Consider the following 56418-nt stretch of genomic DNA (forward strand, 5'->3'; position numbering starts at 1 on the left):
GCTCTACGATGTACCCCCACCCCTAACCCCTCCCCACAAGGGGGAGGGAGACTTCCGTTGGCGCTGACCTCGGCAAAATGGCTGTCTTTTCGGTGCCAAAGGGAAGTAAAGGCGCGCGGCAGCGTTCCCTCCCCCTTGTGGGGAGGGTTAGGGTGGGGGTCCACCTTCGCAAGAATCCAAATGCGATTGCCCCGCGATCAATAGGGGCAGGAATTGTCCGACATGTAGTCGTGCACCTTGATGGTACCGGCGATGATGTCGGCCTTGGCCTTTTCGACCGCCGCCTTCATTGCGTCGTCGACAAGCGCCTTGTTGTTGTCGTCCATGGCGTAGTCGACACCGCCTTCCTTGAGGCCGAGATCGTTGATGCCGCCGGTGAACTTGTCGTTCTTGGCGTCCATGAAGGTGTTGTAGACGGCAACGTCGACGCGCTTGACCATCGAGGTCAGCACCTTGCCGGGCTGCAGGCCGTTCTGGTTGGAATCGACGCCGATGCCGAGCTTGCCGGCGTCGGCCGCTGCCTGCAGCACGCCGACACCGGTGCCGCCTGCCGCTGCGTAGATCACGTCGGCGCCCTGGTCGATCTGCGTCTTGGCGATCTCGCCGCCCTTGGCCGGATCGTTCCAGGCTGCCGGCGTGTCGCCGGTCATGTTCTGGATGACATCGGTCGCGCCGGCCGCCTTGGCGCCGCCGACATAACCGCAGCCGAATCGGCGGATCAGCGGAATGTCCATGCCGCCGATGAAGCCTACCTTCTTCGACTTCGAGGCCATCGCCGCCATCACGCCGACGAGGTAGGACCCTTCCTGCTCCTTGTAGACAAGGGAGCGGACATTGGGCTTGTCGACGACCATGTCGATGATGGCGAATTTGGTGTCGGGAAACTCGACAGCGATCTTCTCCAGCGCGTCCGCCCAGGAAAAGCCCGCCATGGCGATCGGATTGCGGCCGTCCTCGGCGAAACGGCGCAGTGCCTGCTCACGCTGGGTCGCGTTTGAGACCTCGAATTCCACATAGGCGATTCCGGTTTCGGCCTTGAACTTTTCGGCGCCTTCATAGGACGCCTCGTTGAACGACTTGTCGAACTTGCCGCCGAGATCGTAGAGAAGTGCTGGCTGAATGTCCGCGGCGAAGGCCGGAAGAACCATCGCAGTTGCGGCCAGGAGGCCGAGAACGATACGTTTCATGTGATCCACACCCTGTCGGTTATTTTTTCCGTTATGCACCGCCTGCCTGCCCGGTTCTCCGGCAGGCATGCGACATCAGACAGGAGTGTCTTCCTCCCGCTTCGGGCCAATCTGGCACGGCCCGAAACAAAATTCACGCGGAATTTTGACCTTTGGAAAAGCGTGGCGCCGCATCCCGGCGCCACCGATCATCGTCTCGCCAGAGGCCTCAAGCGGAGGCGGCCGCCGGGATGGCGCAGGTGACGCCGGTGCCCTGCAGGCCGCAATAGCCGTAGGGATTCTTCGCCAGATATTGCTGGTGGTCTTCCTCGGCGAAATAGAACTCCGGTGCCGGCGCGATCTCGGTGGTGATCTTGCCGCGGCCGGCGCCGCGCAGCGAGGACTCATAGGCGTCGCGCGAGGCGATCGCCGCCTGGTACTGCGCATCGCCGAACGTGTAGATCGCCGAACGATATGTGGTGCCGACATCGTTGCCCTGGCGCATGCCTTGCGTCGGGTCGTGGCTTTCCCAGAACAGCTTCAGAAGCTGTGCATATGACACGATCTTCGGGTCGAAAACGACGAGCACGACTTCGGCATGGCCGGTCAAGCCGGTGCAAGTTTCCTGGTAAGTCGGGTTGGGGGTGACGCCGCCGGCATAGCCGACGGCCGTGACCCAGACACCCTCGACCTGCCAGAACAGGCGTTCGGCGCCCCAGAAGCAGCCCAGCCCGAACATCGCCGTCTCCAGCCCCTCGGGATACGGCCCCTTGAGCGGCCGCTTCGAGACGAAATGCTTGGATGCCGTCGGGATAGGCTTGGCGCGGCCCGGCAGCGCCTCGGCAGGCTTCGGCAGATTGAGTTTCTTGTTCAGCATGTCGCTGAGAAACATGTGCGGTCTCCCTTTCTCTTTGTTTGGGACTTTCTCTTTGTTTTGGGGACGCCAGAAGGTCATCAACAACAAATCATCAGGTCTAGGCGAACCGCCCGGTCGGCCGCTCCCGCCTGTAGCCGATCAAGTAGAGAATGAAGGCAACCACCGCAAACACGGCGAAACCGGGCTGGTTGAGCACCCAGGCGATGGCGCCGTCCCACAGCAGCGGACCAGCCTTGTCGCGGACGAAACCTTCGAAGGCGCTTCGCGTATCCGGCGAGACGGCGAGCCAGCTCGTGTTGAGCGGGGTCATGACCAGCGCGGAGGCCGCCACCGAGCGCGTCGCGTCGATCACCGCCATGATGACGGAAACCGAAAGCGCAACCAGTGCCGCGAGACGGAAGACGAAGCGGAACATCCAGACCTTACCTCCCCGGAAGCTTATCAGATGTCTGTATCGGCCTGATAAATAGGATCTGCGCGCTTTATCCGCAATCGCGACACGCGAAGTTGAACCTACGCCGCCGGTTTGCGCCGCTGAGGCGCCAGTCGGCCAAGACGCCGCCGCCGATCGCGGCGATCGGCTACCAAGGCAACGCTGGCGGCATGGACGGAGCATCCCTATCCGACAAAGCGAATAGAGTGCCGTTATGTCTTGGCATTCGGCACCGGATCGACTAGATGAGCCCCGCACCTGTTGCTTTGACGGCTCAGGTGCGGGGAAAAGGTGTCCGCTGGTTGACGGCGCCCCACGGTGCGGAGTTCCGGACCGGAATCCCCAAGGGAGACGGCATCTCCCCAACCCGCGCGGCGAAACCGGCCGCAGCGAAAATGCTAGGACGGAGAGGTGGCCGAGTGGTTGAAGGCGCACGCCTGGAAAGTGTGTTTACGGGAAACCGTAACGCGGGTTCGAATCCCGCTCTCTCCGCCAGTTGATTCACCAACGTACTGAAATAATAAACAAAGTCTCCTTCACAAAACAATTACCCCACGTTTTGCCCCACATATTGGTGTGGATTAACATAGCCTTCTCTGGCTTTCTTCGGACGTCGAATTTGCGAAGACGCCGCCCGGTGGAACGACTGCTTCGCGCCGCAATGTTGGCCATTGGGGTCAGCTTTACCCGAGCCTGAAAGAAGACATTACGGTGCGCGTCACTAGGCGTTTGCCCGCATTGCGCTAGGCGTCGACCAGCACGACGGCGGGAGCATTGGCCTTCAGCCACTCCCCCAGCTCTTCACGGAACGCGGCGACGAACGCCGTCGCCATAGCCGAGAACTCCTTGTCCGCACTACAGTGCAGCTGCATGTCTTCTACACTGCTCAGGACCAGCTGCAGAGCCAGCCCCTGCGCCGCTTCTGGTAGGCCTCGGGCCGCTTCTAGGCGTTCTATGATTCGGACTCTCTGCGCCCGGAGGATGTTCAGCTGCTTGGTTCTCGCTTCCACCAAGCCAACGCGGTTCAGCGCCAGGCAATGGATCGTCTCGTCGCCCTCGATCGACGGCTTTCCGACATGCGAGCGCGGCGTGAGGATGCTGAAATCGGAGGCATGGCTCCAGCGGAGATAGTCATTCGGTTCACAGCGTGTGGGATCGAGTAGCCGCGGCTTCTCGACAGCGTGATCCCCCGACTTTGCCGCAAGGCGCGCAGCGCCAACAGGGAAGTTATTGGCCTTGCCCATAAGCTTCGCGGCGGGTTTCGCCTGAAGCGCTTCGACGTCGTCGATCGTCATATCGACAGTGACGACGTGCTGCTTAAGCCCCTTGTTGCAGGGCCCACACGTCGGCAGAAGGTTGTTCCAGTTATGGGCTAGCCACCAGTAGCCGATGTGATTGGGATCACCGACACCTCCCTTCGGTCGATAGTGCTCGACCTCGCGCGTGCCTCTCTCCACGGCGCGCTCGCAATAAGCGCATTTACCGTGAAACAGCTTGCGCAGCGCATCGATGACGTCATTCCCGGCATAGGCCTTGAACTTGCCGTACGCGGCCATCCCAGGCCTCCAGGCATTGTAGTAAAGCTCTGCCTCGTCCTGCTCCGCTTTTGCCGCGGCCCCGCTGAGCGAAGCAGGTGCGGTGTTCGGTCGTTTCGCGCGGATCATGCCGGATCATTCTCCGGCAGCCCGGTCGCGTCGAGGGAAGGCGGTGCCGCCAGCGCCTTATATACCGCCTCGACGGCATCCGCCCGAACGTCGGGACGAAGGCTGCCGGCAGGCTTCTCACGCGCCTCAAGAAAGCGCTGAAGCGCCGCCTGGATCACCTGCTCACTCGCGCTATCGCCGAGCGTCAAACGTGACACGACTTCGTTCGTTAGGTGCTCGTCGGGCTGCTCCGCTACCGCCTCGGCGAAGCGGACCACCTCGAGCTCCGTCTCCGGGTCGATGGTGCTTGAGAGCCCGAAATAGTCTGACGTCAGCAGCTGTTCGGCCCGCATCCCCGTAAGGCTCGGCAAGTCTTGCAAAAGCGCGATCTCGCCGCCGGCGTCGCGCTGCAAGACCACTACCTCGCCGTCCTCCATACCGCGCAGGCAAAGCGGATCATGGGTGGTGACGACGAACTGAACGTTGGGCAGAGCACGCCGGAGCGCACGCATTACCTGCATCTTCCAGCGCGGATGGAGATGAGTTTCGATCTCATCGATCAAGACCACGCCGTGTGCACGTTCCAGGTCGGGAAAATGTGTCAGCATTTCCCGGAAAATGTCAGCGGCAAGCGCGAAGACGGAGCGATAGCCCTCGCTCAGCCGTTCGATGGGAACGGGGCGGTCCTCGACACGGACGGAAATACGCCCGTCGGGGTCCCGCACCAACTCGTCGCTGTCGCTGAGCGCCAGGATCGGACGCAGCGCCCGCGCAACCGCTTCGAACTGGTGGTCGGGGAGACTGTTCAGCCAGGCGCCGGGGTACGGGATGGTCGCCAGCGGGTCAAAGAGCGTGCGCACACAGGCGTACGGCTCCGACGCAGCGGCCGAGCGGCGACGATCAAAATACCGGCGCGGCCCGTAGCCCAGCACGATCGTGGCAGGCGGATCAGAGCCGACGATGCGCCGCTGCACACCTTCGAGTTCGAAAGCGGCCCGGCCTTCGTCGAACAAAAACCGCAACTCAACCGAAGCCGACTCGGGAGCAAGCTGATCCCAGCGATCCTTGTCCTGGTTGCGCAGGAAATCGTCCGCATTGAGCCTAAGGCGCCGAGCCTGCGTTCCGCCAAGCAATGCGAGTGCGATCCCCTGCAGTAGCGTGGACTTACCGGTTGCATTCTCGCCGAGAAGCATCAAGCATGGCGCGCCGCGTCGGGTCCGGCGTGCGGGGATACCCTTTATCTCCAGCCGAGCGATCCCCTTCAAGTTGCTGACCGCGATGTGCCCCAATTGACGCGGCTTCATGGATTTCGAGTATGCACGGCGAACTTCCGGCGGCATCGTGCGTGCTGCGCTCAGGTATCGGTGGGGATCCTGCTCGACTTCTCGCGCTTCGTCGATCTTGCGCAACTCGTCCAGTCGCATGAGGAACCGATGCCGCTCCTCTAGGCGGCCCGCGATAAACCCCTCCACACGCGAGGGCAACTGCCGCAGGGGACCGCGGATGGATCTCCCAAAGAATGTCAAACCATCCAAGGCCCGTTTCAGAACATTCAGGCATGCGCCAATGAAAGGACCCCCACGGTCGAAGAAGTGCCCCATCCGCATCCCATCGCCGTCCTCCGCCCAGGAGGTCAGTTGGACATGCAGGCGCTTAAGTTCATCCCGTCGCTGGGCACGCAGGCGTTCGCTGTTAAGGTCAAGCACGGCTGTTGTAACTCGACCCCGCGGTGTCCGCGGCGCACATCGCCCGTCTAAGAGGAAGTCGAAATGCCGGTCCGGCGCGTCATGGTATGGATCGATGAGAAGCGGCGCTTCCTGCCGGCGAACCTCCGCAAAGCTTGCAAGGTAAGGTGCGCGGTCGCCCGCCGTTGGGAATTGGTCTTCTTTCGCGCGCGAGCAATAGCTGCAGGCGTAGATCAAATTATCCCACTCATACGCCAGCCAGGCGTAGTGGTCCAAAGTGTAGGCGCCATCGATCCCGCGCGCGCGCAGAGGCCGGAAATGCTCCACAGTCTCACCGGCGTCGCGAGACTCGCAAAAGGCGCATTTGTGGTAGCAGCGCTCGGCGACCGCATCCCGAAGTTCGCCCCGGTAAAACAGTTCGTCGGCGACCGGCGGCCGGCGGCTTCGTCTATCCGGTTCGGGTCGACGCAGGTAAGCAAATAACTCCTGCTTGCGCTCGCGCATGAACGATGAAGTCAGGATGTCCGGTGCCGGGCGGCTGTCGATCCGGATCATGCGTGCGCTCCGATGGGGCTGACGAGCGGGTCAGCAAGGGTGTCAGTCGAAAGGAAACCGACTGCCTGTAGTAATCTAAGAAGCAAAGGCCGCTTCCTCGTTCTAAGGTTTGATCCCGACGGATCGAACGCCTTTACTATGGAGACCTTCGCGGCGTCGTGGAAGGGGACTCCGAAGAGTGGCCGCCTGCCGGCCCTTGGGCAGGCCGTCAGAGTCCTCCATTTAGAGGCAACTGAGGTCAACATTTAGAGGCATCTGAGGTCAAAGAGACCCAGCAATCCACGCAGCAAAGTTGATGCATTGCGACCTCCAGAAGACTGACGTGTACGCCAGCGCGCTGACTAGCAGACGCGCAGCAGACTTCAAGGCTGTCATCCTACTTTCAGCCGATCAGGATGTTCGGAACAACTGTGTCTAGCGTCCGCAATTTGCGCGCAGCGGAATGGCCGCCGTCTCGCATGGCGTTTCGTTTGCTGCCTGACCGCTTTCGGCCAGTAGCCGCCTCCATGATCGCAATCATCCACGGCGACCGATCTCGTGCACGCGGCGCAGAAAAAGGGAGGCGGCGGTGAAGACGACTGCTGCTACAGAAACCGGCGCAGTACCGCAATGGCGGCTCATTCAAAGGGCGCTGCCTCCAAGGGCAAACCCCGGATTTGGGTCAAAATCTCATATATTTGCCGGCGTCTTTTCTGCACCAGGCGGTCCGAACCACCTCGGTCCTGCAGAGCTTTGCGAAGCAGGATGGCCCTGACCAGCGAGTGTGACATCTCCACGCGAAAGTGCTCGGGCTTTGCTTCCGCATTCTCTTCGGGAATCTAAGCCATAACCCATTTTTTGCAGTCGATCTTAAGTCAAAATCAACCGAAACTACTTAGATGCCGGGTGCGAAAACCCGTGTGGCGAACGTTTTTCGCTCCGGAACTAGGCGGAACCTCTGCCTTTTCACAAATAACGCCTATAGTCGCAAGGATTTCGATTGCATCGACACGCCCTATTGGCGAGTAATATGCACAAAAGCGAGACAGCCGGTCTAGGGTTAGGGGCACATCAATGGAGGGAAGAGTCGACAGCGATGTCGCGAACGAACCGCCGTGGCAGGCGGGCCTCTGCCAATTTTTCACTCGGGACAAGGTGGCGACGCTTTGCTTGCGCCATGTCGGTTTTCCGGAAGATCTTCTCGCGCTGCGACTGCTCGAGCCAGCCGCCGGGCAAGGCGCCTTTCTTCTTCCCCTGTTGGGTCGTCTGGTCCAAGCGTGCCATAAACAAGGGAAATCCTATGACCATCTTCGGGCGGTTATCCGCGCGTACGAGATCGACCCCGATGTTGCGGGAACGCTGCGCGAGCGCTGTGACCAGGAGCTGAAGGAACTCGGCGTTGCGGAACCGATGGCGCGCGACATCGCCAGCGCCTGGATAAAGAACGAGGACTTCTTAGAAGCCCGGCCCCGTGCGCGCTTCACCCACATCGTCGGCAACCCTCCGTATATCCGGTGGGACGCCATCCCTGCACCGCTACGCGCCTCATATCGAGAGCGGTTTTCTTCGTTCAAGCAGCGGGCAGACCTCTATGTGGCGTTCATTGAACGCTCTCTTGAACTGCTGGAAAAAGGTGGCCAGCTTGCCTTTCTGTGCCCAGGCACCTGGACGAGAAATGTCTATGGAGGTTCCATCAGGGAAGCTTTTACCTCCCAGGGTCATCTAAAGGTGATTGTAGACTTCAGCGACGTCGATAGCTTCGAAACTCCCGCTGACGCCTATCCTCACTTCTTCGTATTCGAGAACGGCACATCCGGCTCCACAAACATATTGTCGATGGCCGGGAATGATTCGATCATTCAGTCAGGTAGCTCGGCCTCTCGGACGTTCTCACCTTCCTCTTCTCCTCTCGTTCTCAGTCGCGATGCTGCTGCTGAGAGAACTCTGGCATTTGCACGCCGAACATTTCCAAAAATCGAAGATGCGGGATGTGTCATTCGCGTAGGCTCGGCCACAGGATGTAATGACGTCTTCCTTGGTCTGACCGAGGAGTTGCCGGTTGAGCGCAGCCGGACGCTGCCCTTCGTGAACGCGCGATCCATCCAGAATGGAAAAGTCCACTGGAGTGGTACGAGCATCGTTAATGTGTTCGATGCCAATGGGAAAGTGGTTAAGCTCGCCGATTACCCTCGGATGGCGGCCTATCTCCGGAAACATAAGATGCAATTGCAGTCGCGTGCCAAGGCTAGGACGTCAAAAACGTGGTGGCGGTCCATCGATAGCCTTCATCCCGATTGGTATGCGTCGCCTAAGTTGCTGGTCGTCGATGTCTCCGCCTCACCGGTAATCGGGATCGACACGGTCGGCTATTGTGCTGGGAGTGGCGTTTACCAGATTAGGAGCACGAGCTGGCCCCTACAAGACCTTCTCGTTTTTCTTTCGGCCGGGGTACTCGGGTTATTTGTGAAAGCGCTGTCCGCCGGAGCCGCCACCGGTTTCCACCGTTTTCAAAAGAGCCAACTCTCGGCGGTTCATATCCCGCGCTGGGAAGAAATCGAGCCAAACTGGAAGAAAAGATTCAGGCAGGCTCATCGGGCCAAGAACTGGGCACGCACTTTGGATCTGGTGGCCGAGCTATACCAGTGTGAGGCGGGGCTGCTCGCGGGCTACGTTGCCCGCGACTGGGCTGGCATCTCATCGAAGCTGACAGCACGATAGAGATTGCCATGCGCCAGACGCCCTGGAATGAACGAATTGCCGAGGCTGCCGCATCAAAGCAAGAGCGCGCAAGGCAGCTTCTCCTTCAAATGAAAGAGCGCCAATCTCAAAACGCGCAGGCGGTGCCGTCTCCGGTCGCTGATCAGCTTCAGCTTGTGAATGTTGGTGGTGGCGATCACCTGGAAGACAGTGACCTCGGCGTCATAGCGTCCAAGCCTTCTCTGAGTTTGGTCGAATATTCAGAACTTATCGACACTGTCGTCTCGAGTGACCAGAAACTTCATACCGCGCTTTTCTGGCCCCATATTCCTCCTCGGGCGATATTGCCATGGATGCTGCGCGAAATTGGCCGGGGAAAGGTTGCTCCGCCACTGCGGACACTTTTCTTGAATATGGGGCGCCCGGCGCTTCAGGCGGTCGCAGGCATTGAGGCGCAAACCTCAAAATTGCGCGAACGAGGTCTCTTTCGAAGCGGGGCAAGCGAGGACAAGGTTTTGGGGGCGATCAGCCCCGACGCGCATTTCTATATGTTGCTAGGAGACACGCGAGAAAGCGGCATTGCGTCCGTTCCGCTGATCTCGATTGTTCCCCACTCTGTTGCACTCAATGACAGGGTTTACTGGAGAGATTTCGACGAAAAAACATTGAAGGGCTTCAAGCGGCTATATCCGGCAGACCGTCTTGGCTCGATCCGTAAGCATTTAAACGTACTGGCATCGGCAGAGCGCGGTCCTGGGTTCGCGTTCATGCTACCGTCCCATTTTCCGGACGCCGATCGAAAACGTGCATTGCGGCAGATACCTGGCCGCATCGATTTGGCGATCATCGACATGTCGACCCACGCCCTTCGCAGCCGTGATGCAAGCTCCTTGATCCGAATGCTGGTCACGGAGCTTGAACAGGAATTACACTCGCCCCCCAGCCACGCGCTGATCGTCACCGATTGTCCTCTGCGGTTTTCGTTCATACGCCACTCGCTCAAGGGGCGTCCGCTTGCTGGCAGCTTGGGTCTCAAAAATGAAAACCATCATCTTATTTGGCCAACGCGCGGCCGTGGCTTTGAAGAACCACAACTTCGAACGGCCGGGTCACAACCGATCGTCGAAACAATCGCTTCGCGCGAATGCATCATCGCGACGCGCTTGTGGAACCATGCACGAGAGCTGGAGCTTGGCAACCCACTTGTTTCGGTGCTGGACCAAGGCGCCGCAGCGCTCAAGGGCATGGGACTGACAGCTTCCGGAGCGGATGCCATTCTGGCCCCCTACACCGATACGCGCGATGCCTACCACCGCATAAAGCGCGAGCGTCATTCCTTTGATCCTCACCACAATAAGGCCATGGCGCTGATTGGTGAGGGACATGCCGGGCCACGGCGCGACGCCATCCAATCGGATCTCGCCGAGGGATTGGCGCTGGCGGCGACGCTTCGCGTTGACACCCCGCTGATGCGTTATCTCAAGCGCGTCTTGACGGAGATTGATCAGAACAATGACGTGCTTGTCGTGCTGCGCCATCCCGAGGACGCGCAACAGGCCAATGACCTCTTGCTTGATTTTCTCACCGAGCCAGGAGTATTCGCGGCAGGCGTGCCTGAACTACGCGTGACGACCCCCGGCAATTATCCCGCTGAACTCGAACGTCGACCGCCCACAGCGGTTCTTTGGGCAGCTTCGGCGATCCTCGGCGCACGCGCGTATATTGGCGATAGCTACTGTCCAGCCGAATTCCGGCTTGTCGTTGCCGGGCATGACGCGTTGACCCTGAACCGTACGCTCAGCGTGGTGCTTCAGGGTCCGGAGTACGCAGCTTACAGTGACCGAACCGAGCTGCTCCTGAAGGCATTGCCTTGGGTCGCCAAGGATATGGGCCGGCTATCAGCCGCCCTTGGCTTGGACGCGGATCGTTCCCGTGCGGCCCTGCCCTTCGTCGGCCAAGGCTACCTGCTTCTCGACGGCTACGGCAAAATTCCCGCAGGGCCTAGATCGCAGTTTTACGTTCTTGATCCGGTCACTCATCAATTGGCTCCTCGCGAAGCTCGCGCCATTGATATCGACGACGCCGTGTTCGTGATGTCGGACATGATCCGAGAAGAGATCGAGGCGGCATTGCGCGAAAAGAACGAGAAAGGCCGGACGCTCGAACAAGCGCTGGTCGATCAGTACAAAGCAACGGTGAAAAAGGGCATTGAAGACCTATCCAAGCAATATGGACCCAAAATCCTTGGACAGCGTATTCATGGGATGCTGTTTGCTCAAAACCCTGGCCTGCCTACCATCAGCAAAGCCTCGGTTGAATACTGGTTGCAAGCGGCTGAACGGTCAGAGGTCGACACGCCACACGCCGCGATTGATCCCATTCATATCGAAGCATTTTTACGTCTTATGGGCGCCGGGATTTTGGCTCGGCCGCTCGCTGATGCTGTCCGCATCGTACGCAGCGATCTTCGTCGTGACGGACATACCAATCGTGGACTCTTCGACAGGCTCCTTCTCGATGCCGATAGCTTGATGAGTGGCCCCAATACATCATTCGAGAAATTACGTGCCGTGCGTCGTGAGGCTATGGCCAGTGTCTATCCAGTACTCTTTAAAGACCTCGAGCCTACATCAAACACCAGTTCCAACGCCATTCGCCTTGAGGCGGTCGCCCGATGACGCAGCTTCTCTACCCAAACAGCAATGACATATCCCATACGACAAAAGAGGCGGTTGCCTCCGCAATCTTGCATACCGTCTACGATCGATTGCGAGGCGCAGGCACTACCGGCCGCATAATTTATCGCGAGAAACCGTCAAAAGTCATCCACACGCAGCATTTGTTGCCACGCAGGCGTCCTTCAGAGACTGCTGCAACCTATGAGGAGAAAGATGACGTTACGTCTCCGGCTCACATTGGCACAGCCGGATTGACGTTTCAGATAGCGGATCGGAAGGATAAGGCGATAACAGTGGCCTTGCGCGCGTGCATTTATCTTCGCATGCTGCCGTCTTCGCAAGACCTGATCTCATCGAACGTGGTTTTCAGGTTAGCCAAAAATGCTCGCTCGATCATTCTCAGGCATCGGCGTGAAGCGCTCCGCCGGGCAGAAGAAGAGAACAAAGCTATATTAGGCGCTGACGGTCGCAAAAGCCCCGCATGGCTGGCCATCAAAAATCGCGTTACCGAGGAGGCGGAAAATGCCGCGCTACTCGAACTCGGGATTGCGCCTGCGGTTCTGCGTTCACCGGCACGCGAAGACGTGCTCGTTTCTATGCTCTCGGAAGAGGACGAGGCACCTGGCTCAGACGATCCTGCTGTCAGCGACGATCCAGAGACGGGTGAGGTGAACTCATCCGATGAGCATTCCGGCGATACCACGCCTGATGCCGCAATCGACGCGATCGTTGCCGAAGCGCGAGGCCCGGCTACGGCAGATAGCGACACACTGAAAGCCTTCGAGTTCAACGTTGGACCCGGGGCAACCGACGCACCTCCAGATGTGCTAATTGAGCGGGAGCATATACCGCAAAAGTGGCTGCGCCTTCCGCTCGAGCTCGGCTCGTTCCGTATCGACCTCTCATTGAGCCGCGAAGCCATCAATCGATCCATTGAGGAATTCAACGTTCAAATGCAGCGGCGCGTGGCGAGCGCTATTGATGCATGGGAGGCTGACGACAACGCCGAGACCGGCGGGCTGCTTTGGGGGTTTCCTGCCGGAAGAGGTATGCACAGCCGTACCATCGTCCCGGCAGAGGTTGTCGCGTGGGACCAAACGTTGGCCACGCTGCGGACTAATCGTCGAATTGCTAGGCCGAGTATTCTACCCGTATTGGAATATGAAAATCTGGAAGATCCCATTCATCCGGATGAACGGACGGTCAGGATCATTCTGGCAAACGAATCCGATCTTATCGACGCAAAGCAGGCAGCGGCGCGCGAGTCTGATGCGACGCTGTTCCAGGTCGAAATATCGGCCGAATTCGATCCCGACTTGCACCGTCCTATTCGTCTTGAGCGGATTGCAGCGTCATACCGTTACAACCAGTTTCTCTCCTATGATGCCCTTGGGATCAATTGCGGCGTTCGTCGGCGGGGACTGGTGGATGCGCGCATCCTCGAGACCACATCGCTGCCGGTTTATTGCCAGCCGCTTATTCGACAATTTGACATCACGCCCGGGCCTGACTTTGCCGCTTTCAGTTCAGGCGACGGTGGCCTTGATGTCCTCAAGAACCTCCTGAAAAACTTTGACGATTGGCTCGCTTCCGTCGTGGCATCGCGACCTTACGAACAGTCCCTCGATCCCGTCGCCGATGCCCAAGACTATGCCCGTGAGAAGCAGCAGTTCGAAGAAGTCGATTTGCGCGGATGGCGAGCGGAACGCGAAGCTGTCGCGCGTGGACTGGCCATTCTAGAGAGAGCCTTTCAGGCGCAATCGAGCGGAAAAACCTACGATGATCCGGAGGTAATGCCGCTAACTGCGTGGCGTTTCACAAACCAGACATTCGGCGAGTTCTGGCGAAGAAAAAACAAGAGTGTCACGGGATGGCGCTTATTCCAGGTCGCATTCATCCTCTCCCAAATTCCTGCCGTGGTTTCGCGCGTCGATACATGGAAGGGTTCGCCGGCGCAAACCTCCGCCGACGACCGCGAGGCGACCCTCCTCTATTTCTCGACCGGCGGCGGAAAATCGGAAAGCTTCTTTGGGTTGTTGGTTTTTTGCCTCGCGTTTGACAGGCTGCGCGGGAAGGAGCGTGGGATAAGCGCGCTTGTTCGATATCCGTTGCGCCTCCTTACGAGCCAACAGGCGCAGCGCCTCGCGCAAGTATTGGCAGCCGCCTATCAGGTCAAATGGGACTGGAAAAAGAAAGGCGTGGATTTCAAGGGCAATGGCTTCGAGATCGGCTTTTGGGTCGGAGGCGGCAACACGCCTAATAATCGAAATGACCGTGGCGTATCGGAAATACCGTCACTGAGCAAAGACTGGGACGAAATAGCGGTCCGTCACGGGGACTATGCCGTCTATCTGAAGAAATGGCGTCGGCTGGCAACCTGCCCATATTGCACCGGCAGTCTCGTCGGTGTGGAGGGTAAGCGTTTCTCGACGATCGGCCTTCGACGCTTTCACGAAGGCCCGCCGCAAGAAGAGCGCCTAGCGCATTGTTGTTTCAACAGGGACTGCGAGTGGAACCGCCGAAATCCAAATGACGGCAAGCCGTCACCCCTGCCAATCCATATTATGGATTCCGATATTTACGCGCATGCACCTGCCGTCCTCCTGGGGACAGTCGATAAGCTTGCATTGATAGGACAGAGCGCCCGTACCCTTGTCCGGGTTCTTGGCATGTTTGGCTATCCCGCGTGGCACCATATTGAGTCAGGCCGCTTTGTTTCTCCCAACACCCGCGAACAATTCCGAAAAGGGCCTGAGCTGCATGGCTGCGAGGCGGTCTTTCCGTTTTATTCGAACGGCAAGAAGCTCCTCTTTGACCCCTACCCGCTTTTAGAAATCCAGGACGAGGCCCACTTGCTGGACGAGTCCCTGGGCACATTCTCGGGTCTCTTTGAAACGACTTTCCATCACGCGCTTCGAATGTTGGCACCACTCCTTGGCGACCAAGTGGTTACCGAACACGGCACGGCCCGCCCACCAAGGATCATCGCGGCCTCGGCTACAGTCTCGGAACCGGCTCGCCAAATCGATCAAATCTATCAGCGGCACGTTCGTCTGTTCCCGCAGCCGGGGCCGGACTTGTACGAGAGCTTTTATGCAAGGTTGCAGCGACCGCAAAGCAGCGATCCTGCACGTGATGGCAGCACTAATGTAGAGCACCGAACACCGACACGACGGCGCTACGTATCGCTAATGACGAATGGGCGGACACACACGGCCGCAACCGTCGCGGTCCTGTCAGCATTTCATCTAACAATCACTCAGCTTCTAAAGACGTTCATCGACGGTGATGAGCACACGCGTTGGGCCGCGCGTAGCGCACTTGCAGATGCGCTTCCTTCGGACATTTTTTGGCAAGGCCATCGCAACTGCCTGCTCGACAAGAGCATTGAGCACTCCCACATCGCATACGTGGTGGACCTTAACCGCATCGCTCTGCTTTATGTCACGAACAAGAAAGGCGGCGACAACGTCAAGGCAGCGCTCCAGGATGTAATTCGACGAGACCACCGGCTCTCCGGCATCGATGATATCCCAGGTGTTCGTACGGCTTTGATTACCGGTGCAATCGATGCGGGTTTGATCGACTCAATCGTGACAGAGGCGGCGTACAAGCCCCCTGTCGGAACGCCTTTCAGTGTCGGCGCCTTGCAGAACGCTCTTCGCGGCGTGATTGCGACGTCAGCGATCTCGCACGGTGTCGACGTCGACGAATTCAACATGATGTTTTTTGCCGGACAGCCGCCGGACATCGCTGAGTACATCCAGGCGTCGTCGCGTGTCGGACGCGCTCATGTCGGCACAAGCATCCTGATACCAACGCCGCAGCAACGTCGCGACCGGTACATCGTTGAAATACACGACATATTCCACCGGTTTCTCGAGCGCATGATCGATGCCGCACCGGTCGAGCGTTGGGCCGAGAACGCGATCATGCGAACGCTTGCATCGTTCTTGCAGCTCAAGCTGTGCGGCGTGGACTACATCCGAAACATGAGCCGTGCGGGTTCGGCGGCGGATAAGGCAGTGCTCGCTGAGCCCGACAACGTGGGAGAAATCGGCGAACGATCGAGGACGGATCATATCAACCTTCTGAACGAGCTCCGCGATTTTGTGGTTAATGGCATTGGCCTCTATCACGCGACATCTCCCGTTAATAAGGATTTCTACAAGCAACGAATCCACGATCTGTTTGATCGGGCCACGACGGCAATGGAACAGTCCAACTGGAAGACTGAAACGCTCGATATGTTCTTCAGGCAACCCGGGGCTCCGTTGTCCCGGCCCATGACGAGCCTACGAGATGTCAGCGAGGCTGGCCTGATCGAAGGTGGCTATGGAACGGGTTCAGACCGCATCCGTCTAAGCGACCTAGGCCGCGTAATGTCCGCGCTCATGCGGGGAAACAACAGTTGGACGGCCGGAGAAGCCGGGGAGTAGGCGTTTATGGCAAGACAATCTAGTCAGACCGACAGCGAGCGGGACGCCAAAGGTCCCTCCATGAGTCGTTCGCAGGCTCAAATTGCGATGAGCTACGCACCGGGGCAGCACTTCACCTTCGAGGGCGCTGCGGGCGCGTGCCAGGCAATGCCATCGCCCAATGCGACGCCGGCGCGGCTTGACCCAACGACGCGGGTTCAGATTGAAATGCGGATCGATGAAGCGGCGCGCGCGTGGTTCGATAAGGCCATCGCCTGCCGCCAAAACGAAACCAACATCCCGCCTCCTTTTGCCGATTTCTGCATTGATGTGTCGTTGCTGGATTCAGCTCGAACACAATACGCCTTCCGGCCACAGGTGTTTGCCTATTTCCGGCCGGATCGGATGGGATATCTGCCGCGCCCAACGACATTGATATGCAGTGAGTGCGGGTTGATTGAAGCAACGGATAATCCCAAGCAGATGGGAGCACGTCTCTCGGACCTTAGTCAGGCTTGCGCGCACCCGAAGCGGCCGAACGATCCAACGCGCTGCTCATGGGGACAGCTCGATGTGATTTTTGCCCACTGGTCGGGATCGTGGAAGGCTGCCAGCCCGAACATGACGGTCTACGACCAAGCCTCACGCCGGCCAATCAAAAGGTATGCGCTTTGTGGAAAATGCGGTACCCGCCAGTTCGTCCTAAACAAAGACCAAGTCGCCCTGTCGAATTGGTCGTTCTCCTGCGCGAATTGTGGAACGAAGCACCCTGATCCTTGGATTGAGAAATGCGACGAGACCCTTGGCCGGATCGCCGCCACGATTGGACCGGGCGGAAACATCGTTGGCGAAGCGTCGATGGAGAAAATCAACTACGCCGCATCATCGGCCTATTTTGTTAAATCCGATACCTTCATTACCTTTCCGGAAAATTCCGGGATCGAAGCTCTGGAGCCCGGACAAGCTCACCTTCTTGCCAGCGTAATCGAACGTATTGTTGGTCTGGAAGGACCGCCGCTCAGTGATGCGGAGGTCACAGCGCAACTACTGTCCAAGGATCGGGCGGTCGAGGCAAGAGAGTTCGATGAAATATTGCAGGGGCTGCAATTGGCCACCGACAATCAAAACACGGTCGTTGCCAATTTTATGACCAAAACGAGAGCTGAGCGGCTTTCCAATTGGCAAAAGGCTGGTTGGCTCAAGCGCAATAGCGCTTTGCCGGCGCACATCCTGGCAAAGCTTCAGGAAAGGCACGAATGGACAGGCAAATATGATCCCTTCCGGCTCATCATCGAGCACGAGGCGCTCTCGAGGACGAAGCTGCGGGGCGAGATCGTCGGAGGCCGCGCAAGCTATGTCGACTTCACTAACCCCGACGAATGGCTTGTGACACCTCATTCACCGCAACGTGCGACGATGATATCGACAGCCGAGGAGGCCAAGAGATTTCTGGGCGTTCAACGCGCTGGACTCATAAGCAAGTTCGATCTGTGCAAGTTTAGCTATGGATTCTCGCGAGTTGGAAACGGTCCCAAAATCTACAAGCACGGCAGGATAATGCCTGTGCGTCTGAACCTGTTTCCAAGAGTTCAGACGGCACAGGAGGCGCTGCATCCGGTTTACGTTCTGGAGCAATCGAACGAAGCTTTCTATTTTAAGCTGGACGAAGCCTTAGTTCGAGCATGGCTTTCCCAGGCCTCGCTGGGGTGTGTTGATATTGGGCTTCTTACGGAGCACCCGGATAATTTTGCTGCTGCCATGCTGGGCTCAGCCCAGGTAATGAGTGGCTATCTAGAGGAGCATGACCGCCAGTCGGATCCCACGATTTACACGATGACTTACGCCCTGCTGCATTCCTATTCTCACTACATTATGCAGGGCATCCAGCAGTTTTCAGGTCTCGATCTGGGGTCGATTGGTGAGTACCTGTTCCCGTGCGATCTGGGTTTCGTGGTTTACCGCAACGGGATGACGCTCGACCTTGGCGACCTATCGGCGTTGTGGCGCAATCATCACGAGGCTTTTCTATCCTACCTGAGAAATTATCCGACATCGTTGGGATGCAATCTCGGAAATCTTTGCATGACGAAGGGTGGCGCTTGCCCGGATTGCATTATGATTCCGGAAGTCATCTGCCTCACGGCTAACAAGTACCTGAGCCGTTCGACGCTGATCGGTCGCGGCAGGCCGGATTTCATAGTCGGTGAAGAGCAGATCAGAGGCTACCTTCAGTTCGCACTAGACCATGCCAGATCAAGACAGTGAAGCTGACGTTGATGCGCTTCTTTTCGGGCTTTCGCCGCTAGCCCGCCAAGCCTCGCGGATTCTCGCATATTTGGCTGAGTTTCCTGACGCTCTAGGCGGTTCCGATGTCGCGCTGTCGTCACGTGTCGGCGAAGTCTCCGCTGAACATGTGGCCATCGCACGTCGGTCTCTTTTGGCGGCAGGCCTTGCTACGCAGGTGAACTTTTCAACGAAGCTCACCGCAGCTCCGCAGACCCTGCGAAGTCTGGCCGCGAATCTGAAGGGTATCGCTGCGTATTTGCGCACCCACGAGGATCGCAACTTAGTCGAACTGGTTCTTACCGAGCCTGGCGAAAAGAGCAAGCTTCGCAAAGCCATTGATAGCCTGCACGCGCTTTCGCCGGTCATGTTCCAAACGAGCGATGCCTTCTTCCGCCTTGCGCGTGCAGCGAAGCGTGATTTCGTCGTCCTTGCCCCCTTCATCGACAATCAGGGCGCCAATCTCCTAGTAGAGCTATTCTCGATCTGCGGGCCAGGCGTTCGATGTCATTTGGTGTGCCGTCCCCTGAGCGAATCACAGTGTGGCGAGGCATTTCTCCGACGCGCAGACGACTTCAGACGGATTGGAGTATTGGTTTACGAGTATGCACTGCCTTCAACGCTGCCGTCCGGGCGGGAGACATTTCACGCAAAGGTCGTTCTTGCCGACGAAGACTTGTTCTATATCGGATCGAGCAACTTCATGGGATCGGCGCTGGAGCGGTCATTTGAATGCGGCGTCATCGTGGAGGGCGGAGCAGCGAAAGAACTCTCTTCCGTTCTGGGGGCCGTGCGGTCAATTGCCAAGCGGGTACACCAATATTGACGGACAAGTCCCCTTTCGCCTCTGCTGAAACGTTGCTGTGACAGACCCCTGTAGCGCTGATGATATGATCAACAAGCCTGGCTCGGCCTGTTTTTGCGTCTGGGGGCGGCCATTGACGAACGGATTGCCGCCAGGTGCTTTGGCAAAACAACGCAATAGTGAACACTCGGATCGGGCAAGTGCAGCCACTGTGCAATCCCGGCATCGTCTTTACGCTTACCTGTATTGCGAGTACCGTGTACGGCCCCCCCCTGACAGAGACTAAACTTTCGACTTCAGGGGCACATCGGGGTATGCCCTGATGTGACGTAAAGCACTTCTGCATCGGCCATGTAACATAGGAGTTGACATCGACTATTTGTGCCAAGGAGCCTCAAGCGTAAACCTTGAGGTGACACTTCATGAGCCGGATTGGCTACGCCCGGGGTCAGCACCATTGACCAAGATCTCGAACTCAAATCGCCAAGCTAAAGGCCGAAGGATGCGGCATCATCCGCAATTACGGTGACAGTGCACTTTTTTTCATGTTTGCCCGGCTGTCGCCGTGCGTAAATTGAACGCATGGCTCGACTTGCATTGCGGCGCCGCCGATGTCGCCGTCTGCCCGGCCGATGGGCAGCGAAGCACTTCCGGACCGAATTGCCGAACACAGGGAAAGCCGCGAAATGGTACGCGGCAGGCGGGAAAAGAAAATGGTGCACTGTCACCTAATTCATGAGGGATAAATAAGTATATCGTTAAGAGAGTCGGATATGCCATCGATTAATCCAAGCGATTTTGCTTCCGAATAGCCGAGAAAACCCATCTCGTCATCGGGCGCTTGCATTATATAGAGCAGCCTTCGCGCTGCATCTTTTTCTTGAGCGCGCGCATCTTCCGCGAAATGAAGATGCGCGGACATTATGAGAAGCCCTTCCGAGAAGCGCGCCCGCGAAAAGGCGGAAGCCGTTCGCCGCGCCCGCAAGCGCGCCCAGCGCGAAGGCCTGCTGCCGATGACGCCGTGGCTTTCCAGAGATACCAGGGTACAGTGCTCGAAACTGGCGGGGTGGTGTGATGGCGACCATACTTGTGACTGGGGCAACGGGTGGGATCGGGCAAGCAATTTGCGAACGGCTTGCGGCCGGTGGCGCTCGTCTGATTGTAGCGGCCCGCAATCAGGTGCGGCTTGAGTCGCTGGCTTCGAACCTGCCTGCACCAGCCGACGGTTCGCATAAAGCTATACCGGTTGATATGGCATCCGATGCCGCGTTGGGCGAGTTTGATCGACACCTCGCCACGTCGGGCCTCAAGCTTGATGGGGTCGTTCTTATGCCGCCCCAACCGCATTCATCCGCTGACCCTATGCCCGAGCCAGAGGTCTGGCGAACGCTGTTTCAGACAAGCTTCGTTGGGCCGTTGTCCCTGTTGAAGTCGGCAATCGCTCGGATGGAACCGGCCCCTGAAGCAGGCCGTCGCTGCAAGGTCGTAATCATTTCCGGCATTTCTTCGGCTCAGGTTCTTAGCCACTACGCCACCGCCAACGTCATCCGCACCGCCTGGCTTGGAGAAGCGAAGACGCTTGCCTTTGCGCTGGGCGAAAGAGGTATTCATGTGAACACTCTTTCACTCGGTGGCACGCTGTCGCCCTGGTATCGGGATGCAATTGGCAGGCGAGCGCAGGACGCAGGCGTGACGTTTGAAGAAAGGATTGCGGTCGAGACCGACAATATCCCACTCAAAAAGTATGGGACGCCGTCTGAAGTAGCCGTCGTCGTCGAGGGCTTGTTGTCGCCCCTCACTGATCACATGACAGGTTTGAACATTCTACACGATGGCGGATTCACTCGGGCGTATTGAGGACGCCCTGAGCGCGATTGCGGGGCTAACCTTCCATCTGGTCCGTGGTTGCCTGATAGGCGGTTTATTTGTCGTTCAACGTCCTCTTTCAGCCTAAGCTGCCCCACGCGTGGGGTACCAATGTCAAACTTTCACCACTACTCCTCGTCACTGAAACCCAGCAGCGACGCGTTGCGTATGTGGCTGTGGTCGCCGCGAAGATGCTTGATGCGCAGCTTCACCCCGGGCCTGACCCATTGTGTCCCCGGCCGTTTCTTCATGGCCTCTGGCGGCGGCCCGGCATGCTCCCGAACCCGCTTCAACAGCCGCTCCTTCATATCGCGGCCCAGGCTGATGAGGGCTGAACCGACATATTTCGCGGTGCCTGGCTGTCCCAAAAGGGCGAAGGCCGCCTTTCCAGGCTCGCGCTCGACGCCCAGCAATTCGAATTCGTCGACCGTGAAACTCTTGGTCGTCAGCCAGTTCGAGGTCGGGCCGCTGCGATATTTGCTGTCGGCGCGCTTCGAGACAATTCCCTCAAGCTCGACCTGCTCGACGAGATAGAAGAGCGACTGCGCGTCACCAGGCATGGTCTCGCTGAACTGGATCCGGCTGTGCGGCTTGATGAAACTGCAGAGAATTTCGCGGCGCGCCTTGCAGCCGATGTCGCGCAGATCACGGCCGTTCAGGTGCAGAATGTCGAATGCGCAGAGGTACATGCCATAGGGATTGTTGTGGACCGCGTTCTGGAGCGCGTTGAAGTCGGGCATACCGGCCTTGTTGGTGACGACCGCCTCGCCGTCGATGATGGCGTTCTTGACCTCAAGCTGCGTCGCGGCTTCCACGATGCCCAGATATTTACGCGTCCAGTCCTTGCCGGTTTCGGTACAGACGCGGATATCCTCGGGGCTGTTGATAATGATCTGGGCGCGGTAGCCATCCAGCTTGATTTCGTGAATCCAGTCGTCGCCTTCAGGCGGCTTGGCCACCAGCTTGGGCTCCATCGGAAGTATGAACTCTAGCCGGCCGGTGCCGGCCCCTGCCCGCCTGCGCATGGAACCTAGTCTAGGTCACCGGCGTATATTAGCCAGAGTTAACATAACGAAATTCAAAAAGGACGTGCGACATGGCTGACGACAAAACCAAACGCGACTTCCGTGACCGTAGCAAGATATCGGCGGACGATGATTATGAGGTGAACTTTTTCGCTCTGCAGAATAACATCAGGCCGGAGCAGGTGCGCGAGCTGATCCGCAAGCACGGCAACGATCGGGCAACCCTGACCGACGCCGCGAAGGCATTGCCGGCACAATGATGACCAAACTCACAGAGGCGCGAGCCTTTTGGTGGCTCAGCACATCCCGATGCCGTCTAGCGTGGAACCGCAGGTATTCCTGAGACTGAGCGCGCCGTTTCGGCGGAGAAGACCACGAAGGCAAAGATCAGCACGCTGACAGCGACGATCATTGATCCGGTGGCGACGATCGGCTCCAGGGCCGGATTTCCATGCAGCATCACGTAGAGAGCCGGTAACATCACGACCAGGCCAAGATTGTAGACGCCATACTGGACCATCGCGATCCTGCGGGCGGCTTTTGTCGGGTTCAGGGCGTAGTACCCACCGAATATTGCACTTGTGACCCATCCCAGAAGATTGATGTGTGCGTGAGCCGGGTAAGCACCGTGATTGCCTGAAATTGCCGTCTGCAGGCCAGCTGCAATCCCCAAAATAAGAAAGACGATCGCTGTCTTTTAAAAAAGCTCCGAGATTTCCGGCATGTCCTCCCGAGCCGTTGCTGGCGGCCCGGCAGCCTATGGGGGTGACCGGCCAGCCACCGGGCCTGACCGGCTTGCGCCGGCTGACGAAAACATGCACTCACGCTAATGTAATTGCAACATCGACATGGTCGCCATACTGGCGAAAGACGCTAGCCATGACGCCGTAGGTGATCGACAAGGGCGCGCAGCTTCGGCGCGACGTTGCGACGGCTCGGATAATAGAGGTAGAAGCCGGCAAAGCGCGGGCAATAGTCCTCGAGAACTGGCACCAGTTCGCCCCGATCGATCCACGGGCGAAAGCTCTCCTCCATGCCGAAGGTGATGCCAGCGCCGGCGATGGCCAGCTTTATCATCAACGCCATGTCGTTGGTCGTGATCTCCGGAGCAACGGCGACGCTGAACTCCTTGCCGTTCTCGGCGAATTCCCAACGATAGGGCGCGACCTTCGGTGCGCGGCGCCAGCCAACGCAGCGATGGCCGGCGAGTTCCCTCGGATGCGAAGGCGCCCCGAACCGATCGCGATAGGCCGGCGCGCAGACGGCCAGCTGCCGCTCGTCACCGCCGACAGGCACCGCGATCATGTCCTGCTGGATCACCTCGCCGAGCCTGACGCCGGCATCGTATCCCTCGGCGACGATATCGAAGTCCTCGTCCGTCACCGTGATGTCGATCTGAACCTCCGGATTGGCTTCGGCAAAGGTCGCCAGGAAAGGCCCTGAAAGAAAGCGCTCGGCGATCGACGAGACGGCGAGCCGCAACTGCCCGCGCGGACGCCCGCGCAGGTCCCCGGCGGTCTCCATTGCGGCGCGCATGTCGGCAATGGCGGGCGCTATCTCGGCGTAGAGGCGTTCGCCAGCCTCGGTCAGGCTGACGCTTCGCGTCGTGCGCTGGACAAGAGCGATACCGAGCGTCTCTTCCAGGCGCTTCATCGTCTGGCTCACCGCCGAGCGGGTGACGCCCATGCGGTCCGCAGCCGCGCGAAAGCTCCGCTCCTCGGCGACGAGGGCGAACACCGCAAGCGCATTGAGATCCGGCTGCATTGGTTAGCTCTTCTTTCCATACTGTGAACAAATGGTCGTCTTATCGCAACAGTGGAACAGATCCATCTTCGTGGCAACCGCTGCATGGCGGTTCGCAAGATCAACCAGACGGAGACGAAACATGTCCCTCAACAAAGTTGTGCTCATTACCGGGGCTTCGAGCGGCATTGGCGCCGCCATCGGCCGGGAGCTCGGTGCTGCCGGAGCAAAGGTCATGCTCGGTGCGCGCCGCACCGATCGGCTGGACACACTCGCAGAAGCGATCAGGGCAAACGGCGGGGAGGCAATGACACGCCGCCTGGACGTGACCGACCGCGCCGATGTCGCCGCCTTTGCCGAGACGGCGCGCCAGGCCTGGGGACGCGTCGACGTAATCGTCAATAATGCCGGCGTCATGCCGTTGTCGCTGATGGCGTCGATGAAGGTCGAGGAATGGGACCGAATGGTCGACGTCAACATCAAGGGCGTGCTCTACGGCATCGCCGCGGTGCTGCCGGAGATGACGGCCCGAGGCTCCGGCCATGTCGTCAACATCGCCTCCATCGGCGCGCTTTCGGTGTCGCCGACAGCCGCTGTCTATTGCGCAACCAAATACGCGGTCCGCGCGATCTCCGATGGCTTGAGGCAAGAGCACGACAACATCCGCGTCACGTGCATCCATCCCGGCGTGGTCGAGAGCGAGCTCGCCGACACGATCACCGATCCGGTCGCGGTGGCAGCGATGAAGACCTATCGCGCCATTGCGCTGCGGCCCGACGCCATCGGCCGTGCCGTGCGCTTCGCCATCGAACAGCCGGACGATGTCGACGTGAACGAGATCGTCATCCGGCCGACAGAAAGCAAGTAGGGAGGCAACAATGGGTTTTCGTTTTCGCAGATCGTATAGCGCGATTGCCGTCGCGTTGCTGCTCGGCGCGGTTCCGCAAACCGCCAAATCGCAGACGATGGAAGAGCGGCTGCCAACGCGGCGATGCCGTCGTCAGGAGCCTGAACAATGGCGCTCCGCAGCCTGCGCTGGAACGCATGAGACAGGAGTTTCCGTTTCTGGCCGGAGCAACCCAGGGCTATGCGCTCGGCGACGTCCGGTCCCGTCCGGGGCTCGACAACCGCACACGCCAACTCGCCGCCGTCGCGGTATTCGCAGCCATGGGCGAGACTGCCTTCACGAGGATTCATGCCGGTTATGCGCTCAATATCGGCGTGTCCGAGGAAGAGCTGAAGGAAGTCATCTACATGGCGACGGTTCAGGCCGGATTCCCCAGCGCGATCGCAGCATCGCAAGCGCTCTCCGAGCTGTTCACTGAGCGTCGCGCCGCTCGCGGCAAACACCCCTGAGGAGCTGTCCATGAAACAGATTTCGATACTGCCGCTGCCGTGCTTGTTGCCGGCGCGGCCGTCTTACCCCTACAGAAAGGTCTCGCCCAGATGAATGTCGAGCAAAATACGGTTACCCAACCTTCGGCAAGCCATCCCTATGTCGGGATGTGGGTCACGGCCGATGGCCATATCCGCCACAACTTGCTTCCCAAACGGTCGCTATGACGAAGCGCGCGGAAACCGTGAGAGCGCGTACCAGGGGCGCTATGAGATCCGAGGAAATCACATCGACTATTGGGACGACACCGGCTTTACCGCTGACGGAACGTTCATTGACGGCGTGCTGCATCACGCAGGTATGATCTTGTATCGGGAGAAGTAGACGTTCGTCCAGTCTCGACAAAAACGTTACCGCTGCACCATATGTCATTGGTGCGACGCCGGTCTCCCGGCGCACCTGTCACCGCACTGCTCGCGCCTGGAGTGCAGATAACGCCTGCCTCCTTCCCGCCGCACTTCGCACACGCGCTGCTGCAACTCACGTACAGCGACTCCTCGGCGGTCAGGAAGTCGGCAAGAGTCACGCGCGCAAAAAGGAACCAGGATCACCGCCACAACCGAACGGTGCATTTGCCTCCGGGTGTTGCGCCGCAGTTACAGTTCAGCCACAACCTTTTGTGGTAGTCCATTCTTGGTGACTTCCTTTTAACATAGGCATCGGTCCATGAAGAAAATCGTGTTTGCCACTACGTTCCTTTTCAGCGGTGCGGCCTTGGCCCTGCTTGCGGTTCCGGCCTTCGCGGCCGATGCAGTTGTTTACGAGCCCGCGCCGGCTGCGGCCGTTGCCTACGACTGGAGCGGCCTTTATATCGGTGTTCAGGGCGGCTATCTCTGGGGGCAGGCAGATCACAGCTACTCCAACGGTGCGCCAAGTGACGATTCCGATCCCGATGGCTTCATTGGTGGCGTCCATGTCGGGTACAATTGGCAATCCGGTTCTTTTGTCTACGGTGTCGAGGGTGATTTCGAAGGCGGTAGCGTGGATGGCAGCTTCGAAAACACAGCCGGACTGACATCTGTTGGAACCAGCGAATTGAACTGGCAGGGCTCGATCCGCGCAAGGCTCGGCTACGCATACGATAAGGCGCTTCTCTATGTTACCGGCGGCTGGGCGATTGGCGATTTCGACTTCGGTGGCGGCCCCTTCCCGCTTCCTGTTAGCGGGGACTATTCGGATACGCTCAACGGCTGGACGATCGGTGCTGGCGGCGAGTGGGCCTTCAACGAACATTGGACCGCGCGACTGGCGTATCGGTATACGGACTTCGGAGAAGCCTCAGGCAACTTGGCTCCGGGATTCCCGGATGTTGATATGCCGGTTGACCTAACCACCCACGCGGTGAGGGTCGGCGTCAGCTACAAGTTCTGATCCTTTGGAGACGCAAGGAAAAACCCCGGCCTAGCGGCCGGGGTTTTCGTTTGGGCTCGAATAGCTATCACCGCCTCAACATCCGCACCGCCACAACTTGCTTCCAAACGGTCGCTATGACGAAACGCGCGGAAACCGTGAGAGCGCATACCAGGGACGCTATGAGATCCGAGGAAATCACATCTACCGGGACGACACCGGCTTTACCGCGGACGGAACGTTCATTGACGGCGTTCTGCACCAGGCAGGCATGATCTTGTATCGGGAGAGCTAGCCGACGTTCGTCGAATCTCGATAAAAAGGTTTCGCATCGTGCCGCTGCACCATATGTCATTTGGTGCAACGCCAAAAAGGAGCCCACCTTGCCTACCGAACCACGCTCTCCACGGCTTGCAGTGCTGATCGACGCAGACAATGCCTCGGCCAAGATTGCCGACGGGTTGTTCGAGGAAATCGCAAAGATCGGCGAGGCGAGCGTTCGTCGCATCTATGGCGATTTTTCCAGCACCCGTTCGAAGGCATGGGCCGATGTGCTGTCGAAGCATGCGATCATCCCGCAGCAGCAATTCGCCTACACCACCGGCAAGAACGCATCCGACATCACGCTCGTCATCGACGCGATGGACCTTCTCCACAGCGGGCGGTTCGAAGGCTTCTGCCTGGTGTCGTCCGACAGCGATTTCACCCGCCTTGCAGCTCGCATCAGGGAACACGGGATCGACGTGTATGGGTTTGGCGAGCAGAAGACACCGGAGAGTTTCCGGCAGGCATGCCGCCGGTTCGTATACACCGAGAACCTGCTTGCGACCGCACCAGCCAACGCTCAGGATGCGGCGCCGACGAAATCTTTGCAGCCGCCCAGCGCCGCGACGCCGATCATCACCAAGGTCATTTCACAGATGGGAAACGAGGACGGCTGGGTGCCGCTCGGCATCGTAGGCAATCAGCTCGCCAATCTGGCATCGGACTTCGATCCGAGAACCTTCGGCTTTCGCAAGCTGAGCGATCTCGTGCGGAAGACCAATGCCTTTGAGATCGATCATCCCGAGGGCGGAGCGATGCGTATAAGGGTCAAGCCAGCTGCGAGGAGCCGAGAGAAATCGAAGTCGGCAGCGTCGCGCTGAGCCTGCAAAAAGGCAACTGTCCCCGGTCCGATTGGCCTCTGGTCGGACCACTATTTCGCTGGCGGAAACCGCCATTCGGCGTATCATTCTCGTCGGAGGGGGGTTCATGGCGGAGGAGGCCGATGAACATCGTTTCGAGAGTGCCTGTCGTGACGGCCCAGGAACTTGTTTCATCTGCGCTTTCAAAATTTCGCGCTGGCGACACCATATCGACCAGAGCCGCAATAGACGCCATCCGCCGGGCAGCCCCGGCTTGTGAGGACAGCGACGACCATCTGGTCGAGCTTGTCGTGATGACCGCAATTGGTAGGACCATGGGGGTCGTGTTCGACCATCGGTCCCGCTAATGCATGTCGCCCTGCGCCCAATCAGCTTGCGCACTGTCGGAACTAGAGCGGCGACGTAAGCCACTCAGTAACCATGAATTGTGATCGGGATGGATCACGCCATTCGTCATCGGAACGAATAGTCCCGCTGCGCCGTTGCTGTCCTTGGAGTCAAGGAGTGGCGGTAATGCGTGATGAACAATTCGACGTTCCGGTGACGATCGAGAGCGAACGGATCGGCCTCCCCCTCTCTGTGACGAGGACGGTCCAGGCGGCCTCGCTGCTGGTCGACAAATGGCCAGACGAAAAGCGCGGGCCGAAATATCGCGCGGCCTTGAAAGCCATGATGGACGCGATGGAGCAGCGACGGGCGGTTGGCAGTGCGCGGCGGGCATTCACGGCCGCCGCCAAGGAAGCCCATGTGTTTGTGCGCGAAGGCCGGCACTAAAGCGCATCACGTCTGAAGAGATTCGTGCGACGCGCTTTTAGTTCTTGTTTTTGCATGTCGTTGTCCCAAGCCGCTGCGCACTTTTGGGCGACATGCATTGCTGTTGTTTATGCATGTCGTTGTCCCAAAACCGCTGCGCACTTTTGGGCGACATGCATTAAGGAACCTCACGAAATCTCCGTCGTTATGCTCTAGGTCGAAACGAGGAGAACTGCCATGCCCGACGACAAGACCAAGACCGACAACCGCGATCGCTCACAAGTTGCCGGCGACGAAGACTATGAGGTGAGGCATCTCGCCGAGGAAGCCGGCATTACTCCCAAACAGGCACGCACCTTGATCAAGCGCCACGGCACCGATCGCAGGGTGTTGAACGAAATCGCCGAGAGCATAAAGGCGTCGTGATGTCTGACAAGCGGACCACAATGGCGGATCGGAAGAAACGCGAACCGGACGACAAGGAGGCCCTGCGCCTGGCCGAGACCACCGACGTTTCGCCCAACCAGGCGAAGGATCTGATGCGCAAGCACGGCAAGGACCGCGCCAAGGTCGAGAAGGAAGCGAAGAACTTCAAGGCCGAAGGCTGAGCCGCCGATTTGGCGGAGCGTCTGCCCTCGCCGTATCCCCGCATCACCGTCGCACGCGCCCGGCCATCCGTACGCTTCGCTTATCTGGCGTCGCGGGCCGGCAATCCTGAGCGGCTTATCAATTTTCTAACAAATTCGGCCTATTCCCGTTCTAACCATGGGAGCTGGGCTTTTGGCGCAAACAGAGAAAATCGCTGCGCGACGCGCCGTCGCGCTGTCGGTTGTCGTGCCGTGCTACAATGAAATCGGCGGGGTCGCCGAACTTTACCGGCGCGTCACAGCCGTTTGCCGTGAACAAGCGGGGCATTCCTACGAGATCGTGCTGGTCATCGACGGAGCCACCGACGGCACCCGCGAGGCCATTTTCGAACTCGCCAAACAGGACAGCCACGTCGTCGGCATAGACCTCGCCCGAAATTACGGCCACCAGATTGCGCTCAGCGCCGGCCTGGAGTTTTGCCGCGGCCAGCGCATTCTCATTCTCGATGCCGACCTCCAGGACCCGCCGGAATTGCTCAAAGCCATGATGGCAAAGATGGATGAGGGGTTCGACGTCGTCTATGGCCAGCGGCTGAAGCGCCAGGGCGAAGGCTGGTTCAAGCGCGCAACCGCCGCATTGTTCTACCGTCTGCTGCGCAAGATGGTCGACGTCGACATGGCGCTCGATTCCGGGGATTTTCGCCTGATGAGCCGCCGCGCGCTCGATCATCTCAATGCAATGCCCGAGCGTTACCGCTTCATTCGCGGCATGGTGAGCTGGATCGGCCTCAAGCAGGTGGCTTTTGCGTATGAGCGGCACCAGCGCTTCGCAGGCACCACGCATTACCCGTTGAAGAAGATGGTGCTTCTGGCAATGGATGCGATGACGAGCTTCTCCATCGTGCCCCTGCGGTTCGCCTCGCATCTCGGCTTGATCTTCGGCTTTCTCGGGCTTGCTGCGCTCGGCTACACGCTCTTCTCATGGTTTGCCGGCAGCGTGTTGCCCGGCTGGACCAGCCTGGCGGCAATCGTCCTGATCCTCGGCAGCGTCCAGCTTCTGGTCCTTGGGATTTTCGGGGAATATCTCGGGCGCATGTATATGGAGACCAAGCGGCGGCCACTCTACCTCATAAACGAGATCGCTGCCCATGATCCTGCCGCCGGGGAGCTGCCCGTCCATCGGCTTCAGGAAATGGCCCATGAACTGACGAAGGGAGCCGCGCGTGCTTCAGGCCGAGTTTGACCAGTTCGCGCTGGAGTATCAGCAGCAGCATGCCGCAAGTATCCGGCTGAGCGGCGAAACCCCGGATTTCTTCGCGCAGTACAAGATCGACGATGTCGCGGCAAGGCTCGCCCGCTCAGGCGTGAAGCCGCGGCGGATACTCGACTTCGGCGCGGGTGTCGGCAATTCGCTGGGGCCTATGCGCGCCGCATTTCCCGACAGCGAAATCACCTTGCTCGACCCCTCCTCGCAGTCGCTCGACATCGCCCGCAAGCGCTTTCCCGGCCAGGCCGATTTCAGGCACTTCGACGGCGAAACGATCCCTTACGACGACGCGAGTTTCGATCTCGCCTTCACCGCCTGCGTGTTCCATCACATCCCCGAAAACCTCCATGTCGCCCTGATCAGGGAGATCGAGAGAGTGCTGACCGGCGGTGGCAGCTTCTTTTTGTTCGAGCACAATCCCTGGAATCCGCTGACGACGCACGCGGTGCGAAACTGCGCTTTCGACGCGAACGCAATTCTGATCAACAGCCGTAATGTGCGCAAGCGAATGGCTGCGGCCGGCTTCTCCAAATCCGACGTCGTCTACCGGATCTTTTTCCCACGCGTGCTCGCAAGATTGCGACCCTTGGAGCGCTTCCTGACCAGGATGCCTATGGGAGCCCAATATTTCGTGCATGCGGTCAAGCCTGCCGTTTGAGCGGACGCCCTGCCCTCGGATGAGCGACAAGCTGAAACCGCCAATCGATCTGCCGCAGAGCGGACTGGAGCTATGAAATGAACGGGATTCAGGCGACCGTAGCGACCATTGCGACCGCGTCGTCGCTCAACGACGCGCAACGGGCCAGAGTGATGTTCTGCCTGCTCGTCGCGCCTCTCGTGGCCTTCGCGCTTTCCGCCCACACCCAGGTCATCCTGCAGGACCCCGACTGTTGGTGGCAGGTCAAGGTCGGGCTCGATCTGCTGGCAAATCGTACGTTCCCGGTTGTTGACAGCTATTCTCACACTTTCGCCGGACACCCGTGGATCGCCAAGGAATGGCTTGGACAGGTTCTCCTTGCGCTCGCCTACACGGCAGGTGGCTGGAACGGCGTGGCGGTGCTGATCATCTCAACCATCGCCCTGACGGGCGCGCTGCTGTCATGGTATCTCAGCACCTGGTTGAGACCGATGGCGGCAGTGGGACTGGCCTTGTTCGGGGCGGCCATGATCTCCCCGATCTACACCGCGCGTCCGCACATCTTCACCTTGCCCATCATCGTGATCTGGACCGCAATGCTTTTTCGCGCAGCGCGCAATGAGCAGGGACCGCCTCTTTGGCTGCTTGCCCTGCTTGTCCTGTGGGCCAATCTCCACGCGACCTTTACCATCGGCTTCGTCATCGCGGCTTTTGCCGGCCTCGATGTCCTTGTGCGAACCCGCCTGTCCAACCCCGTACTCCTTGGCAAATGGGTTGCCTTCGGGCTGCTCTGCCCGGTGGTCAGCTTGATCAATCCCTATGGCATGAAGGCCATCCTTGCCACTTTCACCGTAGCCTATGGCAATGAAGCGGTTCCCTTGATTATCGAGTGGAAACCGTTCGACGCCTCGGATCAACGGTTCCAGGAAGTGGGTATCCTACTGTTCGTTTTCGCGCTGCTTGTGTCGAAACTTCGCATCGGCTGGGCGAAGGCGCTGTTCATCGTCTTTGCCTTGCATATCTATCTCACCCATCTGCGCTTCATGTATCTGTTCTTTCTGCTGGTCCCGATCGTGCTTGCGGCCGAGATTGCGGAGCAATATCCCGCACTCTCCCTGGCAAAATGGATGTCCGACAGGCGCGACGGGCTGGAACGGTTTTTCGCAGAGCGATTTTACCGGATCTGCGGCGTGGCAGGCGTTTTGCTGCTGGGGGCAACCGCAATGCTCACGAGCGCCTATCCGGTCGCGCCGAGCCAGAAGACTTCGGCCAAGGATGCGCTCGCATTCGTCGAAAGCCATCATCTGTCAGGCAATGTCCTGAATTCCTACAACTTCGGCGGCAGCTTGATTTTCCATGGAATCAAGACATTCATCGACGGCCGGACAGATCAGCTCTTTCTCAACGGCTTTATGAAGACAGATGCCGAGACAGGACGCAGCGGTGGAAAGCCTGTCCTCGAAGCCCAGCTCGAGAAGCGTGCGATAGGCTGGGCCTTGCTGACGCCGGACGACAGCCGCATTCCATTCTTCGATGAACTGGGCTGGAAGCGGGCGTATGCGGACGACTACGCCGTGATCTATACGCGCGATCGTTGATTTTCGGCACTCCCGACGACCTGATCAAGCGGCTCGAGGAAGGCAAGGTCTATATTCCCAGCACCGCCCAGCGCGCCATCGAGAATTATTTCTCGCCGGGCAATCTGACGGCGCTCAGGGAACTGGCGCTCCGCCGCACCGCCCAGCGCGTCGACGAGCAGTTGCTGATCCACATGCAGGCCCACGCCATACCCGGGCCCTGGGCGGCGGGGGAAAGGGTTCTCGTCTGCGTCGACGCGCGTCCGGGCGGGGCGGCCCGTATCCGCTATGCGCGGAGATTGGCCGACCGGCTCCGCGCCCCCTGGACGGCGCTTCATGTCGATACCCCTCGTTCAGCCGGGATGTCCGAGGAGGACAAGGATCGGCTAGCGACTCTGCTGCGCCTTGCCGAGCAGCTCGGCGCCGAGGTAACGACCATTCCAGGTCAGAACGTCGCGCAGGACATCGTTCGCCATGCGACCGCGAACAACTTCACCCATATCGTGATCGGCAGGCCGACCCGATCGCGCTGGCGGGAATTGATCGAAGGCTCGCTCACTTATGATCTCATCCGCAATGCCGGCGACATCAGCGTCCATGTCATTTCGGGAAACGAACGCAACGCCGAGGCGACGTCGAGGACCGTCAAGGCGGCGGACGAGCAGTGGCAATTCGAGATCTGGCCCTATCTCAAGGCCACGGCCTATGTTGTTGGCTCGCTCGCCTTCGCCGTCCTTCTCCACCAGTTTCTCGACGTCCGCAACCTGGCGATCATCTTTCTCATCGGGGTTCTGACTTCGGCGGTGACCGGCGGTCTCTGGCCGGCTTTGTATGCCTGCCTCATCAGCGCCATTGCATTCAACTATTTCTTCCTGGAACCACGTTACACACTGACGATCCAGGATCCGGAGAGCATCGTTGCGCTGGCTGTCTTCCTGGTTGTTGCGGTCATTGCCAGCAATCTGACAGTGCGCGTGCAGCGACAGGCGGTCGCTGCCCGCTCTCGGGCACGCGCCACGGAAGATATCTATCTCTTCTCGAAGAAGCTTGCCGGCGCTGGCACGCTTGACGACGTGCTCTGGGCGACTGCCTTCCAGATTGCCTCGATGCTGAAGCTGCGCGTGGTGCTGCTGCTGCCCGAAAACGGCTCGATCACCGTCAAGGCCGGCTACCCACCCGACGACACGCTGGCCGAGGCCGACATCGCGGCCGCCCGATGGGCCTGGGAGCACGATCGCCCCGCGGGCCGCGGTGCCGACACGCTTCCCGGAGCAAGACGCCTGTATCTGCCGTTGCGGACGGGGCGCACCGCCGTCGGCGTCGTCGGCCTCGACAACGACAAGCAAGGCCCGTTGCTGACTCCCGAACAGAAGCGCCTCCTCGACGCGCTCGCCGATCAAGCGGCAGTCGCCATCGAGCGCATCCAGCTTGTTGCCGACGTTGACCGGGCCAAGCTCGAGGCCGAGGCGGACCGCCTGCGCTCGGCGCTGCTGACCTCGATTTCCCATGACCTGAAAACACCGCTTGCCGCCATCATGGGCGCCGCCGGCACCTTGCGCGAATTTGCGCCGGCGCTTCCCGAAGCGGATCGGGCGGAGCTGCTGTCGACCGTGCTTGACGAATCGGAGCGACTGAACCGCTTCATCGCTAATCTGCTCGACATGACCAAGATCGAATCCGGTGCGATGGAGCCGAACTACGCATTCCACTATGTCGGCGACATTGTCGGCACCGCCTTGCATCGGGCCAGGAAAATCATCGGCGAACACAAGACCGAAATGGACATTCCCACGGATCTGCCGATGTTGGGGCTCGACCCCGTCCTGTTCGAGCAAGCGCTGTTCAACCTCCTCGACAACGCCGCTAAATATGCGCCGCAAGGTTCGACGATCCGCCTGCAGGGCTGGGCCGACAATGGTTCCGTCATCCTGCAGATCATGGATGAGGGACCGGGCATTCCGCCAGCGGATCTGGAGCACATTTTCGACACGTTCCACCGGGTGCGCAAGGGCGACCAGGTCCGTGCCGGCACCGGGCTCGGGCTCTCGATCTGCCGCGGCTTCATCGAGGCGATGGGCGGGACGATTTCGGCGGCCAACAGGACCGACCGCTCGGGTGCGGTTTTCACCATCAGGATGCCGGTGCCGGCGGGCCAACGTGTGGACTATTCCGACATGGATGACTTGCCATGACGAACCTGGACGTCAGGATATTGGTCGTCGATGACGAACCGCCGATCCGCAAGCTGCTTCGCGTCGGCCTTGGCAGCCAGGGCTATGCGATCAGTGAGGCGCCGAACGCCAAGACGGCGATCGAACTGATGGAGACGGAGAAGCCGGACCTGATCCTGCTCGATCTCGGCCTGCCCGGCATGGGCGGCCACGAATTGCTGCGCAAATGGCGGGACGACGGTCTGGATGTTCCCGTGGTCAACCTTTCCAGCCGTACCGACGAGGCCGGCATCGTCTCGGCGCTTGAGCTCGGCGCCGACGACTATGTGACCAAGCCGTTCGGCATGAACGAGCTTGTCGCGCGCATCCGCGTGGCGCTCCGCCACAAGTTCCAGCAGCAAGGCGAGAAGCCGGTCTTCCAGACCGGCGATCTCACGGTCGATCTGGTGAAGCGCATCGTCATGATCGAGGGCAGGGAGATAAAGCTCTCGCCGAAGGAATACGACATCCTGCGCATCCTCGTGCAGTACGCGGGCAAGGTTCTCACTCACCAGTTTCTTTTGAAGCAGGTCTGGGGCGATTCGACCGACGTGCAGTATCTCAGGGTCTATGTGCGGCAGCTCAGGCAAAAGATCGAGAAAACGCCCGACCAGCCACGTTACATCACCACCGAAACCGGCGTCGGATATCGCCTGCGCGAAGTCGACTGAAGCGAGGGGCGGGGCGACGCTCAATCCGCCGAGAGCACAAGTGCTGAACTGCAGGATGCTCTCCAATTTCCTGTCGTCGATCTCGATATTTATCCCCTTGCCCGCCGCGCATGGGGTCGATTGGCATTGAGTCCGGCAGCTCAACCCGCCAATTCCGCTTCGGCGAGACTTTAACCATGGCATCACCAGACAGACGCCCTATATGATTGGAGGCTCAGTTTCGCGCGGGAATGGATAGATGTCGCCGCTTCGCCTATCGACGTTCTTGATGTCGGCAACCCTGGCAACAGCGATGCTGTCGAGCGCTGCTGTCTCCGCGCAGAACGTCACTCCCGCCAACCGCAACGCGCTGGTCCTGCAAGGCGAATTGCAGATGCTGGAGAACAGGCTGCGGCGGCAGCAATATCAGCAGCAGCAACAGCAGTTCCGTGCCCAGGATCGCGAGGTCGCGCCGCAACGGCCAGATGTGCCGCAGATGAAGCCTACTTGCCAGTTGCGGCGGTCGGGCAGCCGCTTCATCAGCATCTGCCGCTGATGAGCCGGCGTTTTCATTTATTTAGCCGCTTGAACGCCGCTCTACTTAAAGTAGCATCAAAGGCGGTTTTGATTTTCGCAACGTGCCTTTGCGCTTGGGCACTGCCCTGATTGGATCGTCGGGCCTGATTGGATCGTCGGGAATGGCAGCCACCAAGAAGAAGGTCGTACGCAAAGCAAGGAAGGGCGAGCGGATCCGTCAGGTCGCGGCGATTCCCTTTCGGCTGAGCGAGCGTGGCGACGTCGAGGTGATGCTGGTCACCTCGATATCGACCAGGCGCTTTATCGTGCCCAAGGGCTGGCCGATGAAGGGCAAGAGCGGGCGCAGGGCAGCCACCATCGAAGCGCAGGAGGAAGCCGGCGTCCTCGGCAAGACGCTGAAGCAGCCGGCCGGCACCTATTCCTACTGGAAGCGGCTGACGAACCGCTTCGTCCGCGTCGACGTCACCGTCTACCTGCTGGCGGTGACAGAGGAACTGGCCAACTGGCAGGAGGCCAAAAGGCGGCAGCGGGCATGGTTGACGCCGGAAGACGCAGCGGCACTTATCGACGAGCCCGATCTTTCAACGCTGCTGAAGAATCTAAAAATTCCCCAACCAGCGCCCGCTGGCGAACTTGAACCAAGGCCTCAATTGGAGTCACCATCTCCCTGAGGGAACGGCCGCGCCGGCGTGCCGGTATAGGCCCACAACCATTCGCGCGGCAGTGGTCCCTTGTTGCGGTCGCTCTGTTGCGACTGTTCCCACGCATGCGCCAATATGCCGACCGAGCGCGAGAGCACGAAAAGGCCGCGTGTCAGCGGCGGCGGGAAGCCGAGCTCGCCATAGATGACGGCGGTGGCGCCGTCGATGTTGAGCGGGATCTTCTTGCCCTTGCGCCGCGCGACCTCGGCCTCAACAGCCTCGGCGATGTCGGCGAAACGTCCGCTGACGACGCCGCGCGCGGCAAAATCGCGGGTCAGCTCGATGAGGCGCGGCGCCCGCGGATCGACCGGATGGAAGCGATGGCCGAGCCCCGGCACATAGGATTTTTCCTCGGCGAAGAACCGATCGAGCCGCGACGCGACGGCATCGGCAAGCGTCACGCCTCCATCCAGTGCCGCGGCGATGTCGCCGTAGAAGGCAAGCGCCTGTTCACCGGCGCCGCCATGCACGTCGCCAAGCACATTGATGGCTGAGGCCATGGCACTGTTGATGCCGACGCCGCAGGTGGCCGCCATGCGGGCAATGGCGATCGACGGTGCCTGCGGCCCGTGGTCGACGGCCGCCCCCAGCGCGATGCCGAGCAGCGCCGCCTGCTCCTCACCAGGCAGTTCGCCGCGCAGCATCAGCCAGATCATCGCCGGAAAGCTGACGCGGCCGATCAGGTCCTGGATCTCATAGCCGCGCAGCCGGATCGCGCCAGGGCGCATTTCGATGATATCGGTCTGCCACCATTCCTCGCCGCGCTCGCGGCCGGTTTTTTTCCCAACGTTGCTCATGTTCTCGCGTCGCTCATGCCTGCGCCCTTTTTTTGACGCGCGGCGGCAGACTGGCAAACACCTCGTCCATATGCTCGCCCAGCGCCGGCGGCGGCTTGGTCGGCAACGGTGCTGCACCATCGACCATGAACCCGCCGCGCACGACGGTCAGCGGTCGGTCGATGTTCGGCATGCTATCGAAACGGGTGGTCATGTCGCGCTCGATCACTTGCTGCTCGGCCAGCACCTGCGGGATCGTCAGCACCCTGCCCGCCGGCACGCCTGCGCGATTGAGCGTCTCCTCCCAGGCCGCGGCCGAGCTGTTCGCCAGGGCATCCTCGATCAGTGCCTTCAAGGCGATGCGATTGCGCTTGCGCGTCTCGCGCTCGGCAAAGCGCGGGTCCGAGGCCAGCTCCGGCAGCCCGACCAGCCGGCAGAGCGTGACGAACTGCTCCTGCTTGTTGGCGGCGATGTTGAGCAAGCCGTCGCCGGTGCGAAACGTTCCGGAAGGTGCTGCCGTCATGTTCTCGTTGCCCATCGGCTGCGGCTCGACGTCAGCCGTCAGATAGTTGGAGACCGGCCAGCCCAGCGCGGAGAGCGTGCATTCGAGCATCGACACGTCGAGGAAGGCGCCCTCGCCTGTCGTCTTCTGCTTCACAAGTGCCGCGGCGATCGCGAACGCCCCGACCAGTCCGCCCAGCGTGTCGGCGACGGGATAACCGACCCGCAGCGGCGCGGTCTCCGGCGTGCCGGTGATGCTCATGATGCCTGATAGGCCCTGGATGATCTGGTCGTAGGCGGGATTGTCGCGCATCGGCCCGGTCTGGCCGAAGCCCGAAATCGCGCAATAGACAAGGCTGGGGCGGACCTCTTTCAGCCTGGCATAGCCGAGTCCCAGCCGGTCCATCACGCCGGGGCGGAAATTCTCGACCAGCGCGTCGGCGGAGGCGACCAGATCGAGAAAGCGTTCGCGATCGGCCTCTTTCTTGAGATCGAGCACCACCGATCGCTTGCCGGCGTTCTGCGCCAGGAACGAAGCGCCCATGCCGGTGCTGTTGAGTTCCGGCGAACCGCCGAGCTGGCGCGCCAGGTCGCCGCCTTGCGGCGCCTCGACCTTGATCACATCGGCCCCGAGCAGCGCCAGCTGATAGGCGCAGTAGGGGCCAGCCAGAACATTGGTCAGGTCGAGGACGCGGATACCGGACAGCAGATCGGTCATGATATGACAGCCAGGTCAGGCATCGCCCGGCACATGCTCCGGTCCGCGTAGGCGCCTGCGTTCGACGTAAGCGTAGATATGCGGCCCAATCAGCCCGATGAACGCCAGCGTCAGCAGCGTCAGCGACAGCGGATGCTTATAGAACACCGACCAGTCGCCGTTCGAGATGGTCATCGCGCGGCGGAACTGCGTTTCGGCGAGCGGCCAGAGGATCATGCCGATGATGACCGGCGCCGTCGGGAAATCGAAGCGCCGCATCAGGAATCCGGCCCCGCCGAGCAGATAGAGGATGACGAGGTCGGTCGGTGACTGCGAAATACCGTAGGTGCCGACCGTAGCGAACACCAGGATGCCAGCATAGAGCTGCGGCGCCGGGATTTTCAGCAGCCGCACCCACAACCCGATTAGCGGCAGGTTGAGAATGACGAGGATGATATTGGCGATGAACAGGCTGGCGATCAGCCCCCAGACCAGATTGGCCTGCGTCATGAACAGCATCGGCCCGGGATTGATGCCATAGCTCTGGAAGGCCGACAGCATGATCGCGGCCGTCGCCGAGGTCGGCAGGCCGAGCGTCAGCATCGGCACCAGCACGCCGGCAGCCGATGCGTTGTTGGCGGCTTCCGGTCCGGCAACGCCTTCGATGGCGCCGACCGTCCCGAACTCCTCCTTGTGTTTGGAGAGCTTCTTCTCGATCGCATAGGACAGGAAGGTCGGGATTTCGGCGCCGCCGGCCGGCAGGGCGCCGATTGGGAAGCCGAGCAGGGCGCCGCGCAGCCAAGCCTTCCACGAGCGTGCCCATTCGGCCGCCGTCATGTAGAGCGAGCCCTTCAGCGGCACGATCTCGTCCTTGCCGGCATAGCGGCGCGAGGCCATGTAGAACGTCTCGCCGACTGCAAAGAGGCCGACGGCGACGACGATCACGTCGACGCCGTCGAGCAATTGGCTCATGCCAAAGGTGAAGCGCGGCTGCCCGGTCTGCAGGTCGACGCCGATCATGCCGATGACGAAGCCGATGAACAGGCTGGTCAGGCCGCGCACCGACGACGAGCCGAGCACCGCCGAAACCGTGATGAAGGCCAGCACCATCAGCGAAAAATATTCGGCCGGGCCGAAAGACAGCGCGAATTTGACCACGACCGGGGCCAGGAAAGCGACACCCAGCGTGCCGAGTGTGCCGGCGACGAACGAGCCGATCGCCGAAGTGGCGAGTGCCGCGCCGCCGCGGCCGGAACGGGCCATCCTGTTGCCTTCCAGCGCAGTGACGATGGTTGCACTTTCGCCCGGCGTGTTGAGCAGGATCGATGTAGTCGAACCGCCATACATGGCCCCGTAATAGATGCCGGCAAACAGGATGAAGGACGCTTCCGGCGCCACCTGGTAGGTGATCGGCAAAAGCAGCGCGATGGTCAGCGCCGGTCCGAGGCCGGGCAGCACGCCGATCGCTGTCCCCAGCGTCGTGCCGACCAGGCACCACATGAGATTGACCGGCGTAAAAGCGACCGAGAATCCGTGCGCGAGATGGTTGAGCGTTTCCATGGCTTCAGCCTCTCAACATACGGATAATCGAATCGAGACCGGTGTTCAGCTGGTTCTCGATGAAGCCGGCGCCGATATTGACGCCGAGCGCCCTGGCGAAGCCGAAATAGGCGGCAAGCGCTAGGATCAGGCCGAGCAGCACGTCACGCAGCGGATGTCTGCTGCCGAACCCGTGGCAGATGAGAACGAACATGATCACCGAGGCTGCGGTGAAGCCAAGCGGCTGGATCAGAACGAGGTTCGCGACCAGCCCGACGGCGACGATGCCCATCGCCTTCCAGTCGGTCGGCGTTTCCTTTTCTTCTTCTGGCTGCCAGCCGCCCCGCAGGGCGGCGACGATCAGCAGGAGGGAAAGGATCGTCATGCCGATCATGGTGATGTAGGGGAAGACGGTCGGGCCGACCTTGGAGTAGAGCGGCGACACCGGAATCGACAGCGTCTGCCAGGCTACTGCGCCGGCGCAAGCGAGAAGCCCGATGCCGATCTGCAATTCGGGCACGGCAAGGCGCGGCCGCGCCGCCTGCTGGTCGCTGGTGCTCATGATCGTCCTCCCTGGATAGGCCGGTCTCCCACAGCCGACCTCACCGCAGTTTCACTCGCGCTGGATCGTATGTCCATGCGGCTGGCGAACATCGGAAAGGGGCAGTGCAGACCGCCCCTCTCCGAGGACATCAGGCAAGGCCGAGGTCCTTGAGGATGGCTGCGATCCGGGTCGTGTCTTCGGCGAGAAATTTCGCATAGTCGTCGCCGGTGAGCAGGATTTGCGTCCAGTTGCGGTTTTTGCATTCGGTGGCCCAGGCATCGCTTTTGGCCATGGTCTCGACCAGCGTGATCATCGCCGCCTTGTCGGCGTCGGAAACGCCCGGCGGTGCGAAGACGCCGCGCCAGTTGAACAATTCGACATCGATGCCGGCTTCCTTCAGCGTCGGTGCATCGATGCTTTCCTGACGCTTGTCCGCGGAAATGGCGAGCAGCCGAAGCGCGCCTGCCTTGACCTGCTCGGAGAACTCGCCATAGCCGGAGATGCCGGCCGCGACCTGGTTGCCGAGAAGCGCCGACAGTGCCTCGCCGCCGCCGGCGAACGGCACGTAGGAGAGGTTGGTTGCCGGAACACCGGCCGTCTTCGCGATAAGGCCGAACAATATGTGGTCCGAGCCGCCGGCCGAACCGCCAGCCACCGGAACCTTGGTCGGATCGGCTTTGAGGGCGGCGACGAAATCCGCTGCTGTCTTGAACGGCGAGGCCGCCGGCACCACAAGCGCCTCGAATTCGCCGGTGAGGCGGGCGATCGGCGTGACTTCGGTGAGATTGTTGGCCGATTTGTTGGCGATAATGGCGCCAACCATGACCATGCCGGCAACCATCAGCGAATTGCCCTTGCCGTTCCACTGGCTGATGAATTGTGGCAGGCCGACTGTGCCGCCGGCGCCGCCGACATTGGTGATCTGCGAACCGGAGATCAGCTTCTCACTGCGCAGCACCTGGTCCATCGTGCGCGCCGTCTGATCCCAGCCGCCGCCGGGCGCTGCCGGCACGAAGATCTGGATCTGCGGCGCATCCTGCGCAAAGGCGGGCGAGAGATGCAACGCTGCGAAACCGGCGGCGCCGGCAGCGGCGGTGCTCATTAAAAATCTGCGTCTGTTCAGCATGGGATTCCTCCAATCACGACACCTCCTCTGGTGCCTGCCAGCAACGTAGCCTGAATTCAGACCCGCTCGACAAAAATTCATGCAGCCTTTGTCTTGTTCTGTCAACAGGAACGGCATTCTACTGGACAGAACTGTCTGCACGCGGCATAGTTGTTCCGATCGGCCCTTCTGTCCAACTGGGAACGGAACGACGTGGTCAAGCAGATGACCGTAACACAATCCAAGCCTGCGTCGACCAACGGTGTTGCCGCGCTCGACCGTGCGATCGCCATCCTCGATGCTTTCGCTACCGCCGACCGGTCGCTCAGCCTGGCCGAAATCGCGGCGCGGACCGGCCTCTACAAGAGCACGATCCTGAGGCTGGCGAACTCATTATTGCGCGGGCAGCTGCTGGAGCGTCTCGACGACGGCCGCTACCGTGTCGGCCCTGCCACCTTCCGGCTGGGTGCCCTATACCAGCGTTCGGTCGTGGCGATCGACATCCTGCTGCCGATCATGCGCGATCTGGCCGAGCGAAGCTGGGAAAGCGTCGCTTTCTATGTCCGCTCGGGCGACGTGCGCACCTGCCTCTATCGTGTCGAGTCCAAGCATCCCATCCGCTACACCATACGGGAAGGCGACGTGCTGCCGTTGCTGGCCGGTACGGGCGGCCGCGTGCTTGCGGCGTTTTCCGGTCAGCAGGGCGAGCCTTACGAGACGATCCGCAAAACCTACCATTGTTTGTCGGTCGGCGATCGCGACCCCGAGACAGCGGGCGTTTCGGCACCAGTGTTCGGGCCGGGGCACACCTTGCTCGGTGCGTTGACGCTGTCAGGCCCGAGCACGCGCGTCGACGCGGCCTTTCTGCAGCGCATGAAAAATCCGCTGATCGAGGCGGCCGCGCGCGCCACCCGCGCTTTCGGCGAAGACGCCTCGATGCTCGAACAGGCGGCCCTAAAAGCCAAAGCGGAAGGCCCGGTGCTGAAGCGGCAGGCCTAGAAAGCCTCGATTCGGCCCGATCGGAACCACAGGATGACAGGCCGCAACCCTCAAGGCTGCCGTTCCAGCAGGATCGTCGCATCGTCGTGATAGGTGGTCCGCAACACTTCGCTGTAGCCGCATTTGGCCGCGACGCTCAGCGAAGCGGTGTTTTCCGGATCGATGATGCAGACAGTCCTTGCGCGCCCGAATGCGTCGTCGCCCCAGGCGAGAACCCGTCCGACGACTTCGCTGGCGAAGCCTTGGCCATGGGCGCTCGGGACCAGCGCCCAACCGGCTTCCGGAACGCCTTCGATCGACGGCACGATGTTGCGCTTCAAATCGTGAAAGCCGGCTTCGCCGATGAAGCGGCCGGTCGCCTTGTCCTCGATCGCCCAAAAGCCATAGCCCAGCAGCGACCACAGGCCGGCATGACGCAGGAAGCGCATCCAGCTTTCCTCCCGCGTGCGCGGCTTGCCGCCGATGAAGCGTGTGACGGCCGGATCGGCCCACATGGCGACATAGGCGTCGAAATCATCGAGCTAGTGTGGCCGCAGCACGGTGCGCGGCGTTTCAATGACGGGAGCGACAAGCGCCTGTGGATTGATCACGTGTCGTGCCTCGGTTGCGTAAGTTTGCCTGTGCTTAGTAGCCTGCCCTTGGATTTGACCCGGGGGTGCTCGGCGGTTTTGGGGGACAGCGATATGCGACAGAGATCCAAATCGCCTGCACCAGACAAGAGCCAAAGCCTGTGCAGATCATCTTCCAGCCCAATGTGAATCCTGCCCAGCGGTGCTACTTTTCACCAGCAGCTGATTCAGCATCCGCTGTGCCGTCCGACGGAGGGAAAAGGGCATGGATACCACCGATCTTCTGCTTGCCATCTTTCATCATCTGCTGGTGTTTTCATTGGCGGGCATCATCGGCGCCGAATTTGTCCTGATCCGCAGCGATCTGCCCGCCGCGACGCTCCGGCGGCTTGTCGGCATCGATCGCCATTACGGCATCCTCGCCATGCTGATCATCATCGTCGGCATCGGCCGCGTCATCTACGGCCTGAAGGGCTGGGAATTCTACGTCTACAACTGGGTGTTCTGGGCGAAGATGGCGGCCTTCGTCATCGTCGGCCTGCTGTCGATCATTCCGACGGTCCGCTTTGTTTCCTGGAACAGGCAGGCCTCGGCCAACCCCGGTTTTCAAGTGCCGGCGTCGCAACTTGCATCCGTTCGAACTTATGTCCGCGCCGAAGCCTTCATCTTCCTGCTGATCCCGGTCTTCGCCGCGGCGATGGCGCGCGGCTACGGCTACTGAATTTCGCCTACGGGTTCGAGCGGCGCAATTTCGACCAGCGGCGCCGGAATATCATTCGTCTTCTCCTCGGCCTTGCAGATGTCGGCGATGACACAGACCGGACAATCCGGTTTGCGCGCCTTGCAGACGTAGCGGCCATGCAGGATCAGCCAATGATGCGCGTGGCGCATATATTCGTCCGGAATGATCCTCAACAGCCCCTGCTCGACCTGTTCCGGCGTCTTGCCGGGCGCCAGTCCCAGCCGGTTGCCGATGCGGAAGATATGCGTGTCGACCGCCATCGTGTGCTGGCCGAAGGCCATATTAAGCACGACATTGGCGGTCTTGCGCCCGACGCCCGGCAGCTTGACCAATTGATCGCGGTCGTCGGGCACGTCGCCGCCATGGTCGCGGATCAACGCTTCCGACAGCGCAATGACGTTCTTGGCCTTGTTGCGCCAAAGCCCGACGGTGCGGATATAGTCGCCGACCTTGGCCTCGCCGAGCGCCAGCATCTTTTGCGGGGTGTCGGCGACCCTGAACAGCGCCCGCGTTGCCTTGTTGACGCCGACATCGGTCGCCTGTGCCGAAAGCACCACAGCCACCAGCAGCGTGAAGGCGTTGATGTGTTCGAGCTCGCCCTTCGGCTCGGGCCGCTGAACGGAAAAGCGTCGGAAAATCTCGTGCACCTCGGCCGGGCTGTAGCGCGAATGGGACCGCACCGGCCGGGCACGCGGCTTGGCGTTCGAGCCGTCGCGTCGGCCGGGGGGCGGTTCATTTTCGAGTGTAGAGGAATTTTTGGGCTTGGGGCTCGTCATCCCCTTCCTATAATATCCCGTCATGAGCGACACAAACGCCTCATTTCAGGCCGACGAGCCATTCTTCCAGGCGTTGCTGATACCGCATCGGTCGCTGGGCAAAACCGGCTTTGCCATCCTGATGGGCGCTCTGCTGTTCGGCTCGTTGGTGACCGGAGCGTTTTTCCTGTCGCGCGGCGCCTGGCCGGTGTTCGGCTTCCTCGGTTTCGACGTGATTGCCGTCTACATCGCCTTTCGCGCCAATTATCGTGCCGCCCGCGCCCGCGAGGAGGTGTCGGTCTCGCGTACCAGCCTCGACATCCGCAAGACCGCACCGTCAGGCAAATCGGAAGCGCATCGCTTCAATCCGTTCTGGGCGCATTTTTCGGTCGCCCGCCACGCCGAGATCGGCATCACCAGGATGGCGGTGGAAGCACAAGGTCAGAATGTGCCGATCGGCGGCTTCCTCAATCCCGACGACCGCGAGAGCTTTGCGTCAGCTTTTTCGCGCGCCCTGGCGACCGCCAAAGCGCGCTAGGTTTAGATGACTGGCCGCTTCCAGCCGCCAGCGTAGATAAGCCAAAAAATCAGACCAGCCACCGCGCCCAAGGTCGCGGTAGACAGCACGTCCGATGCCAGCTCCCAATACCCACATAAAGTGCGCGTGCCATTCGCTATGATTTGGCACCCTGTTATCCAGAAGTTGGTCGTCTCATTTTTGGGCAAGAATTCCGGAAAAATATTGAACCACGCTCCTATCGCGGCAGCGAACCCTATCGTTACCCACGGCGACAAAATTCTAAGCCATCTCAGAAGAATGTAGAGTGGGACCCAAACAGTATTGCAAAAGACCATGCAAAAATGGTTGCGATCTCAATACCGCCCAAAATTGGCCCGCTAAAACAAGACTTTCACTCAACCCATTGTGAAAAACGACGATGCACAATTCTCGAAGAATCTCGACTGCCACCGCTATTGGAGGGCCAGAAAAAAGGTCGCTGCTGCCCGTGCATCTTGCTTCATTTCTATAGATCCATCTTTCCGACAAATTCGCATTAAGTTCCTTATCGAGCAACGAGGCGCGAAGCGCAGAGGGGAAGTTATTTCAGAATCGATACCGCAACATCCTGCCGATCTTGCGCAGCGGCGGAATATAGCTCCAAAGCCGGATGAGCAGCCTCGCGACCCAGCTCATACGGGCGGTGTGTTCCGGCCGGTAGGCCGAAAGGTCCTCGACCAGTTGCAGGCCGGGCACCTTTTGCTCCAGTTCGTGCGGATCCTCGATGCTCCAATGGACCTCGGCGCCAGTCGCGCGGAAGGATCGATTGAGGCGAATGATCTTCAAGCCAAAGCGGCTATAGGCGTCGAAAACCAATTCGCCGCTCGAAAGATGCGACACAAGCCGCGAAAACAGTCTTGGACCCTCGTCAGCGGCAAGGTAGGGCGTGAGCCCTTCCGCCACGACCATGGCCGGACGATCGCCAGGCACTTCGTCCAGCCAGCCAGGCTCGGTGACTGACGACGCGATCAGGCGGTAATGGTCGCGCGGCGGATAGAGTTTGCGCCTGAGCTCGATGACTTCGGGATAGTCGATATCGAACCAATCCACGCGGGATGGTGGATCGATGCGGAATATCCGCGTGTCGAGCCCGCAGCCGAGATGCAGCACGATCGCTTCGGGATTCCTGGCCAGAAAGGCCGAAACCCAGTCATCCAGCGTCTTGGCCCTGATCGCCAAGCCGACGCCGAGATTGTCGTCGACCTTCAGCCGCGAGAAATCATAGTCGATGCGGCGAACCGCCTCGTCCGCAAAATGATCTTTCAGCAGCGATTGAGGCAACCGGCTCTCCAGTGCCTTGCCATAAATGGTAATCAGCAGCGTCTCCTTCTCCTTGGTGAGATGCACCTTCTCGCCAGCCATCGTCGGCTCCTTCCTCGAAGCCAGATCTATCTGGGTGCACATGACGAGAAGGCAAGTTTCGGGTGGTGATCGCAGCCGCGAAGGACGATATTCACGGTCAAGGAGATAGTCCGATGAACGCACAGACAGCTATTCTGAAGAAAGACATCACACCCGAAGGCGGTGACTACGAAGTTGTTCGGCGCGCGATCGAGAAGATCAGCCTTGACTACCGTGACCAGCCGTCGCTCGAAATACTGGCCGAGGAAGTCGGCGAGACGCCGACCGGCCTGCAGAAGCTCTTCACACGCTGGGCCGGCCTGTCGCCCAAGGCCTTCCTCCAGGCGGTCACGCTCGACCATGCGCGCAAACTGCTCGATTCCGGCATGCCGCTGCTCGAGGCTTCTTTCGAGGTCGGCATGTCAGGCCCCGGCCGGTTGCACGACCTTTTCGTCACCCATGAGGCGATGTCGCCGGGCGACTACAAGACGCGCGGCGCCGGGCTGACGATCCGCTACGGCTATCATATCTCGCCCTTCGGCATCGCCCTGATCATGGTCACCGACCGCGGCCTTGCCGGCCTCGCCTTCAGCGATGCCGGCGGCGAGCGTGCGGCCTTTGCCGACATGTCCGGCCGCTGGCCGAACGCAAACTATGTCGAGGACATGGCCGCGACGGCGCCCTATGCCGCGCGCATCTTCGATCCGGCGCTGTGGCGCGCCGACCAGCCGCTGCGCGTCGTCTTGATCGGCACCGACTTCCAGGTCCGCGTCTGGGAGGCCCTGCTGCGCATCCCGATGGGCAAGGCCTGCACCTATTCCTCGATCGCCGCCGGCATCGGCGCGCCGAGCGCCAGCCGGGCGGTGGGGGCCGCGGTCGGCGCCAATCCGATGTCCTTCGTGGTGCCGTGTCACCGGGCTCTCGGCAAGTCCGGCGCGCTCACCGGTTACCACTGGGGCCTGACCCGCAAACGCGCCATCCTTGGCTGGGAAGCGGGACAAGTCGGATCTTGATGAAACGCCCATAGATTCGGGCCAGCAGCGCGCGGGTTCATCTCGCGCGGTCTGGCAAGCAGCGGCCTTACGGAGTAGCTTCCCGCACAATTAGAGCGACGTGCGTCCATTTGGACGCACAAAGTAAGCTCTAACACTTTAATTCTACGCATTCGTGCTTTCCGAAAATCGATTCCGATTTTTGGAAAGCACGATGCGTCAGCAGGGAGGCACCACTTGATCATCGTTATCGGCTCGATCAACCTTGACCTTATCGCCAATGTCGACCGCTTGCCCGCACCGGGCGAGACGGTTCGGGGCTCCGGCTTTACCACCGCACCTGGCGGCAAGGGCGCCAACCAGGCGTTGGCCGCCGCGCGCGCCGGTGCCAAGGTGCGCATGGTCGGCGCGGTCGGCAAGGACAATTTCGCCACTGAAGCGCTGGCGCTGCTGCGGAACGGCAAGATCGACCTGTCCGGTGTCGGCGAAACCTTCGCCTCGACCGGCACGGCATTGATCATGGTCGCCGACGACGGCGAGAACGTCATTGCCGTGGTGCCGGGCGCCAATGAGTCGGTCGTGACAGGCGACCTCTCCAGGGCTTTCATGAAAAAGGGCGATGTCGTGCTCTTGCAGCAGGAGATCCCGCTGCAGACTGTCGATGCAGCACTGGACGCGGCCGGGGCGGCAGGCGCGGTCACCGTGCTCAACACGGCACCATTCCGCGGCGAGGCGGCCGCCTTCCTCGGCAAGGCCGACTATGTCGTCGCCAACGAGACCGAATTCGACCTCTACGGTGAGGCGCTGTCGCTGAGCGGCCGTGATCGCCCGGCGCGGATGCGCGATTACGCCGGAAAGACCGGCCGCACAATTGTCGTCACGCTCGGCGGTGACGGCGTTCTGGCTGCCACGCCAGTCGATCTTCTGATGGTTCCGGCGCTGAAGATCACCCCTGTCGACACGGTCGGCGCCGGCGACACGTTTTGCGGCTATTTCGCCGCCGGGCTGTCATCCGGCCTGCCGCTCGATCAGGCGCTCGCCCGTGCTGCAGCCGCTGGTTCGCTCGCTTGCCTGAAGCCCGGCGCCCAGCCGGCGATCCCGCTGGCGAAGGACGTCGACGCGGCGCTCCAAAATCCGCCAGCCAGGTGAGAGCCATGCGTCCGGCCACAAAACACGCCGTGCCGCCTGCCGGCGATATCTGCCGTCTGTCCGCCGTGGACCTTGCCGACGCGATCAGGCGCCGTCAGCTGTCCGCGCGCGAGGTGGTGACGGCATTCCTCGACCGGATCGACGCCGTGAACCCGCTGGTCAATGCCATCGTCTCACTACGCGACCGTGCCGACATCTTGCGCGAGGCTGACAAGGCAGACGCCCATCTGGCGCGTGCAGGGCATGCCGGCCCCCTGTTCGGCCTGCCGATCGCCATCAAGGATCTCGCGCAGACCAAAGGCCTCAGGACCAGCTTCGGCTCGCCGATCTTCGCCGATTTCGTGCCGCAAGAGGATGATTTCTTCGTCGAGCGCATCCGCAAGGCCGGCGCCATCATCATCGGCAAAACCAACGTTCCCGAATTCGGCCTTGGCTCCAACACCTACAACACCGTGTTCGGCCCGACGCTCAATGCTTTCGACCCGGCCTTGACCGCCGGCGGTTCGAGCGGCGGCGCGGCGGTCGCGCTGGCGCTCGACATGCTGCCTGTCGCCGATGGCAGCGACTTTGGCGGCTCGCTGCGCAACCCGGCCGCCTACAACAATGTCTATGGCTTCCGTCCGTCGCAGGGACTTGTCCCGGCCGGTCCCGAACTTGACGTCTTTCACACACAGATGGGCGTCGAAGGACCGATGGGCCGCAGCGTGCGCGACATGGCGCTGCTGCTCGACGAGCAGGCCGGCTACGACCCTCGCGCGCCGCTCTCACATCACAAGCACGGTTCGTTCCTCGAAGGGCTGCAAACGGCAGCGCCCGGCGGCCGCATCGCCTGGTTCGGCGATCTCGGTGGTCATCTGCCGGTCGAACCTGGCATCCTTGATCTTTGCAAGGCCGCTCTCGGCCGGTTCGCCGACGTATCCTTTCAGACCGAGGCGCTGGTGCCGGATTTCGACTACGAAGCGCTGTGGCAGGCCTTTCTGACGCTGCGCCAGGCAAGCAGCGGTTGTGCGCTCAAGGCGCATTACGACGATCCCTTCAAACGCAGTCTTCTGAAGCCGGAGGCCGTGTGGGAGGTGGAACATGCGCTGCAGCTCACGGCGCCGCAAATCCACGCCGCCACGGTGAGGCGCTCGTCCTGGCACAAAACCCTGCTGTCGCTCTTCGACCGCTTCGACCTCGTCGCACTGCCGACTGCGCAGGTCTTCCCCTTCGAGTTCGCCACCCACTGGCCGACGCAAGTGGCCGGGCGTGCCATGGACAGCTATCACCGCTGGATGCAGGTTTCAGCGCTCGCCACGCTGGGCGGCTGCCCGGCGGTCAATGTACCGGCCGGCTTCGATGCCAGAGGCAGGCCGATGGGCATGCAACTGATCGGGCGGCCGCGCGGCGACATGGCCGTGTTGAGAGCAGCGGCAGCCTACGAGACGACGCTGCCGTGGCAGGCCGGAGCCTAAATCCAGGTCAAGGCCGCCAGCGACATATGCTGCCGGCTTGCACCGGCGTTGCTGTCATGCATTGATCGCGGTCGGCCGCGTCGCAAGCCGCATATTGTCGAGGAAACCCATGTCGCTGGAACTCTACGCTACCTATGTCGTTGCCTGTATCGTCATTGTCCTGGTGCCTGGACCGACCGTCACGCTGATCATCGCCAACAGCATCCGCCATGGCTCCCGCGCCGGCCTCGCCAATGTCGCCGGCACGCAGGCCGGGCTGGCCATCATGATCGCCATTGTCGGCATCGGATTGACCTCGCTGATCGCGGGAATGGGCCATTGGTTCGAATGGGTCAGGCTGATCGGCGCTGCCTATCTGATCTGGATGGGTGTGCAGATGTTCCGCTCCAAGGGCAAGCTGAACGCCGACGGATCGGCGAAGACACCGCGCGGCGGCTTCTTCCTACAAGGCCTGCTGGTGGCGATCAGCAATCCCAAGACGCTGGTGTTTTTCGGCGCCTTCTTTCCGCAGTTCATCGCCCCTGAAGGCAACTACGCGTTGCAGATCGTCGTCATGGGTCTCACCGCTCTGATCTTCGCCGCCGTGTCGGATTCGACCTTCGCGCTCGCCGCCGGCCGCGCCGGACGCCTGCTCTCGGCCGGCCGCATCAAGCTCATGTCCAGAATCAGCGGCAGTTTCCTGATCGGCGGCGGTCTGTGGCTGGCGTTTTCAAAGGCGAAGTGAGCGGCACCTTTCCTCCCCCCCTTGTGGGCCCACAAGGGGAGAAGGAAGGAGCCCTAAAGCCGCCCCAGCCTTTCCAGCAGTAGTGCGAAAAACGCATCATGGTCGATGTCGCGCATCACCATGGCGTTGTTCGGTCGCTTGGTCACGCCCCACCAGTCGATCACGGTCATGCCCATGGTGAGCTCCGAGGCGGTTTCCACGGTGACGTTGCAGTTGCGGCCCCTGAATAGCTCCGGCTTCAACAGATAGGCGATGACGCAAGGGTCGTGCAGTGGACCGCCATCGGTGCCGTATTTCTCCTCGTCGAAGCGCTCGAAGAATTCCAGCATCTCCGTCGTAGCCGTGCCGACCCTGGTGCCGAGCTTGCGGAAGGCCTGGGTTCGCTTGGCAGTGGTCAGCGCCTTGTGGGTGACGTCGAGCGGCATCATGACGATCGGGATGCCGGATTTGAACACGACGTCGGCGGCATGTGGATCGACATAGATGTTGAATTCGGCGGTGGGCGTGACGTTGCCGCCTTCGAAGAAGCCGCCGCCCATCAGCACGATTTCCTTGATGCGCGGCGCGATCTTCGGCTCGCGGATAAGCGCCAGCGCAACGTTGGTGAGCGGTCCGAGCGCGCAGAGCGTAATCGTGCCGCTCTCTTCCTTCATCAGTGTCTCGACGATGAAATCCACCGCATACTGGTCCTGCAGCTTCATTGTCGGTTCGGGCAATTGCGGTCCGTTGAGACCGGTCTCGCCATGCACCTCCTCGGCGGTAACCAGTTCGCGCGCCAGCGGCCGGATGGCGCCGGCATAGACCTTGATGTCAGACCTGCCGGCCAGTTCGCAGATCTTGCGTGCATTCTTTTCGGTGAGCCTCAGCGGCACGTTGCCGGCGACGGCGGTTATGCCGACGATCTCCAGCTCGGCGCTGCCGAGCGCCAGCAATATGGCGACGGCATCATCCTGGCCGGGATCCGTGTCGATGATGATCTTGCGGGATAGGGGCATTTCAATTCCTTGTTTGGGGAGTCTTTTTGGGCGGGGCTTTTGACGGCTTGAACTTGACCGCGGGGCGGACCATATCAAGACCATCGGGAAAAATGCCATCTGGGTTTTTCCACTTTATGTCGCTCTTGAGAGGACAATGTAACATGAGCCGAATGACGCCTTTTTCCAGCCCGCTTCTCCTGGGTTTCGATGCCATGGAAAAGACCCTGGAGCGTCTGGCGAAATCGGGTGATAGCTACCCTCCCTATAACATCGAGCGCCTCAGCGGTACCGACGGCAAGGCCGAAAGGTTGCGTATCACGCTCGCTGTCGCCGGTTTCGCCGAGAACGATCTCGATGTGACCACGGAGGAGAACCAGTTGGTCGTGCGCGGCCGCCAGAACGACGATACCGAGCGCGAATTTCTTCATCGCGGCATTGCCGCGCGCCAGTTCCAGCGCTGTTTCGTGCTGGCCGACGGCATGCGGGTGATCACCGCGGAGCTGAAGAACGGGCTTTTGTCGATCGATCTCGATCGGCCCGAGTCCGAACGGCTGGTACGGAAAATAAACATATCGGTGAAAGACTGATCCTTACCGCTGCATCGGCCGGAAAATCGGAATCGATTTTCCGAAAGTACGATGCAGCAAATTGAAGTGTTAGAGCGTCCTTTGTGTGTCCAATTGGACACACGGCGCTCTAATGGCTCTCATGCGAGGCGGCCTGAGCGGGGAGTCCTCGCGACAAGGAGGCTTAAATGACTAGAACTGACGAAAATCTTATCATGACCAGCGGCGAATTCGCCCATCTCGGCGAAGGCTCGGTCGCCTATCTCAGGAAAGTGTCGAGCGACGATCTCCGCGGCCGTTTCCCGGGCCTCGGCGAAATCGCGCCCGGCCTTGAACTGTGGGCCCTGTTTGCCGCCAATGGCCAGCCGATCCTGCTTTCGGACGCTCGCGATCGGGCGCTGGCTGGCGCCCTGGAAAACGACCTGATCCCCGTCGCCATCCACTAACAATAGGCGCAGCGATCTGGTTGGAAACGGACAGGGCCGCTCACGGCGGCCCTTCAACGGATCCAATCAAAAACTCAGGCCGCGTGTGAGGCTTGCGTGTCCGACAAAAGCGCGTGGATCGCTGCGGCGTCGCGGGTGCCCCTGATCTTGGCCACCGTGTCGGCGTCGCGCAGCACCCGCGCGATGCGCGACAGCGCCTTGAGGTGGTCGGCGCCGGCGCCTTCGGGCGCCAAAAGCAGGAACACCAGATCGACCGGCTGGTCGTCCAGCGCCTCGAAATCGACCGGCGTCTCCAACCGGGCGAAAACCCCGGCGATCCGCTTGACCCCGGCCAGCTTGCCATGCGGAATGGCAATGCCGTTGCCGACACCGGTCGAGCCCAGCCGTTCCCGCTGCAGGATGGTGTCGAACACCTCCCGTTCCGGAATGCCGGAAATCGCTGCCGCCCTTTCGGACAGCATTTGCAGCAGTTGTTTCTTGGAGTTCGCCTTCAACGCCGGCAAGATTGCCGGAACGTTGATAAGATCGCTCAGATCCATACTTGAAATCCCTTGTTCGCCTGCCGTCGCCAGCCCTCACTCTCGCGTGCGGCTGGTTCCTTATCCCAGTGCGGCCTTGGTCGTCATCCCTGCGCGACCTTGGTCGTAGACGGGTCGATCCAGCCGATATTTCCGTCCGGCCGGCGATAGACGATATTGAGATGCTCGTTTCCGGCGTTGCGGAAGACGAGAACCGGGCTGTCCTTGGTGTCGAGCTCGATCACGGCTGACGCCACCGACATGGTCCGCAGCGTCATGGTTGATTCGGCGACGATGGCTGGCGCGAAATTCTCCGGTATTTCCTCATCGTCATCGGCAAGCGGCGCCATCACCGTATAGGCGATGTCGGTGAGTTCGCCATTGGCATTGCCTGAATTATGTGACTTCAGCCGACGCTTGTAGCGCCGAAGGCGGGTTTCGAGGCGATCCGCCGCGGCCTCGAAAGCGAGCGTCGGGTCCTGGGCTTCACCGGTCGCCTGCAGCGAAGCGCCGGAATCCAGCCGGATCATGCAATCGGCCGTGTAGCGCGACCCCGATTTGACGACTACAATTTGCCCTGAAAAGCCCCGATCGAAATATTTCCCGATCACTTCTCCGACACGGTCGTTGATGCGCGTACGGAACGCATCGCCGACATCCATGTGTTTTCCTGATATGCGCAGTGTCATCTGAAAACTGACCTTCCTTGCTCAGGCTTCAAACTGTCCCGAGTTTATACCCGTGGTCTGTGCGCACAAGCTTTGCGGCGTCACTTGCGCCGATTTTAAATCCGAACTTTCCGGTTGATCACAAGCCGCCTTCTTTGACCGTCCCGTGGCCAACGTCGTGACGGACCATCCGCATGCGGGCAGTAGCCCGTCCCATGCGGGCGGGCTTCTAGCCACTTCAATGCGGCTTGTCAATGAAGCGCGAAAGCTGTGGAAATTCCGTCGGGGATCAACGTCCGGCGCTGGCCAAAGCGCGTTTTTCACGCCGCCGCTGCACCGACGAGGGAATATTCATGCCCTCCCGATACTTGGCGACCGTGCGCCTGGCGATATCGACGCCACTTTCCCGCAACATATCCACAATCGCGTCGTCGGAAAGCACGTCGGCCGGTTTCTCCTCGTCGATCAACTGCTTGATGCGGTCGCGCACCGCTTCAGACGAATGCGCATCGCCGCCACCCGACGAAGCGATCGAGGCGGTGAAGAAATAGCGCAGTTCGAACACGCCGCGCGGCGTCAGCATGTATTTGTTGGCGGTGACCCGGCTGACGGTCGATTCGTGCATGCCGATGGCGTCGGCCACCGTGCGCAGGTTGAGCGGCTTCAGGTGACGCACGCCATGGACGAGGAAGGCGTCCTGCTGGCGCACGATTTCTGAGGCAACTTTAAGGATGGTCTTCGCCCGCTGGTCGAGACTGCGCGTCAGCCAGTTGGCGTTTTGCAGGCATTCCGCCAGGAAATCCTTTTCCGTCTGGTTTTTCGCATGCGGTGAAACCTGGGCAAAATAGATATGGTCGACCAGCACGCGCGGCAGCGTTTCGGCATTGAGTTCGATCACCCAACTCCCGTCATTGGCCGCCCGCACTTCGACATCAGCGACGATCGCATCGCTGGCACCGCCCGAAAACGCCATCCCCGGGCGCGGATCGAGCGCACGTATCTCGGCCAGCATGTCGAGCAGATCCTCCTCGTCGACCCCACAGATCCGTTTCAGGGTCTGGAAATCGCGCCGCGCCAGGAGCTCGAGATTGGCGATCAAAGCCTTCATCGCCGGGTCGAGCCGGTCGCGGACGGCAAGCTGCAGCGACAGGCATTCGGCGAGGTCGCGGGCAAAGATGCCGGCGGGCTCGAATGTCTGGCAGACCTCGAGTGCATTCGTCACCGCCGCTCTGTCGGTGCCGAGACGAGCGGCGATCTCAGCCATGTCGGCGCGCATGTAGCCGGCCTCATCGAGGCCATCGGCCAGTTCGCTGGCGATCAGGCGTGCTGCCGGGTCGGCGAAGGCAAGCGCGACCTGTTCGCCGACATGCTCGCGCAGCGTGATGGCGGCGGCCGCCATGTCTCCGACCTCGAAGCCGTCCGACGAGGACGCGGAACCGTTGCCGGAGGCCGATTTCCATTGGGCCGTCAGGTCGGGACCGAGCCGCTCGCTGGTGCCGGGATCGTCGGGAAACAGGTTTTCCAGCGAAGTATCGAGCTTTTCCGAGATCGCCTCGGCGCTCCACGCCGTTTCCTTCTCGAACCAGTCGCCGCCGGTGGCCGTTTCCGGCACGGCATCGATCTTCTGCGCCTGATCGCTGACGGCATCGTCCTGCGGCTCGGCGCGATCGAGTAGAGGATTGCGCTCGATCTCGTCGTCGATGAAGCGTTCCAGCTCGACGTGGGTGAACTGCAGCAGCCGGATCGACTGCATGAGTTGCGGCGTCATCACCAGCGACTGGGACTGTCGTAGCTGTAGTTTTGCCGCCAACGCCATGGTTCGGTTTCAAACGCCCTGTCTACGCATCCGGACTGCCGGAAGGAGTTGGGCATAGAAACTGGCCCGGCTTTTGCTTGTCAAGGCGACAGCGATCAAAACTCGCCTGTCGGTGCGTTATTTGGAGGAGAAATCGGAGAAAAAGGCTCGTCTCGCGCCAAAAATCGCGCTTGGAGGGGAATTTTCCCGCTTAGAGTGTAAACCCCTCACCGAGGTAAAGCCGTCGCACATCCGGGTTTGCGACCACTTCATCGGCCCGGCCGTGGGTCAGCACCTGGCCGGCATGGATGATGTAGGCGCGGTCGATCAGGCCGAGCG

The 56418-nt window shown here is 60.5% G+C and carries 51 protein-coding genes, 1 tRNA gene and 5 pseudogenes (1 of these 57 only partly in view); 35 read left to right on the plus strand and 22 right to left on the minus strand.

All coding sequences use genetic code 11. The annotated features are described in order from the left end of the window. Positions 1-197 precede the first annotated feature (197 nt). The 3 genes from AC0L3L_RS27875 to AC0L3L_RS27885 all read right to left on the minus strand — a co-directional run bounded on the left by AC0L3L_RS27875 (position 198) and on the right by AC0L3L_RS27885 (position 2458). Complete coding sequence (locus AC0L3L_RS27875) at positions 198-1187, minus strand: BMP family lipoprotein (protein WP_473640185.1); 990 nt, start codon at positions 1185-1187, stop codon at positions 198-200. 208 nt (positions 1188-1395) lie between these two features. Continuing rightward, complete coding sequence (gene msrA / locus AC0L3L_RS27880) at positions 1396-2058, minus strand: peptide-methionine (S)-S-oxide reductase MsrA (RefSeq protein WP_473640187.1); 663 nt, start codon at positions 2056-2058, stop codon at positions 1396-1398. Between the two features lie 82 nt (positions 2059-2140). Beyond that, a complete protein-coding gene (locus tag AC0L3L_RS27885) occupies positions 2141-2458 on the minus strand; it encodes a hypothetical protein (RefSeq protein ID WP_473640188.1) in 318 nt (105 codons plus the stop codon). Between the two features lie 423 nt (positions 2459-2881). On the opposite strand from AC0L3L_RS27885, the gene AC0L3L_RS27890 reads away from it, so the two are divergent. Then, a tRNA-Ser gene (locus AC0L3L_RS27890) sits at positions 2882-2971 on the plus strand. A 248-nt stretch (positions 2972-3219) separates the two neighbouring features. Here the strand turns inward: AC0L3L_RS27890 and AC0L3L_RS27895 are convergent. Then, complete coding sequence (locus AC0L3L_RS27895) at positions 3220-4140, minus strand: HNH endonuclease family protein (protein ID WP_473640190.1); 921 nt, start codon at positions 4138-4140, stop codon at positions 3220-3222. Then, the gene (locus tag AC0L3L_RS27900) at positions 4137-6359 is read right to left on the minus strand and encodes an AAA family ATPase (protein ID WP_473640191.1); all 2223 of its coding nucleotides are present in this window, start codon (positions 6357-6359) and stop codon (positions 4137-4139) included. Before AC0L3L_RS27900 ends, AC0L3L_RS27895 begins: the two co-directional genes overlap by 4 nt. A 1053-nt stretch (positions 6360-7412) precedes the next feature. Here AC0L3L_RS27900 and AC0L3L_RS27905 point away from each other — a divergent pair. From AC0L3L_RS27905 to AC0L3L_RS27925, 5 genes are read left to right on the plus strand one after another with little or no spacing between them, the layout of a single operon-like run. Next, a complete protein-coding gene (locus tag AC0L3L_RS27905; RefSeq protein ID WP_473640193.1) occupies positions 7413-9056 on the plus strand; it encodes an Eco57I restriction-modification methylase domain-containing protein in 1644 nt (547 codons plus the stop codon). 8 nt (positions 9057-9064) lie between these two features. Next, positions 9065-11713 carry a hypothetical protein gene (locus AC0L3L_RS27910; protein WP_473640194.1) on the plus strand — a complete coding sequence of 883 codons (2649 nt, stop codon included), beginning with the start codon at positions 9065-9067 and terminating at the stop codon, positions 11711-11713. Beyond that, positions 11710-16152, plus strand: coding sequence for a helicase-related protein (locus AC0L3L_RS27915; RefSeq protein ID WP_473640196.1), 4443 nt, complete (start codon positions 11710-11712; stop codon positions 16150-16152). Before AC0L3L_RS27910 ends, AC0L3L_RS27915 begins: the two co-directional genes overlap by 4 nt. A gap of 6 nt (positions 16153-16158) precedes the next feature. Then, on the plus strand, positions 16159-18396 hold the full coding sequence (locus tag AC0L3L_RS27920) for a hypothetical protein (protein WP_473640197.1): 2238 nt from the start codon (positions 16159-16161) through the stop codon (positions 18394-18396). Next, positions 18377-19240, plus strand: coding sequence for a phospholipase D-like domain-containing protein (locus AC0L3L_RS27925; RefSeq protein ID WP_473640199.1), 864 nt, complete (start codon positions 18377-18379; stop codon positions 19238-19240). The genes AC0L3L_RS27920 and AC0L3L_RS27925 overlap by 20 nt, the downstream gene beginning before the upstream one ends. 712 nt (positions 19241-19952) lie before the next feature. Here the strand turns inward: AC0L3L_RS27925 and AC0L3L_RS27930 are convergent. Beyond that, the gene (locus AC0L3L_RS27930; RefSeq protein WP_473640270.1) at positions 19953-20141 is read right to left on the minus strand and encodes a hypothetical protein; all 189 of its coding nucleotides are present in this window, start codon (positions 20139-20141) and stop codon (positions 19953-19955) included. Between AC0L3L_RS27930 and rpsU the strand changes: the two are divergent. Together rpsU and AC0L3L_RS27940 are read left to right on the plus strand one after the other, a co-directional pair. After that, positions 20112-20241: pseudogene (gene rpsU, locus AC0L3L_RS27935) on the plus strand (30S ribosomal protein S21); the annotation flags it as partial. The gene AC0L3L_RS27930 and the pseudogene rpsU sit on opposite strands and share 30 nt — an antisense overlap. A gap of 52 nt (positions 20242-20293) precedes the next feature. Next, positions 20294-21076: an SDR family oxidoreductase gene (locus AC0L3L_RS27940; RefSeq protein ID WP_473640201.1), complete on the plus strand. Its 783-nt coding sequence runs from the start codon at positions 20294-20296 to the stop codon at positions 21074-21076. A gap of 137 nt (positions 21077-21213) precedes the next feature. Here the strand turns inward: AC0L3L_RS27940 and AC0L3L_RS27945 are convergent, their stop codons facing one another. Beyond that, the gene (locus tag AC0L3L_RS27945; protein ID WP_473640203.1) at positions 21214-22110 is read right to left on the minus strand and encodes an ATP-dependent DNA ligase; all 897 of its coding nucleotides are present in this window, start codon (positions 22108-22110) and stop codon (positions 21214-21216) included. Positions 22111-22181: 71 nt separating this feature from the next. Here AC0L3L_RS27945 and AC0L3L_RS27950 point away from each other — a divergent pair, with 71 nt between their 5' ends. Continuing rightward, positions 22182-22370, plus strand: a complete 189-nt coding sequence (locus AC0L3L_RS27950) for a DUF3606 domain-containing protein (protein ID WP_258122246.1) — start codon at positions 22182-22184, stop codon at positions 22368-22370. Positions 22371-22426: 56 nt separating this feature from the next. Here the strand turns inward: AC0L3L_RS27950 and AC0L3L_RS27955 are convergent, their stop codons facing one another. Beyond that, positions 22427-22798: a hypothetical protein gene (locus AC0L3L_RS27955; protein WP_473640268.1), complete on the minus strand. Its 372-nt coding sequence runs from the start codon at positions 22796-22798 to the stop codon at positions 22427-22429. Positions 22799-22983: 185 nt separating this feature from the next. After that, positions 22984-23874: a LysR family transcriptional regulator gene (locus AC0L3L_RS27960; RefSeq protein ID WP_473640205.1), complete on the minus strand. Its 891-nt coding sequence runs from the start codon at positions 23872-23874 to the stop codon at positions 22984-22986. A gap of 121 nt (positions 23875-23995) precedes the next feature. On the opposite strand from AC0L3L_RS27960, the gene AC0L3L_RS27965 reads away from it, so the two are divergent. From AC0L3L_RS27965 to AC0L3L_RS28045, 17 genes and pseudogenes are all read left to right on the plus strand, one after another. Further along, positions 23996-24721, plus strand: a complete 726-nt coding sequence (locus AC0L3L_RS27965) for an SDR family oxidoreductase (protein ID WP_473640207.1) — start codon at positions 23996-23998, stop codon at positions 24719-24721. A 97-nt stretch (positions 24722-24818) separates the two neighbouring features. After that, positions 24819-25209 (plus strand): annotated as a pseudogene (locus AC0L3L_RS27970) (carboxymuconolactone decarboxylase family protein). 90 nt (positions 25210-25299) lie between these two features. Next, positions 25300-25573 (plus strand): annotated as a pseudogene (locus AC0L3L_RS27975) (Atu4866 domain-containing protein). 342 nt (positions 25574-25915) lie between these two features. Further along, entirely contained in the window at positions 25916-26620 is a 705-nt protein-coding gene (locus tag AC0L3L_RS27980) for an outer membrane protein (RefSeq protein WP_473640209.1), read from the plus strand. Between the two features lie 88 nt (positions 26621-26708). Next, positions 26709-26894, plus strand: a pseudogene (locus AC0L3L_RS27985) (Atu4866 domain-containing protein); the annotation flags it as partial. An 88-nt stretch (positions 26895-26982) separates the two neighbouring features. Next, positions 26983-27744 (plus strand): NYN domain-containing protein, encoded by a 762-nt coding sequence (locus tag AC0L3L_RS27990; RefSeq protein WP_473488011.1) that lies wholly within the window; start codon positions 26983-26985, stop codon positions 27742-27744. A 122-nt stretch (positions 27745-27866) separates the two neighbouring features. Further along, entirely contained in the window at positions 27867-28091 is a 225-nt protein-coding gene (locus AC0L3L_RS27995) for a hypothetical protein (RefSeq protein ID WP_473488012.1), read from the plus strand. A gap of 166 nt (positions 28092-28257) precedes the next feature. Next, positions 28258-28518, plus strand: a complete 261-nt coding sequence (locus tag AC0L3L_RS28000) for a DUF982 domain-containing protein (protein WP_473640211.1) — start codon at positions 28258-28260, stop codon at positions 28516-28518. A 216-nt stretch (positions 28519-28734) separates the two neighbouring features. Continuing rightward, entirely contained in the window at positions 28735-28923 is a 189-nt protein-coding gene (locus tag AC0L3L_RS28005) for a DUF3606 domain-containing protein (RefSeq protein WP_473373169.1), read from the plus strand. Continuing rightward, positions 28923-29105 carry a hypothetical protein gene (locus AC0L3L_RS28010; RefSeq protein WP_165848837.1) on the plus strand — a complete coding sequence of 61 codons (183 nt, stop codon included), beginning with the start codon at positions 28923-28925 and terminating at the stop codon, positions 29103-29105. Before AC0L3L_RS28005 ends, AC0L3L_RS28010 begins: the two co-directional genes overlap by 1 nt. Before the next feature lie 172 nt (positions 29106-29277). Further along, positions 29278-30327, plus strand: a complete 1050-nt coding sequence (locus AC0L3L_RS28015) for a glycosyltransferase family 2 protein (RefSeq protein WP_473640213.1) — start codon at positions 29278-29280, stop codon at positions 30325-30327. Then, positions 30308-31009, plus strand: coding sequence for a class I SAM-dependent methyltransferase (locus tag AC0L3L_RS28020; RefSeq protein WP_473640215.1), 702 nt, complete (start codon positions 30308-30310; stop codon positions 31007-31009). The genes AC0L3L_RS28015 and AC0L3L_RS28020 overlap by 20 nt, the downstream gene beginning before the upstream one ends. 77 nt (positions 31010-31086) lie before the next feature. Next, positions 31087-32586, plus strand: coding sequence for a hypothetical protein (locus tag AC0L3L_RS28025; protein ID WP_473640217.1), 1500 nt, complete (start codon positions 31087-31089; stop codon positions 32584-32586). Further along, the gene (locus AC0L3L_RS28030) at positions 32583-34757 is read left to right on the plus strand and encodes a DUF4118 domain-containing protein (protein ID WP_473640218.1); all 2175 of its coding nucleotides are present in this window, start codon (positions 32583-32585) and stop codon (positions 34755-34757) included. Before AC0L3L_RS28025 ends, AC0L3L_RS28030 begins: the two co-directional genes overlap by 4 nt. Beyond that, positions 34754-35446 carry a response regulator transcription factor gene (locus AC0L3L_RS28035; protein ID WP_473640220.1) on the plus strand — a complete coding sequence of 231 codons (693 nt, stop codon included), beginning with the start codon at positions 34754-34756 and terminating at the stop codon, positions 35444-35446. Before AC0L3L_RS28030 ends, AC0L3L_RS28035 begins: the two co-directional genes overlap by 4 nt. Positions 35447-35738: 292 nt before the next feature. Then, on the plus strand, positions 35739-35981 hold the full coding sequence (locus AC0L3L_RS28040) for a hypothetical protein (RefSeq protein WP_473640221.1): 243 nt from the start codon (positions 35739-35741) through the stop codon (positions 35979-35981). A gap of 142 nt (positions 35982-36123) precedes the next feature. After that, entirely contained in the window at positions 36124-36633 is a 510-nt protein-coding gene (locus tag AC0L3L_RS28045; protein WP_473640223.1) for an NUDIX hydrolase, read from the plus strand. Here AC0L3L_RS28045 and AC0L3L_RS28050 read toward each other — a convergent pair. The 5 genes from AC0L3L_RS28050 to AC0L3L_RS28070 form a co-directional block, all read right to left on the minus strand. Beyond that, complete coding sequence (locus AC0L3L_RS28050; protein WP_473640225.1) at positions 36609-37460, minus strand: citryl-CoA lyase; 852 nt, start codon at positions 37458-37460, stop codon at positions 36609-36611. The two genes, AC0L3L_RS28045 and AC0L3L_RS28050, sit on opposite strands and share 25 nt — an antisense overlap. A gap of 13 nt (positions 37461-37473) precedes the next feature. Next, a complete protein-coding gene (locus tag AC0L3L_RS28055; RefSeq protein WP_473488026.1) occupies positions 37474-38658 on the minus strand; it encodes a CaiB/BaiF CoA transferase family protein in 1185 nt (394 codons plus the stop codon). A 15-nt stretch (positions 38659-38673) separates the two neighbouring features. After that, positions 38674-40197 carry a tripartite tricarboxylate transporter permease gene (locus AC0L3L_RS28060; protein ID WP_473640226.1) on the minus strand — a complete coding sequence of 508 codons (1524 nt, stop codon included), beginning with the start codon at positions 40195-40197 and terminating at the stop codon, positions 38674-38676. 4 nt (positions 40198-40201) lie between these two features. Continuing rightward, positions 40202-40738, minus strand: coding sequence for a tripartite tricarboxylate transporter TctB family protein (locus tag AC0L3L_RS28065; RefSeq protein ID WP_473640228.1), 537 nt, complete (start codon positions 40736-40738; stop codon positions 40202-40204). A gap of 130 nt (positions 40739-40868) precedes the next feature. After that, on the minus strand, positions 40869-41846 hold the full coding sequence (locus AC0L3L_RS28070) for a Bug family tripartite tricarboxylate transporter substrate binding protein (RefSeq protein WP_473640229.1): 978 nt from the start codon (positions 41844-41846) through the stop codon (positions 40869-40871). 204 nt (positions 41847-42050) lie between these two features. Between AC0L3L_RS28070 and AC0L3L_RS28075 the strand changes: the two genes are divergently transcribed. Then, positions 42051-42824 (plus strand): IclR family transcriptional regulator, encoded by a 774-nt coding sequence (locus tag AC0L3L_RS28075; protein WP_095496906.1) that lies wholly within the window; start codon positions 42051-42053, stop codon positions 42822-42824. A gap of 50 nt (positions 42825-42874) precedes the next feature. Here AC0L3L_RS28075 and AC0L3L_RS28080 read toward each other — a convergent pair. Further along, a pseudogene (locus AC0L3L_RS28080) lies at positions 42875-43414 on the minus strand (GNAT family N-acetyltransferase). Between the two features lie 244 nt (positions 43415-43658). Between AC0L3L_RS28080 and AC0L3L_RS28085 the strand changes: the two are divergent. After that, positions 43659-44114 carry a DUF2214 family protein gene (locus tag AC0L3L_RS28085; protein ID WP_473640231.1) on the plus strand — a complete coding sequence of 152 codons (456 nt, stop codon included), beginning with the start codon at positions 43659-43661 and terminating at the stop codon, positions 44112-44114. Here the strand turns inward: AC0L3L_RS28085 and nth are convergent. Continuing rightward, positions 44108-44911: an endonuclease III gene (nth, locus tag AC0L3L_RS28090; protein WP_473640233.1), complete on the minus strand. Its 804-nt coding sequence runs from the start codon at positions 44909-44911 to the stop codon at positions 44108-44110. The genes AC0L3L_RS28085 and nth overlap by 7 nt on opposite strands. A gap of 22 nt (positions 44912-44933) precedes the next feature. On the opposite strand from nth, the gene AC0L3L_RS28095 reads away from it, so the two are divergent. Then, positions 44934-45428: a DUF2244 domain-containing protein gene (locus AC0L3L_RS28095; protein WP_473640234.1), complete on the plus strand. Its 495-nt coding sequence runs from the start codon at positions 44934-44936 to the stop codon at positions 45426-45428. 567 nt (positions 45429-45995) lie between these two features. Here the strand turns inward: AC0L3L_RS28095 and AC0L3L_RS28100 are convergent. Continuing rightward, a complete protein-coding gene (locus tag AC0L3L_RS28100) occupies positions 45996-46811 on the minus strand; it encodes a class I SAM-dependent methyltransferase (protein WP_473640236.1) in 816 nt (271 codons plus the stop codon). A gap of 113 nt (positions 46812-46924) precedes the next feature. Here AC0L3L_RS28100 and AC0L3L_RS28105 point away from each other — a divergent pair, with 113 nt between their 5' ends. The 4 genes from AC0L3L_RS28105 (at position 46925) to AC0L3L_RS28120 (ending at position 51109) form a co-directional block, all read left to right on the plus strand. Beyond that, positions 46925-47803, plus strand: coding sequence for a methylated-DNA--[protein]-cysteine S-methyltransferase (locus tag AC0L3L_RS28105; protein ID WP_473640237.1), 879 nt, complete (start codon positions 46925-46927; stop codon positions 47801-47803). A 216-nt stretch (positions 47804-48019) separates the two neighbouring features. Beyond that, positions 48020-48931, plus strand: a complete 912-nt coding sequence (locus AC0L3L_RS28110) for a ribokinase (protein ID WP_473527314.1) — start codon at positions 48020-48022, stop codon at positions 48929-48931. Between the two features lie 5 nt (positions 48932-48936). Beyond that, positions 48937-50385 (plus strand): amidase, encoded by a 1449-nt coding sequence (locus AC0L3L_RS28115; protein ID WP_473640239.1) that lies wholly within the window; start codon positions 48937-48939, stop codon positions 50383-50385. Positions 50386-50494: 109 nt separating this feature from the next. Then, positions 50495-51109, plus strand: coding sequence for a LysE family translocator (locus AC0L3L_RS28120; RefSeq protein ID WP_473548625.1), 615 nt, complete (start codon positions 50495-50497; stop codon positions 51107-51109). A gap of 53 nt (positions 51110-51162) precedes the next feature. Here the strand turns inward: AC0L3L_RS28120 and AC0L3L_RS28125 are convergent, their stop codons facing one another. Continuing rightward, on the minus strand, positions 51163-52104 hold the full coding sequence (locus tag AC0L3L_RS28125) for a nucleoside hydrolase (RefSeq protein ID WP_473488037.1): 942 nt from the start codon (positions 52102-52104) through the stop codon (positions 51163-51165). A 143-nt stretch (positions 52105-52247) separates the two neighbouring features. Between AC0L3L_RS28125 and AC0L3L_RS28130 the strand changes: the two genes are divergently transcribed. Further along, a complete protein-coding gene (locus AC0L3L_RS28130; protein WP_473640241.1) occupies positions 52248-52673 on the plus strand; it encodes an Hsp20 family protein in 426 nt (141 codons plus the stop codon). Positions 52674-52840: 167 nt separating this feature from the next. Then, positions 52841-53098: a BQ00720 family protein gene (locus tag AC0L3L_RS28135; protein WP_095496852.1), complete on the plus strand. Its 258-nt coding sequence runs from the start codon at positions 52841-52843 to the stop codon at positions 53096-53098. Between the two features lie 74 nt (positions 53099-53172). Here the strand turns inward: AC0L3L_RS28135 and ptsN are convergent, their stop codons facing one another. From ptsN to lptB, 4 genes are all read right to left on the minus strand, one after another. Beyond that, the gene (ptsN, locus tag AC0L3L_RS28140) at positions 53173-53637 is read right to left on the minus strand and encodes a PTS IIA-like nitrogen regulatory protein PtsN (RefSeq protein ID WP_095488401.1); all 465 of its coding nucleotides are present in this window, start codon (positions 53635-53637) and stop codon (positions 53173-53175) included. A gap of 83 nt (positions 53638-53720) precedes the next feature. Further along, complete coding sequence (gene hpf, locus AC0L3L_RS28145) at positions 53721-54305, minus strand: ribosome hibernation-promoting factor, HPF/YfiA family (protein ID WP_123151737.1); 585 nt, start codon at positions 54303-54305, stop codon at positions 53721-53723. A 268-nt stretch (positions 54306-54573) separates the two neighbouring features. Further along, entirely contained in the window at positions 54574-56100 is a 1527-nt protein-coding gene (gene rpoN, locus AC0L3L_RS28150; RefSeq protein ID WP_473640243.1) for an RNA polymerase factor sigma-54, read from the minus strand. 190 nt (positions 56101-56290) lie between these two features. Further along, on the minus strand, positions 56291-56418 hold the end of the coding sequence (gene lptB, locus AC0L3L_RS28155) for an LPS export ABC transporter ATP-binding protein (protein ID WP_123151735.1). Its footprint extends 691 nt past the window's final position; 128 of the gene's 819 nt are visible here — the last part of the coding sequence; the start codon falls outside the window, past its right edge; the stop codon is at positions 56291-56293.

The sequence above is a fragment of the Mesorhizobium sp. WSM4849 genome (assembly GCF_055811385.1).

What these genes read in the sequence shown, in the direction of transcription:
- AC0L3L_RS27875 (WP_473640185.1), bottom strand. Translation starts at nt 1,187, where the DNA reads ATGAAACGTATCGTTCTCGGCCTCCTGGCCGCAACTGCGATGGTTCTT.
- msrA (WP_473640187.1), bottom strand. Translation starts at nt 2,058, where the DNA reads ATGTTTCTCAGCGACATGCTGAACAAGAAACTCAATCTGCCGAAGCCT.
- AC0L3L_RS27885 (WP_473640188.1), bottom strand. Translation starts at nt 2,458, where the DNA reads ATGTTCCGCTTCGTCTTCCGTCTCGCGGCACTGGTTGCGCTTTCGGTT.
- AC0L3L_RS27895 (WP_473640190.1), bottom strand. Translation starts at nt 4,140, where the DNA reads ATGATCCGCGCGAAACGACCGAACACCGCACCTGCTTCGCTCAGCGGG.
- AC0L3L_RS27900 (WP_473640191.1), bottom strand. Translation starts at nt 6,359, where the DNA reads ATGATCCGGATCGACAGCCGCCCGGCACCGGACATCCTGACTTCATCG.
- AC0L3L_RS27905 (WP_473640193.1), top strand. Translation starts at nt 7,413, where the DNA reads ATGGAGGGAAGAGTCGACAGCGATGTCGCGAACGAACCGCCGTGGCAG.
- AC0L3L_RS27910 (WP_473640194.1), top strand. Translation starts at nt 9,065, where the DNA reads ATGCGCCAGACGCCCTGGAATGAACGAATTGCCGAGGCTGCCGCATCA.
- AC0L3L_RS27915 (WP_473640196.1), top strand. Translation starts at nt 11,710, where the DNA reads ATGACGCAGCTTCTCTACCCAAACAGCAATGACATATCCCATACGACA.
- AC0L3L_RS27920 (WP_473640197.1), top strand. Translation starts at nt 16,159, where the DNA reads ATGGCAAGACAATCTAGTCAGACCGACAGCGAGCGGGACGCCAAAGGT.
- AC0L3L_RS27925 (WP_473640199.1), top strand. Translation starts at nt 18,377, where the DNA reads ATGCCAGATCAAGACAGTGAAGCTGACGTTGATGCGCTTCTTTTCGGG.
- AC0L3L_RS27930 (WP_473640270.1), bottom strand. Translation starts at nt 20,141, where the DNA reads ATGTCCGCGCATCTTCATTTCGCGGAAGATGCGCGCGCTCAAGAAAAA.
- AC0L3L_RS27940 (WP_473640201.1), top strand. Translation starts at nt 20,294, where the DNA reads ATGGCGACCATACTTGTGACTGGGGCAACGGGTGGGATCGGGCAAGCA.
- AC0L3L_RS27945 (WP_473640203.1), bottom strand. Translation starts at nt 22,110, where the DNA reads ATGCGCAGGCGGGCAGGGGCCGGCACCGGCCGGCTAGAGTTCATACTT.
- AC0L3L_RS27950 (WP_258122246.1), top strand. Translation starts at nt 22,182, where the DNA reads ATGGCTGACGACAAAACCAAACGCGACTTCCGTGACCGTAGCAAGATA.
- AC0L3L_RS27960 (WP_473640205.1), bottom strand. Translation starts at nt 23,874, where the DNA reads ATGCAGCCGGATCTCAATGCGCTTGCGGTGTTCGCCCTCGTCGCCGAG.
- AC0L3L_RS27965 (WP_473640207.1), top strand. Translation starts at nt 23,996, where the DNA reads ATGTCCCTCAACAAAGTTGTGCTCATTACCGGGGCTTCGAGCGGCATT.
- AC0L3L_RS27980 (WP_473640209.1), top strand. Translation starts at nt 25,916, where the DNA reads ATGAAGAAAATCGTGTTTGCCACTACGTTCCTTTTCAGCGGTGCGGCC.
- AC0L3L_RS27995 (WP_473488012.1), top strand. Translation starts at nt 27,867, where the DNA reads ATGAACATCGTTTCGAGAGTGCCTGTCGTGACGGCCCAGGAACTTGTT.
- AC0L3L_RS28000 (WP_473640211.1), top strand. Translation starts at nt 28,258, where the DNA reads ATGCGTGATGAACAATTCGACGTTCCGGTGACGATCGAGAGCGAACGG.
- AC0L3L_RS28005 (WP_473373169.1), top strand. Translation starts at nt 28,735, where the DNA reads ATGCCCGACGACAAGACCAAGACCGACAACCGCGATCGCTCACAAGTT.
- AC0L3L_RS28010 (WP_165848837.1), top strand. Translation starts at nt 28,923, where the DNA reads ATGTCTGACAAGCGGACCACAATGGCGGATCGGAAGAAACGCGAACCG.
- AC0L3L_RS28025 (WP_473640217.1), top strand. Translation starts at nt 31,087, where the DNA reads ATGAACGGGATTCAGGCGACCGTAGCGACCATTGCGACCGCGTCGTCG.
- AC0L3L_RS28035 (WP_473640220.1), top strand. Translation starts at nt 34,754, where the DNA reads ATGACGAACCTGGACGTCAGGATATTGGTCGTCGATGACGAACCGCCG.
- AC0L3L_RS28040 (WP_473640221.1), top strand. Translation starts at nt 35,739, where the DNA reads ATGCTGTCGAGCGCTGCTGTCTCCGCGCAGAACGTCACTCCCGCCAAC.
- AC0L3L_RS28045 (WP_473640223.1), top strand. Translation starts at nt 36,124, where the DNA reads ATGGCAGCCACCAAGAAGAAGGTCGTACGCAAAGCAAGGAAGGGCGAG.
- AC0L3L_RS28050 (WP_473640225.1), bottom strand. Translation starts at nt 37,460, where the DNA reads ATGAGCAACGTTGGGAAAAAAACCGGCCGCGAGCGCGGCGAGGAATGG.
- AC0L3L_RS28055 (WP_473488026.1), bottom strand. Translation starts at nt 38,658, where the DNA reads ATGACCGATCTGCTGTCCGGTATCCGCGTCCTCGACCTGACCAATGTT.
- AC0L3L_RS28060 (WP_473640226.1), bottom strand. Translation starts at nt 40,197, where the DNA reads ATGGAAACGCTCAACCATCTCGCGCACGGATTCTCGGTCGCTTTTACG.
- AC0L3L_RS28065 (WP_473640228.1), bottom strand. Translation starts at nt 40,738, where the DNA reads ATGAGCACCAGCGACCAGCAGGCGGCGCGGCCGCGCCTTGCCGTGCCC.
- AC0L3L_RS28070 (WP_473640229.1), bottom strand. Translation starts at nt 41,846, where the DNA reads ATGCTGAACAGACGCAGATTTTTAATGAGCACCGCCGCTGCCGGCGCC.
- AC0L3L_RS28075 (WP_095496906.1), top strand. Translation starts at nt 42,051, where the DNA reads ATGACCGTAACACAATCCAAGCCTGCGTCGACCAACGGTGTTGCCGCG.
- AC0L3L_RS28085 (WP_473640231.1), top strand. Translation starts at nt 43,659, where the DNA reads ATGGATACCACCGATCTTCTGCTTGCCATCTTTCATCATCTGCTGGTG.
- nth (WP_473640233.1), bottom strand. Translation starts at nt 44,911, where the DNA reads ATGACGAGCCCCAAGCCCAAAAATTCCTCTACACTCGAAAATGAACCG.
- AC0L3L_RS28095 (WP_473640234.1), top strand. Translation starts at nt 44,934, where the DNA reads ATGAGCGACACAAACGCCTCATTTCAGGCCGACGAGCCATTCTTCCAG.
- AC0L3L_RS28100 (WP_473640236.1), bottom strand. Translation starts at nt 46,811, where the DNA reads ATGGCTGGCGAGAAGGTGCATCTCACCAAGGAGAAGGAGACGCTGCTG.
- AC0L3L_RS28105 (WP_473640237.1), top strand. Translation starts at nt 46,925, where the DNA reads ATGAACGCACAGACAGCTATTCTGAAGAAAGACATCACACCCGAAGGC.
- AC0L3L_RS28115 (WP_473640239.1), top strand. Translation starts at nt 48,937, where the DNA reads ATGCGTCCGGCCACAAAACACGCCGTGCCGCCTGCCGGCGATATCTGC.
- AC0L3L_RS28120 (WP_473548625.1), top strand. Translation starts at nt 50,495, where the DNA reads ATGTCGCTGGAACTCTACGCTACCTATGTCGTTGCCTGTATCGTCATT.
- AC0L3L_RS28125 (WP_473488037.1), bottom strand. Translation starts at nt 52,104, where the DNA reads ATGCCCCTATCCCGCAAGATCATCATCGACACGGATCCCGGCCAGGAT.
- AC0L3L_RS28130 (WP_473640241.1), top strand. Translation starts at nt 52,248, where the DNA reads ATGAGCCGAATGACGCCTTTTTCCAGCCCGCTTCTCCTGGGTTTCGAT.
- AC0L3L_RS28135 (WP_095496852.1), top strand. Translation starts at nt 52,841, where the DNA reads ATGACTAGAACTGACGAAAATCTTATCATGACCAGCGGCGAATTCGCC.
- ptsN (WP_095488401.1), bottom strand. Translation starts at nt 53,637, where the DNA reads ATGGATCTGAGCGATCTTATCAACGTTCCGGCAATCTTGCCGGCGTTG.
- hpf (WP_123151737.1), bottom strand. Translation starts at nt 54,305, where the DNA reads ATGACACTGCGCATATCAGGAAAACACATGGATGTCGGCGATGCGTTC.
- rpoN (WP_473640243.1), bottom strand. Translation starts at nt 56,100, where the DNA reads ATGGCGTTGGCGGCAAAACTACAGCTACGACAGTCCCAGTCGCTGGTG.